A 57671-nucleotide genomic window follows, 5' to 3' on the forward strand; every position below is an offset into this window, starting at 1 on the left:
GACTTACCATCAGGAAGGCTAGAAGAATTCTAATAGAATGCGGCTTTGAAAGCACAATATCCGGGTTTGGTATAGTTGAGAGACAGAACCCCGGGCCGGGCAATCTGCTGGAAGTAGGATCAAATATCGAGCTGTTTTGTAAAACAGGTTTAAGGTTATCGGAATCTTCATATAGGTCTAAAAGCGGGAGCAGTTGAGTGTTACTTTCAGAATTAATAGAATCTGTTGATGTATTGGAAGATAGAGGTTTTACGAATGTTAATATTTCTGGAATTTCAACAGATTCCAGGACTGTCAAAAAAGGTGACTTGTTTATAGCGGTTAAAGGAGAAAGATATGACGGGCATGATTTTGTAGGTGATGCCGTTAAATCCGGTGCGGCGGCAGTTGTTACACGAAAAAGGGTCAAATCCGAAGTTCCTTTGATTGTTGTTCGCGATACTGCTTTAGCCGAGGGGCTTCTGGCGGTTAAATATTACGGCAACCCCGCCCGGGATATGTTTTTAATTGGAATAACAGGCACAAACGGCAAGACTTCTTCAGCTTTCTTGCTTAAATCGATTCTCGAAGAATCCTTTGGAATCGTCGGAATTATAGGAACAGTAGGTTACGGAAGTGGAAAGAATATATTTTCTTCACAAAGGACGACTCCGGGCGCTTCGGACTTGAACCGTAAATTGGCCGCGTTTAGAGATGAAGGATGCGGGGCTGTTGTAATGGAAGTAAGTTCCCACGGTGTTGTTCAGGGCAGAATTACAGGGGTAGAGTTTGATATCGGAATATTTACAAACATTTCAAGGGATCACCTCGATTACCATAAAACGTTTAAGAGTTATCTTGACGCGAAAAAGAAATTCGTTTTATCTCTCGCGGGCGAAGAACGGGTGAAAGAAGAAGGAAAATTAATATACAATACGGATGATTCTGTTGTGCGGGAAATTGGTAAAGAGTTTTATGGCAGGAAAATTTCCTTTGGAGTGGAAGATGATGCCGATATTAAGGCTGTTAATGTAAAGACGAATCTGAAGAATACCACATTTGATCTTGAAGCTGCCGATGAAAAGGTAAGCATAGAGTTAAACCTCCTTGGAGAGTTTTCTGTGTATAACGCTTTAGCAGCCGCCGCCGCTTCCTACGCTCTCGATATAAGTTCTAATTATATAAAATCAGGATTGAGAAGAATAGAATCTATTCCCGGACGTTTTCAGGTTGTGCCTTCATCAAAGGGACCGACAGTTGTTGTAGACTATGCGCATACTCCGGACGCGCTGGAGAACGTTCTGAAATTCTGCGTTAATCTTGATTCCGCGCGTCTTATTACTGTATTCGGATGCGGCGGTGACCGGGATCGCGGGAAGAGGCCTATTATGGGAGCGATAGCTGTAAGATTCAGCGATACAGTTTATGTGACGACCGATAACCCTCGCACAGAAGATCCGCGCCGGATAATTGACGAAATTCTCGAAGGGATAGAAAAGGATAAATGTGAAGTAAAGGTTGTGGTCGATAGAAGAGAAGCTATAAGAAAAGCAGTGTTGGACGCGGGGGATAATGATCTTGTGCTCATAGCGGGGAAGGGTCATGAAGAGATTCAGATAGTCGGACGGAAGAGATTCAAGTTCAGTGATGTCAGTGAAGCTGAGAGAGCTATAAAATCAAGGGAGGTAGGTTATCAGAGTTGAGCTTGAATGGTTAGCCGAATCAATGGGGCGGGAGACCTATAATGGTGAAAGACCTCTGACGGGGGCTGTGGAAGGAGTTTCGATAGATACAAGGCGTGAATGCAGTGGAACTCTTTTCGTTGCCATTGAAGGGGAAAATAACGACGGCCATGATTATCTTGAAGACGCGGTTACCTCAGGCGCGAAAGCGCTTCTCGTTTCGAAAAACAAGAGAGATAAATGCGCGGGACTGGAAGTACCTGTATTTGAAGTCGAGGATACGGTAAAGGCTCTTCAGAGAATATCTTCTGACTATAAAGATAAAATAGGAGTTCGATCGGTAGGTGTTACGGGCACCACCGGTAAAACAGAAACAAAAGAAATGCTTACTTCAATGCTCGCCGAGAAGTACAGGGTCCACGCGACCCCGGGAAATTATAATAATCATATAGGGCTTCCTTTAACAATATTGGGTATGGATGAAGAAACAGAAATTCTCGTAATTGAAATGGGAGCCAGCCGCAGCGGTGAGATAAAGCTCCTTGCCGGCATAGGTAAACCGGATATTGGCGTCATAACGAATATCGGCCCCGGTCATCTTGAATTCTTCAGGTCTTTAAAGGGTGTCGCAGAGGCAAAATCGGAATTAATAAGCTCATTATCTGAAGAAAATAGAGCGGTATTGCCGGCAGATGACGATTTCTTTGAATTCCTGAAAGAGAAAACCAAAGCGGATGTCGTCAGTTTCGGTTTTTCTGATGACGCCCAGTGGTCTCCTGAGGAAGTTGAATCAGTAAATGGAGGGGGATATAAGTTTATCCTCGGAGGTCAGGCTATGCGGATAAATAGTTATGGGAGATACCATCTATTGAATGCGGCAGCCGCGACGGCGGCTGCTTCCTGCCTTGACGTTTCAATTTCCGATATTGCCGGTGCCATAGGCGATTTCAGGGCAGTTGAGAGAAGAGGAAGGATATTCAATGTGGGGGGGATTGTATTTGTAAATGATTCGTATAATTCCAATCCCTTGTCGCTAAAATCTTCTGTTGAAGCTTTTATGGAGATGCCCGTAGAGGGCAGAGCGTGGCTCGTGCTGGGAGATATGCTGGAACTGGGACCTAAAAGCGGAGACTTACACAGAGAAGTTGGAAAATTTTGCGGCAGGGCGGGAGTTTATGGATTGATTACTATGGGGAAAAAAAGTGTCGAAATTAGCAGAGAAGCATCTATTCAGAGCAAAGCGCCGGATATTATCAGTCATTTCATGGATATAGTTAAGTTGTCCCGTTATCTGAATGAATTGTTAAAAGAGGGAGACGCTGTATTAATTAAGGGATCGAGAAATATGGGAATGTGGAAGTTAATCGATGAAATTGAAATACTCAGGGAAACTCCAAAAAGGAGAGTTGACTGATGCTCTATCACCTTCTCTATCCGCTGAAAGAATATTTCTTCGCGTTCAATGTTTTCAAATACATAACTTTCAGAGCCGCTTACGCGACTGTTACAGCTTTGGTTATGAGTTTTGTTATAGGTCCCAGAATGATAGGGTGGTTGGCGAAGATGCAAATTGGACAGAGAATCAGAGTAGATGTTCCAGAGCGGCATTCAAGTAAAGAAGGTACACCCACGATGGGGGGAGTATTAATTATAGCCGCGACAATAATTCCCACTTTACTTTGGGCAAACCTTAATAATCCTTATATTCAGCTTGTTTTAGTAGTTACGTTATGGATAGGGTTAATTGGATTCTGGGATGACTATCTTAGCGTAGTAAAGAAACGAGCCAAGGGTCTTGTCGGTAAATATAAGCTTTTTGGCCAGCTGCTCTTCGGAGCGGCACTTGGAGTATTTCTCTATTTCACACCCATTATACAGGAGAACGCGACCAGCACAGCTATTCCTTTCGTTAAAGACACATACCTGGATTGGAATATTTTTTATATTCCTTTTGTGATGCTTGTGGTTACCGGTACTTCGAACGCGGTTAATTTGACTGACGGGCTCGACGGTCTCGCGACAGGTGTTACTATATTTTGTTTTCTGTCGTTTGCGATTCTCGCGTATCTCTCGGGGCATGCCGTTTTCGCCGATTATCTGAATATATTTTATCAGAAGGGCAGTGGAGAGCTTGCTGTATATTGTATGTCAGTTGTCGGAGCGTCTATGGGTTTTTTATGGTTTAATACTCATCCCGCTAAGATTTTTATGGGGGATACAGGTTCTTTAGCTCTAGGCGGAGCGCTTGGGACAATCGCCGTTCTGCTTAAAAGCGAGTTTCTGCTGTTGATAATCGGGGGCATTTTCGTCATTGAAGCCGCTTCAGTTATATTGCAGGTAATTTCCTTCAAACTCAGGGGGAAGAGAATATTTAAAATGGCGCCTCTTCATCACCACTTTGAACTGAAAGGCTGGAGTGAAGAGCAGGTAGTTGTGAGATTCTGGATTCTAGCCGCTCTCTTTATGTTGATTGGAATGAGTACTCTGAAACTAAGATAAGTGCAGATTTGGGAGAATGGTTTGTCTGATAAGTTTAAAACGGATTATCAAAATAAAAACGTTCTGGTTTTAGGGCTTGCCAGAAGCGGTCTCGCCGCGATGGATCTACTTCTGAAAAAGGGAGCCAATCTTATCGCCGCGGATGAGAACAGGGATATTTCGATGCCGGGCAGGTTTAAAGATATAAATATTCATCTCGGACCCTTTTCTGCCGATCTCCTTGACAGTTGTGATGAGGTAATTCTCAGCCCCGGGATTAGTACAAGTCATCAGATTGTATTAGAAGCAGTTAATAGATCAATACCGATAGTTTCAGAGCTGGAATTGGGTTACCGCTTCGCGGAGGGAAAGATAATAGCCCTCACGGGAACAAACGGCAAATCTACAACTGTCAAGATGATAGAAAGAATATTAATTGAATCCGGGCACAAAGCGATAGCAGCGGGAAATATAGGAAAGCCGTTCAGTATGGTAACAGAAGATCTTGATTCTAAAGGTGTATTTGTAATTGAAGTCAGCAGTTTTCAACTTGAACTTATTTCAGATTTCAAACCGGATGTTACTGGGATTCTCAATATGACCCCCGATCATCTGGACAGATATCCAACGGCCGCCGATTATTACAGGGCAAAAGAGAGAATCACCGCAAACAATGACGCCGGCGATTGTTTTTTCTACAATGCTGACGATGAAAGATGCGCCATGGCCGCGTCTAAATTCACGGGAAGTGTAGTCGCGTTTTCGTCCTCAACTCATCTTAACGAGGGAATATTTCTAGATGGTTCAACTATAGTAAGAGCGTCAGATGAAAAGAGTCCGGAAGAGATTATGGATGTTTCTGACCTGAAGGTTGTTGGGCTTCATAATGTTGAAAACGCGCTCGCCGCGATTGCTTCGCTGAATGTATTTGGTGTGCCCGCAAAATCCTGCAGAGAGGCGTTGTCGAATTTCGAAGGGCTTGATCACAGGATGGAGAAAGTTAGAACGGTTGAAAATGTAGTATATTTTAATGATTCAAAAGCAACAAATGTTGAAGCGACTGTAAAAAGCCTGGCTCATCTTGAATGCCCGGTTGTTCTTATCGCGGGTGGTCTCGACAAGGGAGGCGATTTTAAGAAATTGCAGCGGGTTGCTGGCAATATTCTGCATGTTGTATTAATAGGCAGCGCCGCCGATCTGATTGAAGAAGCGCTATGTGGAATTGTGCCTGTCTCTCGCGCGGAGACAATGACTGAGGCAGTTCAGAAAGCACGTGATGTTAGCGTAGGCGGTGCTTGTGTTGTCCTGTCACCAGCCTGTGCCAGTTTTGATATGTTTACAGATTTCAGGGAAAGAGGGAATCTTTTTAAAGATATAGTAAATCAAATTGGGGTGTAATTAAGTGGAAACGAGAAAGAGATACGACATACATTTGCTTTGCGCCGCGATTCTTCTCGCCGTTCTGGGAATGGTTATGGTTTCGTCTGCTACTCAGATGATCGCGAAAGAGAAATACGGAACTCCTTATTTCTTTATGCAGCGTAAAGCTATGCACCTGGGGATGGGAATTCTTTGCCTGCTAGTGTGTATGAAAATCCCCTTTGAGATTTACAGAAGAATTTCAGCAATGATGCTTTTTATCTCAATATTTCTATTAATTGCTGTTTTGATATGGGGAAAGGAAATTAGAGGAGCAAGGAGATGGCTCAATATTTATAACATTACTATTCAACCGGTTGAGTTGGTTAAATACTCTTTAGTAATATTTATTGCTGATATGATCGCGAGGGGAAGAGGCGGAATCAGAAGGTTTAAACAGGCGTTTCTTCCCGTATTTGTGTTTTCGGTAGTGATTGCGGTGTTGCTGATGCTACAACCCAATATAAGCAACGCTACTCTGATTATTTTACTTTCCATGACTCTTCTTTTTCTGGGGAATTGTAAATTTGTTCATCTGGCAGGTTATTATGGAGCTATTATTATCGCTTCAGCGCCATATATTTATTTGAGGCCTCATGTTTACAACAGATTCTTAGCTATCTTAAATCGAGGGGAGTTTGCTCTATCTCAAAATTGGCATGTGAGACAATCTCTGATCTCTCTGGGCTCTGGATTTATTTTCGGCTGCGGCCTTGGAAACGGGCATCAAAAATTCAACTTCCTGCCCGACCCCCATACAGATTTTATTTATTCCATAATAGGTGAGGAGTTTGGAATAATTGGGACACTTTTCGTTCTCGGAATTTTTATTTTCATATTCCAGAGAGTTATGAATATAACAAGAAATGCGCCAACCACATTCGGCCGTTTTCTTGCCCTCGGGATAGGCCTGGTTATTTTATCCACGGCACTGATTAATATAACAATGAGTATAGGGTTGCTTCCTACGATAGGGCTTCCACTTCCATTTGTAAGTTATGGAGGTACTTCTCTTATTACGACTATGTCTGCCGTCGGTGTCTTGCTGAATATTTCAGGAAGCGGGAAGAAGAAAGCCAGCCCCGGCCTTTTCCAGAGAACTGGTAAGAGCGCCAGCACTGTATTCGCGAGACGGGCCGAAAATAGAGGGAAGGGGAGGATTAAGTGAAGATTATTTTTTCCGGAGGAGGTACTGGAGGGCATCTCTATCCCGCTCTTGCTGTTGTGGATGAAATAAAAGCAAGGAGCCTCCCTTTAGAAGCTTTGTTTGTTGGAACGAAGGCAGGTATGGAATCGGAAATACTTCAGAAGTACGGATATGATATAAAGTTTATAAGCTCGCGGGGAATGAGGGGTAAGAACATTTTCGGCCTGGTTAATACCGCGTTCAGTCTTGCTCTGGGAATAATACAGGCTCTTGTAATTCAATTGAGGTTTAAACCGGATATAGTTTTTGGATTTGGAGGATACGCGAGCGCCGCGGTTGTAATTGCTTCGAGTTTTTCAAAATGCGGCGTGATGCTGCAGGAACAGAATTCGATTCCCGGAATTACAAACAGGCTGTTATCGAAGTTAGCAGACCGTGTATATCTGGGTTTTGAAAGTGCCGGGGAATATTTTAAAAAGAAGGATAATATTGTTATAACCGGCAACCCGCTGCGAAGAGTAATAACGAAAGAATACAACAATAGACCTTATGAATCTTTTGGGTTGAAAGAGAATATTCCGACTCTACTCGTATTTGGGGGAAGTCAGGGAGCGAGATCTCTCAACCAAGCCGCTGTAGAGTATTTCCTGGCGGGTAATAATAATATACAGGGGATAATACAGACAGGTTCAAGAGGATACCGGTGGGTGAATGAGAGAATCGGAGAAGTGGAAGGAGTATTTGTCACTGATTACATAATGGATATCCGCGACGCTTATCAAGTTGCGGATGTTGCTTTGGCGAGAGCCGGAGCACTGAGCGTGTCAGAACTCGCCGCGGTAGGGATTCCGTCAGTACTTGTACCCTATCCTCATTCTGTAGATGATCACCAGATTCATAACGCCCGTTTTATGGCCAGCGCCGGAGCCTCTGTAGTCATAGATGATTCCGTGCTTGACGGCAAGCATCTTGAAACTGCGTTGGAAGAAATTGTCGGGGATTCTGAAAGGTTTGAAATGATGAAGAAATCGGCCCTTGATATAGGAGTCAGAGATGCTTCCCGCAGAATAGTGGATGATATGTTGGAATTCTATCAAAGAAAATCAAAGGGTGTTTCTAAGAAACGTTTTAGTGATAAGAAACTTATATAGAAAGAGTTATATATGCTGGGAAAGAGAAAACATGTTCATTTTATTGGTATCGGCGGGATTGGTATGAGCGGGATAGCCGAAGTATTAATAAATCTCGGATTTGAAATTACGGGATCTGATTTAAAAAGTACCGCGGTTACCAGACATCTCGAATCACTGGGAGCAAAAATATGGAAGGGACATAGAAAAGAGAATGTTTCAGAGAGTGATGTGGTTGTCGTTTCTTCCGCTGTATCTCCTTCGAATCCCGAAGTTGTAGAAGCCGGCAGAAGAAATATTCCTATTATCCCCCGGTCAGACATGCTGGGTGAATTAATGACGATAAGGGAGGGTATCGCGATTGCCGGCGCGCATGGTAAAACTACAACAACATCAATCGCGGCTGAGGTTGTCAGCAGGGCGGGAATGGACCCTACAGTAGTTGTTGGAGGAAAGGTCAAGGCTTTAAAAGCGAACGCGAGGCTTGGCAAAGGTAAATTCATTATCGCGGAAGTTGACGAAAGTGACGGATACTTTGTCAGATTATCTCCTGTTATCGCTATGATAACAAATATTGACAGGGAACATATAGATTGTTACGGGAGTATCGAAAATATATATGAAGCGTTTATAACTTTCGCGGGGCGTGTTCCTTTTCACGGCGCAGTAATATGTTGTATAGACAACTCTCATGTTAGGACGATTATTCCTAAAATAGACCGTAGAGTAATAACTTTCGGGTTAAGTGAAGATGCTGATGTTAGAGGAGTTATCAAAGAATATAGTGAGGAGGGAACAAGTTTTACCCTTTATATCAATGGGGAGAGAAGAGGGGACCTATTTATTAATCTTCCCGGGCGTTATAATGTTTTGAATGCGCTTGGTGTTTGTGCCCTATCCGAGGAGATTGGAATTAATTTCGAAGCCCTTAAGAAGGGGCTTCTAAAGTTCCAGGGTGTCGGCAGAAGATTTGAGTTTAAAGGAGAGACAGGGGGAATCCTTTTTCTTGATGATTACGCGCACCATCCCACTGAGATTCAATCTGTAATCGATACAGCCAGAAAGAATTTCTCAAGGAGAATTGTTGCCGTCTTCCAACCACACCGGTATACACGGACAAGGGATTTATATTCGGAGTTCAGCACATGTTTTAGTAAGGCGGATCAGGTCTTTATTACCGATGTCTATGCCGCGGGTGAGGAAGCACTGCCCGGTGTAAGCGGCGAGCTCATATACAGGGTTGTTATGAGAAATAATACTGGAACTGTTGATTATCTGCCGGACAGACGGGATTTGAAGAGCTCCGTATCGGATTTTATAAAAGAAGGTGATTTAGTTTTAACACTTGGAGCCGGTGATATCTGGCGTTTAGGAGAGGAAATCCTCAAAGAGAAAAGGCTAGAATATGAGAAGAAATAGTAAATCAGTTATGGCTTCGCGCAATTCGACGGTCAATAAGAATCACAGTTCCCGTTTGATCCTGCTCTTTACGATAATTTTCATAGCAGGGGGAGGGTTATATCTCTGGTTTTTTACCGGAGTTTTTACCGTTCGACAAATAAATATCTACGAAGGAACAGACTTGCCGTTTGATGCACTTTCAAAGTGTAAAGAACAATATATCGGATGTAACATCTTTACAATTCCACTTGAAGAATTAAAAATGGATATCCTCGAGTGCGGGGATGTGGAAGATGTAGTTTTCAAGCGAAACTCTTTCCACAGTATCAATTGCTATTTGAAAGCCAGAAACCCAGTTGCGGCTGTGCTCTGCGGGGAAGTCCGTGAAGTTGACGAAAACGGGGTGTTTCTTTCGAGAAATATTACAGGTAAAAGTGTGGATCTGCCTCTGATTACAGGGATTAAAGATATAGATGATGAAACAGGCAGGAAAGAGTTGAAGAAAGCCCTTAAGGTTCTGGATATATTTAAAAAATCCGGGTTTTCACCAGCCCATCAATTGTCCGAGATTCATATTGAAGAAGAGGAAGTTGCTCTTGTGTGGATGGGGAGCGGGTCGATAATACGTCTCGGAAAATACAGTTTAGAACAGCGAGTTCATAAATTGAAGAGTGTTTACAAAGTGCTTATGGAACAGGAAATTTTTCCAAAGATGGTTGATCTGCGTTTCAGCCGTCAAGTTGTAATCAGATAAGAGATTGCAAGAAGGTGAGGCTGTAATATGGAAATTGATTTTATAGTGGGTATAGACATTGGATCAGTCAGAACAAGGGTTCTCATCGCGGAGATAACAGAATCCGGAGGAGCGAAGATAGTCGGGGCGGCCGGCAGGCCCTCCGCTGGTGTCGAAAAGGGTAGGATTACCGATGAAGAGAAGGCGGCAAAGGTACTGTCGAGATGCATAATTGAAGCTGAAAGGATGGCGGGGGTCAATGTCGAAGGAGCTTGTTTGTCTTTCACAAGCGCTGGAATAAGGAGTTTCAGCAGTCAAGGTGTTCTTAATCTCGATATGGGAAGACAGATCTCTGATAGAGAAATTCAGCATGTAACGAAAAACGCGGAGAAAATCCCGCTCCCTTCCGACAGATACGTTCTTCATATGTTAGAACAGGGTTTTAATGTTGATGAAAACAAAAATATCAAAGATCCGTTTGGTTTGGAGGCTTCGCGGCTTGAAAAAAACATCCATGTAGTTACAGCAGTTAAATCTGAGGCGGAAAGTCTCGGAAGAATAATAAAAAGCAACAATATAGAAATTATCGATATGATCTTCAGTCCATTTGCCGCGGCAAATTCAGTTCTTAAGGAATATGACAAGGTTGAAGGAGCATTTGTAATCGATATAGGGGGTGAAACCACAACGTACGTTCTTTATCACGGAGGTGTTGTTAGAAGCAGCGGTGTAATTCCGGTAGGCGGATTTAATATTTCAAACGATCTAGCGATAGGGCTTGGGATTCCTATAGAAAAGGCGGAGGAAATTAAGTTAGAAAATTGTGACGCGAGCCTGTCACCTTCAGACTCCCATAGATCGGACAAGTTTGAAATATTAGTTGGCGGTGATTCATTTACTATCGGAATGGATAAGATCGCGGAGATTGTAAGACCCAGATGCGAAGAATTATTCACTCTGGTTAAAAATGACGTAGAACTTGATCCCTGCTTTAAAAAAATAAAAGGAAACATTTTATTAACCGGAGGAGGAAGCAAACTAAAGGGGATTGAAAGTGCTGCCGAAAATGTTTTTGGTTATAGGGTACTTAAAGGTTACATACCTGATATTACAGGGTTGAGTGAGCTTGTAGCCGATCAGAGTTGGAATGTTAGTCTGGGTTTGCTTCAGCGCGGGAGTGAGATATTAGAGGAAAACTATGAAGAGAAGAAAAGCAGAAGGAATTACTTTAACTTGGTGATTGACAGTTTAAAAAAGGTCGGTAACCCTTTTTACAAAGAGGAGGTCTAAGATGAGGTTCGAATTCGATGAAGGTTCTGAACTGGCTAAGATTAAGGTTATTGGTGTAGGCGGCGCTGGAGGTAACGCGGTTAACCGTATGGTAGATCAAGGACTTAAGGGTGTTGAGTTTCTGGTTGTGAATACAGACGCTCAGGTTCTCGAGTATTCAAAAGCACATAAGAAAATTCAGATTGGAAGCAATTTGACTTCGGGGCTTGGATCCGGCGGAAAACCTGAAATAGGAGAAAAGGCAATAGAAGAAGATGCCGACATTGTAAGTGAAATGCTCGAAGATTCTGATATGGTTTTCGTTACAGCCGGAATGGGGGGTGGAACCGGTACGGGCGCGAGTCCGGCAATTGCCCGTGTTGCGCGTGAAAAAGGCGCTTTGACAGTTGGAATAGTAACCATACCTTTCTCGTTTGAGGGAAAGTGCCGCCAAAAACTGGCGTTGGAGGGAATTAACAAATTAAAGGAAGAACTTGATACTTTAATTGTCATAAGAAACGACAAGCTGTTATCGCTTGTTTCCCGGGAGACCCCCCTTACGGAAGCATTCTCCACTGCGGACGCGGTTCTTCACCACGCTACAAAAGGTATTTCCGATCTTGTGACGATTCCCGGATTAATAAACCTTGACTTTGCTGATGTGAATACTACAATGAGCAAAATGGGTGACGCGCTTATGGGTACGGGAGTTGGAAGCGGTGAAGAGAGAGCTGTAGAAGCTGCCAGATTGGCATTGAACAGCCCATTGCTCGATGACGTATCGATTAAAGGGGCAAGAGGAGTACTGGTAAATATTACTGGTGATGAGAAGATGTCGCTGCATGAAGTGTCACAGGCAACGGCAATTATCAGTGATGAGGCCGGAGATGAAGCGAATGTTATATTTGGTGCGGTGGTAAATGATAACCTTGACGGTGAAATACATGTTACGGTTATTGCAACAGGTTTTGACTCCGGCAGGTCTATCATAAAACCAACTCGAATTGATTCGGCCCGGCTTGGAATCAGAAATGAGCCCGAAGTGAGTGTTGAGAAGGACTTGGAAGATTCAGAGATTGACATTAATGAGTTTGCGAGTGTGGGAGCTTCCTCGGGAGAAGTTGACCTGGATGTCCCCACTTTTCTAAGAAAACATCATGATTAAATGGAAGGTGTAAATTGTCTTTCTGGGGAAGGATATTCGGGTTGGGGAAAAATCCCGAATATGAAAAAGGGATAAAGTTCTATAATGAACAAAAGTATGAAAAGGCGATTGAACAGCTTGAGAAAGCGACAGACTCTATAGGGCGCGACGACCCAACCTATGCTCTGGGAATGTTCTACGCCGCGGAAGCGCATGTTCATATTGGTACAGCCTTGTACTTTTCCGGGGATATTGAAGAGGCCTTAAAACATTTTGAAAAGGCTGTAGGAGAAAATCCCACATACCCCGATCTTTATTACAGGATGGGTGTAATCAATTATCGTAAGGGTAATAAAGAAAAAGCGTTGAGAATGCTTGAAAAGGCAATTGAACTGAACCCAGCCTATTTTGAAGCTGTATGCTATCTTGGAATTATTCTCTACGAAGATGACCGGAAAGAAGACGCGGATAAACAGTTTAAAAAGGCTCTTGAGCTTTCAGCTGATAGAAAAACCCCTGTAAGCAAGTTCTTAAGTGATCACCTGGAGAGCTGCAAAACGAATATTCCTAGCATTTCGTCTCTGAAGGGTATCTTCGACGCCGGTGTTGAGTTCAATTCGATGATAAAAAATGGTGTGGAAAAATTTAATATGGGAAAATTCGATGAAGCCGTTGAAAGTTTTGAAGAAATAAAGGAAATACATCCTGATTACGCCGATATACGTTTTAAACTGGCTCTTTCGTATATGAAGGCCGGGAACTACAGCAGAGCCGACGCTGAGTTTAAAGAGGCATTGAAAATAAATCAGGATTATACTGAAGCTCAATTCTATTTGGGAATTCTGCTCTTCGATCAGAAAAGATTTATTGAAGCTCTTCCACACTTTAGAGAGGCCGTCAGCAAGACCGATAACTACACTGATATGAAGTCGTACCTCGGCGCCACATTGCTTTATCTTGGACGTTACGAAGAAGCGAAGAGTTTGCTGGAAGAGGTGGTAAAGGATACTCCCTGTTATTCACAGGCTCTTTATTATTACGGTCTCCTGCTTTATAGTACCGGCGAGACTTCCAAGGCGGTTGATGTTCTTCAAAAAGGGATGAAAGAGGGGGAAAAGACGGGGTCGAATAATATTAATCTAGCTCTAATTCAGATCCGCACCGGCGATATGGAGGGGGCGATGGTAACGTTGAAGAACATAATCGAAGCGGGGTTTAAAAGCGCTGATGTTTATTATTTCGTCGGTGAAGTTTATCTGAGAACGGGCAGAGTCGAAGAAGCGGAAGCTTATTACCGGAAAGCCCTTGGCGTAAATAACGAATATCTAAGAGCAAGAGAAAAACTGACATATATTATGATTAAAAAGGAAAATTACGAGGAAGCTGAAAGAATCATTGGTGATAATGAAAAGGGATACGCTGATATTTATAAGATTATGGGAGATATTCAGAATTACATGAAGAATTATGAAAAAGCGGAGAATTATTACAGAAAGAGTCTGGAAGTAAATTCAGAATATACCGATGTTCTGCTCTCTCTTGCTATTGTATTGAGGAATAAAGGCGAAAGTGAAAAAGCTCAATCATTTCTCAAGAAGCTCATTGAAATTCAGCCTGATAATCTGGCCGCGCGTAATCTTCTCGGAGAGGGCCCCTTGAATATTGATAAAGCATAATGATTTGAGGAACTCTTGTCTCGAAATCCGGGAAAAAACGCAAAAAATAACATAAAGTATAAGGAAAAGTTTGTAGTAAACTTTCAGCAACCTGCCAGGATGGCCAATAATATTTTTGTTGGTTATCCTTCTTCATACAGAACCGGCATGTCTAATCTCGGGTTTCATTTTATATTCAAGGAATTGAAGTCAAGACGCCTGATGAGAGTAGAGCGTTTCTTTACAGATACATCTCCCTTTACTTTTGAGTCGGGATTGAAGATTTCTTCATCCACCGCTCTCTTTATTACACTTTCTTATGAAGAAGACTATTTGAATCTTGTAAGGATATTAATAGATTCGGAAATAGAACCATCCAGAAAAAAAAGAAGATGCCGGCCAATTATTATTCTCGGAGGTCCGGCCGTAAGCGCCAACCCTGCTCCAATGTCCGAAGTAGCCGATATTATAGCTATTGGCGAGGGAGAAGAGATTATTAACAACATAGCTGACTTTGTGGATCGATATAGCGAAGGGGGGTGTGAGCAAATTGCCGATAAGCTCAAAGGTGTTGAAGGAATATTTGTTTCAGGGCAATCTACTGAAGGGGTAAAATTAGCTCATCCGGAGAATATTGACAGATTTCCGATATCGGCGGTTCTTTCAAGCAATACAGCATTTTCTGATATGCTCCTGATGGAGATAAGCAGAGGATGCCCGGGAAATTGTTGTTTCTGTCTTGCTTCGGCAATATACAGTCCGCTCAGGACTCAAAAGTATGAATCAATTATGAAAGTGCTCCTTGAGATCCCTGAATTTGTTAATAAAGTTGGTCTTGTAAGTACGTCGGTAACTTCGCATCCTGATTTCAATAGAATCGTCGAGGAGTTAATTAAGAGGGGGATTAAGACCTCCTTCAGTTCTCTGAAAGCTGAAGATATCGATGTGGATAAGGCCTTCATGATAGGAAAAGCCGGGACTAAAAGTGTTGCCCTGGCTCCTGAAACGGGCAGTGAAGATATAAGATATATTTTAGGCAAGAAAGTTCCGGATGAAGCCTATTTTAACGCCGCGAGACTTCTCAGTCTACAGGGTATCAGAAAGTTTACGCTTTATTTAATTTCGGGATATCCCGGTGAATCAGAAAAAGTTATAAGGGAAACGGAGCTGTTTTTAAAGAATTTCAAGAAAGTGATAGGCAAGGGAAGTCTGTCCGTACATATAAATGTTGTTGTTCCAAAGGCGCAGACACCTCTCCAGTTCTATGCTTTACCTGAAAAAAGGAATCTGGAAATGAGATTGAAAAAGCTGGGGGAAATTTGCGAAGGTATCACCGGGAATGTCAGAGTTAAATCAATAAGAGGTGTTTTCAGGCAGGCAGTCTTGTCCCTGGGGGATGAAGATGTAGGCAAGGCTGTAATTAAATACGGCAGGGGAGGGATATCATGGAAGAAGGCGCTTAAGAACAGTAATGTGGCTCCAGAATTTATACATGACAAAAACCGTCTCTCAGAATTTCTCCCATGGGATAATATCACAGGGGAGCCAAAACGGCATTATCTGCTGAAAAGATTCAAAGATCTGATAAATCTAACGAGTTGATTTTAAGCTCAGCAAATTTAAGCTTATTTGTAAGAGGAAATATAACCGTATAAAGGAGGTATATTGATAAAGCTTTCCACTTGGCTCAAAATAGTATAAGATATTTTTGAGTAAGTGCCGCGGGATTCAGATAACTTTCTTCGCGAAGCCGCTCTTAATACACTTGGTACACACGTAAGTTTTTTGGCGTTTACCATCAATTTCTACTTTTATTTTCTGTAGATTAGGGATGAACCTTCTTTTATTGAGATTATGAGAGTGACTTACATTATGTCCAACAATCGGTTTTTTTCCGCATATCGCGCATTTTTTGCTCATATAATTCCTCCATATTCTTTCCCGCGTTTGATATAAATTAGTATGTTGTGCTTTGATTGGCAAGGTAATTATGCAAAGTAATCCAAATAACAGAAATATTCTTAAGATGAGCAGCCAATTTATCAAGGGCGTTGGTCCTTCAAGACAGTTGTTACTGAAGCGGTTAGGAATAGAAACGGTAGAAGATCTTCTTATGCATTATCCCCGCGGGTATTATGACAGAAGTAATATGACAAAAATATGTGACATGGAAGTTGAGAGTGAAGCAACTTTTACCGGTATTGTTCTGGTTGTCTCTCTAAGAAAATTGCGTGGCGGAAGAACTATTTTAAAGGTAGCAGTTGGGGATGAAACCGGACGAATAGACCTGGTTTTTTTCAATCAACCCTTTCTAAAGAAGAAATTCCGTCAGGGCAGAAAAATTATTGTCAGCGGAACGGTAAATCTATACAAAGGAGTAAAGCAGATTTCAGCCCCTGATTTTGAGTTTTATTCAGATGATCTTAACGGCGAATTTATACATACGAGCAGAATTGTTCCGGTATATCCGCTTACTTCTGGAATTTCCCAGAGAATGATGAGAATAATCATCAAAGCCGCTCTCGCGAAAGCAAAAGGAAGGATAGAAGAAAACATACCAGAGCCGCTGAGAGATTCTTTGAAATTTGTGGGACGGGAAGAGTCTTTACGGCAGATTCACTATCCTGAAACATTTCAACATTTTGACGAGGCGGTCCGAAGGTTGAAATTTGAGGAAGTCTTCTTTATTCATCTTTTATTGAAAATGAGGAGGAAGAAGATTTGTGAGAATAAACCCCGGCCTAAAATATCGCCTCCGTACGGTTTACTTAAGAAATTTCTTAAATCTCTTCCCTTCAGGCTTACAGAAGCTCAGAAGAAGGTTCTTCATGAAATAAGGGCCGATGTTGAAAGTAGCGGAGGGATGGGAAGACTGCTGCAGGGCGATGTTGGTTCAGGGAAGACGATAGTGGGGTTAGCTTCCATGATAATGGCTGTTGATAGCGGATATCAAACAGCGCTGATGGTGCCGACGGAAATATTGGCCCGCCAGCATTATAAAAAAATAAAGGAATATCTTAAAGATTTACCTATAAATGTGCGGCTTTTAATCGGTGCGTTAAAAAGGGAAGAAAAAGAAAGATTATACTCTGAACTGGAGCGAGGAAGTATTGATATTATTATAGGTACTCAGGCTTTGATACAGGAAGGCATATCTTTTAAACAGATTGGATTGGCTATTATAGATGAACAGCACAGATTTGGTGTTAAACAGAGAGCGAGTCTTGGCAAGAAAAATGAATTGCCCCACTTTCTTGTTATGACAGCAACACCAATTCCCCGTAGTCTCGCGCAGATAGTGTACGGGGACCTCAAATTATCTGTTATCGACAGTTTTCCTTTCGGCAGAAGAGAAGTTAAAACAAAACTCATTAAAGAGGAGGCTAAAAGCGAATGTTATTCCTTAGCGCGTAAATTATTCAGGGAAGGAAGGCAGGCTTTTATAGTATATCCAGTCGTGGAAGACACTGACAGAAGTGACTTGAAAGCGGCAACTGCTGAGTTCGAAAGACTCCAGAGGGATGTGTTTAGTGATTTTCCTATCGGTCTTCTTCACGGAAGGATGAGTTATGAGGAAAAATCGAAAGCGGTAGATATGTTTGTAAAGGGTGAAATAGCCGCACTGATAACAACTACTGTTATTGAAGTTGGTGTTGATATTCCAAACGCTTCATTGCTGATCGTAAACAACCCCGAAAGATTCGGACTTGCTCAGCTTCACCAGCTGAGGGGAAGAATAGGAAGAGAAGGAAAGGAAGGGGTTTGTTTTTTAATTTCAGGTGAAAATATTGGGGAGAACAGCTTGAATAGACTTAAGTTCTTCACTGAGACAAATGATGGATTCGCGGTGGCTGAGAAGGACCTTCAGCTCAGAGGACCGGGTGAAATATGGGGATTCAGGCAATCCGGATATCCGCTGTTTCGTTTGCTAAACCCAATCAGTGACAATATGATAGTAAAGCGATCGTGGGAAGAAAGTGACAAATTACTTGAGACTGATCCGTATCTGAATAAACCGGAAAACAGAGTTGTAGAGAAATATTTTCGATTGTACTATAAAGAACGAATGGAAATTGCTGAAATTGGATAATTAAAATAACTTCAATTATGGGAGGTAATTGTGATTTCGAGAGAAGAAGCACTGAAACTGGTTGAAGAACATATGACCAACAGGAATCTTATTAAACATGTTCTTGCGGTAGAGGTGATTATGAGGTCTCTGGCGGACAAATCTGACAAAGATCCGGATGTCTGGGGACTGGCAGGTTTGCTGCATGATCTGGACTATGAAAGTACGAAGGAAAACCCCGAAAAGCATGGATATAATACATTAAGATTACTTGAAGGGCTGGATATTTCAAATGAAATAAAACACGCTATATTAGCTCATGTGGGGCATGTTGAACCAGAATGCCTAATGGATCATGCTATATACTGCAGTGACCCTGTGACTGGCTTGATTGTTGCATCAGCATTAATGCATCCTACAAAGAGTCTTTCAGGAATGGATGAAGAGTTTGTGGGAAGACGCTTTAAAGAAAAAAGATTTGCCGCGGGAGCCGATCGTGAAGCAATCGCTAGTTGCAGTGAACTTGGAATTGAGTTGCATGATTTCCTGCATCTTTCGCTAAAAGCAATGAGAGGCATCTCAGATGATTTAGGATTGTAGATGTGAGCTGGATTCAAAGGAGCCTTATCAATGATTGTTGCATGCAATGAATGTGAGACGAAATACAGCCTTCCGGACGAGAATGTGCCCGAAAAGGGAATTCGCGTACGTTGTCCAAAATGTAATTTTGTGTGGAAGCTTAAAGCTGTCCATTCAAGCATACCGGATTTTGACAGGAGCAAGGGTGGTTTTAACGCCGAGTCTTCTCAAACGGTTAACGCCGAGGTCTGGAGTGATGAAATAGAGGATAAAGGGGTTTCATCCGGCGGGGAAATGGAAAGTGGATCTAGTTTCGAAGAGGTTGATCTCGAAGAGCGCGCCCCTTCCGAAGAGCGCGTTGATCAACAAGATACAAATGAAGAGAGGAATAAGAAAGAAAGGGTGAAAAGACTTGCCAGAGTTTTTGTAAGTGATATACTTGTCTATAATCAGGAAAAGAGAGACAAAGCACTTTCTGAAGGAAACCTGATGTCAGCTCTTGGACCTGAGATTAAAAAAGGCTGGGAGGGTTACAAGGGGAAAATTGGACCCGGAATAGCCCACTCAAGTGATTATTTTAAAGATGCCCTCAACGAAATTCTCGCGGATGGGCAGAAGATTTTCTAACGATGTGGATAAAGTTCTGATTATCATTCTAAACCTGAATCCGGAACTTCATTTAGAGTTTTTTAGAAAAATGGAATTACCGGATAATGTTGAAAAGAATTCCTATACTACTTTCCCTCGATTTCTAAAAGCCTTGCAGAAGGTTAAGAGAAAATCGCCCAGGGTTATTCTGTTCTTACCTCAAAAAAGGTTTAATCCCTCAAAACTTCGTCAGATTTGCCTTTTACTGATCGATACACCCGTGCATATTGTGACTGACGAGTGTGATGAAAGGACTTATCTTACATATATGTCCGCTGGCATTAAGAATATTATTACTCCTCCTTTCAGCGAGAGTGATTATCAGTATCTTGTCGATGTATCCGATCAGGACCACCTGTATTTTCCCCGTAATAGAGAGTTGATAAGGGAAGGTCAGATTCGTCTGGATTTTCTTATACCGAGCAAACTGTCGAGGATTGTCGGTGTAAACCGCCTTGTTTCATTTTTGACCGCCGAAGCTGGATTTGCCCCGGAAGATTGCAGGGTAAACCTTCCAATGGTCATGGACGAAGCCTTAAGCAACGCTATTATTCACGGTAATAGTAACAAGAAGGAACTCAAGGTGCACATACGGATTTATATAAGTATCAACCGTGTGATCATTCAGATAGAAGATCAGGGTGTGGGATTTGACCAGGACAAGATCGAGGATCCCACCGGTGAAGGAAAGATCTACAATGATTCCGGAAGGGGTTTATATATTATAAAGGAAATCATGGATCGTGTCGCTTTCAAGAATGGCGGACGGGTAATTGAGATGGAAATGAGCAACAAAAACGCCAAAAAGTAATTTAGATTCAAATGTGATCATCAGGCTGTAATTCTGAGAATTTTCTAATGTCAAGAATAATAGAGGAAACATAAACACCGGAAGCAAGAACGTTAGTTACTTTTACATTTGTGTTTATGGTGACTCATAGATTTGCCTTGAATGGATTAAGTTTATTTTTCTCCCCATTTTTCCTTTGTTATTTTCTTAAGCAGACTATCAATCTGAGTGCGTATTCTTATATTCTGGTCGGGTTCAAATAGAGCTTTTTTGACTCTGCCCTCATGGTCTTTCTTGACGTATCTTAGTGCTTTAATATTTTCGAGAGGTGTTAGTATATCCTTACTCACTCTGACTTCAATGCTTTTGTCATCGAGGTTTTTATTCGGACTGTTATACGGGTGCATTCCCATTCCCCATCCATGAACGAACATGCTGCATATAATTGCTCTGAAAGTATTCTGTTTTTGGACTGAATCCAAATCAAAAGTTTCCTGAAATTTGTCAATCATTCCATCTATAATAATTCGGAGTTTCTTTATTTTCTTTTCATCCGGTTCAATATTAAGAAGGCGCTGGAAAACCTCTCTTAATATCTTTTCTGTAATTTCCATTCGAAACCTCCTTAGTATTGAAATAAAGAGTAAAGTTAGATATTCATATTGAACAACAAGCAAAAAAGAGACCAGATAACAATCTCGAACCGGGATATAATACCGTTCGAATAATATCACCATAAAACAATTGCCGCAAAATTCACTTCAAGAAAATATATTGAAGATAATGTTATAAATGGCATATTTCTGGCTTCGTTCAGTGTAAGGTAAAGCGGAAGGGAGTATCAATGCAGCTTTGTGATGAAAAAACAATTTTTATGCAAAAAGCCATTTATTACGTTACCAGTCTGGTTGCCGCGAGAGGAATTGTAGAATTAACAGACAGAAACCTTAATTTTCAAGTTTCAGCGCTGGATTCGTCTTTTGGATTGAAAAATGTTTCATTGGATGTTTGTACGATATCTTCCGTTAGAATAGCCGGAGGAAATCTGCGTCCGGCTATAATCATAACTGTAGCTGACAAGGATTATCAATTTGTACTCCCAAACGCATCGGTATTATATGACCATTTGTATGTACTCAGGAATAATCCGGTTAAAACCTTCTCGTCAACGAAAGATTCCCTTTTTGAGTGTGAATGCGGAAAAAGGTTCAGCAAAAGTTATAGATATTGTCCCTGGTGCGGCAAAAAATCATAGAAGCCCCCTCTATATGTATATTTTTTGTTTGTATGTTCCATCCAGATTCATTAATTTATAGATGAGATATAATATTGACCATATACTGGAGATTCAGATACTTGGTTCATACGGAGGTTGTAATGAGGCGGATTATATTACTATTTGTCGGATTAATTTTTCTTTTGGGATGTGAGGAAGAATCAGTACAGAAAATAGATCCTTATGCAACCGAGCTGGGAGATGAAAATGCCGGCGGCTACGTTGTGATTAGGGGAGAAAATTGTTATCCAATAGGATTATATATTCATATTGATCATGATACAGTTCCCTTTGGAATGATTTCCTCCGATGAACCCGCTTTATTGAACCTGTCTCCGGGAACGCACCATCTTTCAGTTAAAAGCAACGGCGGCGTTATAGTTTTTGATGATGACGAAAATCCTATTTCCAAAGTCTATATGCAATGGGACAAGGAGATTGAGGCTGAAGCTGATTACGCGCCCCTGGTACCGCTGGATTGTGACAGCGCTGTACTTGATTCAGTGCCTTGGGAAGATGACGGATATGAAGAGAATGACAGATACAGCGCCGCATATGATTTAACTGGGGATGAAGGCAGAAAGCTCGATTTGATCGATGGCAATGGAATGCAATTCGATGATGACTGGTACGAGATATATGTGGCTTCGGGTGATACTCTAGTTGAAGTTACTTGTGAATTTACCCATATTAGAGGGGATATAGATATAGAACTTTATGATTCTTTAGTTAATGTTGTTTCTTCTTCTAATTCCTCAGCACCGGGCTCAGACAATGAGTTCATAAGTTGGGTTGTTTCATCGGGCGGAACTTACTATATCAGGGTATATGGAGATGACTCTGGTAATGAGTATAACCTGTTGTGGAACAGTCTTTCTCCATAAGAACCGAGAGCGATTTAAAGTTGTACGTATATATGCAACGCTGACCTCCGTCAGCGTTGCATATTTTTATTTGTACTTATATAAATATGCCTCGTGACTCAGGCCGTATTATCATTATTATTCGCATTTTAAGAGATTTTCAACTCCGTTCGTTGAATCTGCTTGAGCGGAAATGGTATCATCCATTATAACTCATTGTTATAGAATGGATTATAGAAAACAACATAGCATTTTAGTGGCATGATATTTGCTTTACTGTCATTGGAGCCGGAACTGTAAGCTTTCAGGTGATTACAACACTTTGACAGGAAATGCTTGAATGCCGCGGTTATGATTCAGCATTCTAGAGAATTACTAAAGCGGACAGTAGCATCTGCATAGGACTTGAGGATTAATTATTATGGCTGTTTATAATATCAGGAATGAAGAAGTAACCGTTAAAATCGTTTATTATGGTCCGGGATTAAGTGGAAAAACAACAAACCTTGAACATATCTACTCGAAATTGCCCAGAGAAAACAAGGGTAAAATGGTTTCCATGAAGACCAGAACGGACCGTACCCTGTTTTTTGATTTTCTCCCAATGAAAATCGAACATCTTAACAATACTTCAGTCAAATGCCTTTTATACACAGTGCCGGGCCAGGTATTTTACAATGCCACCCGCAAACTTGTTCTAAAAGGTGTAGACGCGATAGTATTCGTCGCGGATTCCTCTTCGGGTAAAATGGATGACAATCTGGAAAGTTTGGAGAATCTGGAAGAAAATCTTCGCCAAATAGGCAAGAATCTTGACGAGATACCCTGGGTTCTTCAATATAACAAACAGGATATTGACGGAGCATTAAACAGAGATATAATGGATGAAAACTTGAACAAATCTCATAAAATGTCTTTCGAAGCGGTTGCCACGAAAGGTAACGGTGTGTATGAGACATTTGAATCCATTGTAGGTCTGGTTATGAGAAGTATAGAAAAAGATATATTGAGTAATAGATCCATCAGCTCTAAAAAAACTCATGGTAGTGAAAATAGAGAAGAAAAGATAGAAGTTGACGCCGAGGTTGTGCCCAATTCGAAGTTGTATGATATCAGCTCAGAGGCGGATGAAAGTGAGTCTTTAAATAATAGCGCAGAGGAGAAAAAAGAGGAGCATGAGTCTGTCTCTGAGTTTGTTGATAATGTGCTCAGCGAAAATGAAGAAAGCGCTGAGTTTGAATCTTTAACAGGTGAATATGGAAATCAAGGCCATGTTGTAGAATTCCACGATGACAGAAATAATACACCCGAGCAGAGAAGAGAGAAAAAGGAAAATTCTGTTGCCACGGAGTTTATAAATGATCCGCTCGAAAGACTTGCTCATCTGGGGCAGGAGTCAAACGAGGAAGAAAAGGACGACAAAGAAATTGCCGATTTACATGAACCTGAAAATACAGTAAGAATACCGGTTAAACTATCAAAAACCGATTTAGAAAATCTTTCAAAGCTGCATATAATTATTGATTTATCAGCTGAGTAACATTTCCAGTAAAAAATAACAAAAAAACACTTGACCATTTAATGATTTAATACAAATATTGGAGTGGGGGAGAAGTGTGTTAATGGAGTTTAGAAGGGTGAGATATGTCTAAAATACTTGTTGTAGATGACGAAATTAATGTAAGGAAACTCTACAAAGAAGAATTTGAAAATGAAGGGTATGATGTAGTTTGTGTTGGCGATGTCAAAGGTGCTATTGATTCAGTGGAAAACGATTCACCCGATCTTATTATTCTCGATATAAAGCTTGAAAATGAGAGCGGAATCGACGCACTTGTACAAATTGTAGAAAGGCGAAAAGACATTCCGGTAATAATAAATTCCGCGTATTCTGTATATAAAGAGAATTTCAAAACCTGGGCTGCCGATGCCTATATAGTTAAATCTGTTGATTTTGAGCCCCTGAAAGAGAAGGTAAAAGAATTACTCCAAAAACAGAAATGAGTCTGCTATGAAGATTCGATTACTGTTAATTCTTCCATTTCTGATTAGTTTATTCTCAGCGTCTACTAACGCGCAGAATAGAGATATACAGCCAAGTATCTTTTCTGATTATCTGAATAATGCCGTAACAGACGGGTCTATCTGTATACCCGGTCTTGATTTTAAGAGTTCGATGGGTGTTTCATTCGCCTCAAACGGGAATCAATCTCAAAGCCTGGGTTACTATATGGGACATTTTAACTACGGTTTTGGTCAATCATGGGATTTGAATCTTGATGTAGGTGTGCGTTCTGTTTTTGGACAACAGACACAGGGGGCTTCTCCTGAAGTTTTTGTCCCAAATATTGACCTTACATACAATCCCCCGGACAGCAATTTTATGCTGCGGCTGCAGTTTCGTCAGTATAGATCTCTTTTCGGATATAGATACAGTCGGTGGAGATAGTCGCGGTATTTATTATATACGTTTATTTTATAAATTTCTTGAAAAAGCAGGCACCCTTCCTTTAGCGTAGATGCCAGTATTTAAGTGGACTTATTGAAGTTGGTTCCTTATCCCAGGCCGATTTATTCCATAGAAGAGTATTTGGTTTTTTCCCATATTGCGGTAAATTAGTTTGATAGGTGTAGAAATTGAGGCGGCAGAGGATTATATCCAAATGGTTGAATTTCTGTAATCGTAGGCTGTTTTGAAAGACAATCAAGGAGAGTTGAGGATGAAAGGGTATATATTATGTATAAACGTTTTATAAGAGATCCGTTAACTGTCAGGATTTTTGTCAAAATTGTACTTGCCTCTGCCGCGGCATTTATTTTCTTTAGTTGTTCCGAGGACAGTACTGAACCGTCCAATTCTGTTCCAGAATTGACTACTGCTGAAGTTATTGATATAACAGGTACTACCGCGAAATGCGGAGGAGTGATTACCTCTAGTGGAGGAGCAAGTGTTACGGCGCGGGGAGTATGCTGGAGTGTTGAAGAGCTACCCTCCCTAGAGGATAGTACGACAAACGACGGGACGGGGGCAGGCAGTTTTACCAGTGAAATAACAGGGCTGACAGCTGAAACTGATTATTATATAAGGGCGTATGCAGTAAACAGCGCTGGAACAGGTTACGGAGACACAAAGGAGTTTTCTACTACAGTATTCGGTACCGTGACGGATATAGACGGCAACATTTATGAAACAAGAAAAATTGGGAATCAGTGGTGGATGACAGAGAATCTTAAAGTAACCCATTACTTGAACGGGGATTCGATAGCTGAAGTAGAAGACGGAGCAGTATGGGATGGTCTGGCAGGTGGCGCGTGCTGCAATTACGACAATAATGCAAGTTACATAGTTACTTATGGAAAACTATACAACTGGTTTGCTGTAAATGACAGCCGTGGTTTAGCCCCCGAGGGCTGGCATGTGGCAAGCGACGCGGAATGGCAGGAATTAGAAATCTTTATGGGTATGGACCCTTCAGAAGCTGCAGATACGGGATATCGCGGAACGGATGAAGGTGGCAAACTAAAGGAAGCCGGAATTGAAAATTGGGCAAGTCCCAACACCGGAGCTACTAATGAAAGCGGTTTTACGGCTTTGCCGGGAGGTTACCGGGGGCTTGGTGGTGATTATTCTAGTATCCACAACTCCGCTTTATTATGGGTTACTACATCGATAACTGAAACTTTCGCCTGGAGTAGAATGCTCAGTTCATCTGATGGATACATTACGCGTACTGGTAGAGATAAGAATTCTGGTTTTTCGGTCCGCTGTGTAAAAGATTGAATCATCGCCCGCATACTGTTACAAATCATCGACTGCCTTATAGGTTATAAAAATTGGAGAAACTCCAAAATATAAATAGACTTGACAGTTGTTGTGTATCTGCTTTAGTTTTCGGATAGATATGTGCCGCGCATCAATATGATTTCCTGATTGGGGGTGCTATGAAGCTGCGTTGGGAGAAGTTGCTTGAGCTGGCCCGGGGAACGGAAAAGCAAAGCAAAAAAAACAAATATTCCACGTCTGAAAAGGAACTAGTTGAAGGAAAAACAACACCTGAAGAAATACTTTCCTTTGCCGAAGAACTACTCGAGAGAAAAAAAAGGAGTGAAGCTGAAGAATTATTCATTAATCTTATATCAAACCCGGATATTAGCGAATCAAATCTGGCAAAGGTATGTGGTCTCCTTCAGGAAATCGGTAATTACGAGGCGGCTTATAAGGGTTATTCAGAATTAAGAAGAAGAGATGAAATGAACGCCCACCCGATTTATTGTATGGGTAAAATTTTTGAGATTGAGGGCAAGTTATCAGACGCTATAAGATTGCACCGTGAAGCTATATCCGTAGAGCCCGGCAATCCGGAGTGTTATTTCAGGCTTGGAGTGGCATATACAAAAAACCATCAGTACGAAGAAGCTGAAAAGTGTTATAGACAGGCAATCACACTTGATCCTACTCATTCTAAATCATATACAAATCTTGGCTATATACTCGATATGCACGGCAAACAGGATGTTGCCATGCAGCAATTTCTAAAGGCAGTCCAGCACAACCCAAAGAGCGCGGAGGCTCATTTCAACCTCGGCGCTCTCTTCGGGGATGACGGAAACAAGCAGCAGGCTATTAACGAATTCCGTGTCGGACTTGAACTTTCACCGACCTGTGTTGAAGGACGTTACAACCTTGGAATGGCACTTGTTAATGAAGGTCATTATGAAGAGGCGATGGAGGAATTTAAAAAGATTTTAAAGATTGAACCTGATAATGTTAATGCTTTCTTCTATATAGGATATTTATACTTTCGTAAGGGCCTCTATGGAAAGGCGCTGAATTATCTTCGGCGTGCTTCAGAGTTAAATCCAGGAAACACTAAAATACTGTTTTACGTGGGGGAATGCTTTAACAACTTGGAGCGTTCCGAAGAAGCACTTGGATATTATAAAGAAGTTGTTAATATAAACCCCCATGACAAGAAAGCCTATTTCAGTCTTGCTGTAACGTATGAAAAACAGGGGTATATGGGCAAAGCCCGTGAGTGTTATAAAAAAGCGGCCAGTGGAAGGGATGTGAGGCAGAAATCGATAAAAAGAGGAATTCTCGAGTGAAATCCCGATTTAAATCTGGGTTGCTGTTTTTACTTGTCGGGTGTATTTTTGTCATCCCTCCCATGAAGCTAAGCGGTTCCGACGAAAATATCAGCCCCGAAAGCTGGGTTTATTCCGCCCTTCGGACATTTGAACTTATAGGGTTAGTCCATCTCTCCCCGGAAATGCCCTATTCACGAAATAAAATCGAATTCTATCTGGATAGAATATTGCAGAATTTAAAAGATTCTGACAGTCGACTGAGCCCAAGACAGAACTTTTTACTCCGGCGGTTGAGGCAGGAGTTTCAGGGAAAGTCCCACAGGCCTCGCGACCGAGAAGACGCCCCCGTGTGGTTATACCAGAAGGGAAGAAGATTTTTGAGTTTTGATATGAGCGCCGGTATGTCTTTAAGAAAAAGAATAGAATACAGAAAGGGTGAACTCGACGGACTTCTTTCACCGGATATTCTGATAGATTCGGGAGGCGGCTTCACGTATGAAACGGTTTATAAATTAAGATTGCGCCCCGAATGGAATAATAATGTTACACATAGTAGAGTAAATGCCAGAGAGAAGAGTTTCAGGGGGTTAACATCTGAGTTTGAAAGAGGGTATATTTCAGTGCATCGTAATTGGTGGGGTGTTACACTGGGCCGCGATTACATTCACTGGGGCAACAGCAGGGATGACGGTTTGATTCTTTCATCCGGCGCCGGCCCGCTAGACCATTTGAGTGCATACATGGAGCTCGGGGTCTTTAAACTGAGTTTGCTTCATTCTATCCTTGATTCAGATGCGGTTGATCCAAGGAAGCTCTCAGGACACAGGTTGTCTGTTAAGCTTCCGGGAGATATATACATTGGAATAAGCGAGACAGTTGTTTATTCGGGCAGGGGACTGGATTTTGCCTACCTGCTGCCGGCCGGTTCATATTACGCCAATCAATATAATGAAAATGAAAATAAGTGTAATAATATTTTGTGGGGGGTTGACTGGAAGGTACCGGCTTGCAGAGGGTTGCTCTTTTACGGCGAATTCCTTGTTGATGATTTTCAATATGAGAACAGAGATACAGCTCCAGACAAGATCGCGTTGAATTTGACTGCCGAGGCACTCCTTGTGGCTGGTGGACACGATATCGAGGCGCTGTTTGATTACACATATATAGGTATTTATACATATTCACACACCGGTTCTCTGACTGTATACACAACGGGCAGTGGCGATGATACGGGTACAGGCAGAATTATCGGCTCTTACCTGGGGCCTGACGCGGACAGGTGGAGATTTCGTTTTTCGGCCGCTCTCAGTCCGAATATAGTTATGAAATTAAACGGGAGTTACAGCAGATATGGAGAGGGCAATGATTTGCGTCCCTGGAGCGCGGAGGAGCATGAACCTGATCTGCCCTTTCCAAGCGGACTTGTAACTGAGGAAAAAGAAATATCAATTTCAGCTTCGTTTGATTTTACGGGCGGGTCTATTCTTTACGCGGGGACGGGAATGAGGTGGCTCGATTCTGACCTTTCTGAATCTGAGGGATTTGCTTATCTTAAATTATTGTTGGATATCTAATGAGAAAAATTCTGAGTCTCTTTTCTATATTCAGATTACATAATATAGCCGCGGCAGTCATGGCTGTTGCCGCGGGTTTCTCAATGGGCGGGGGTGAACTGTTTCCGATGATGCTTCTCTGTGCCGTGGCATTAACAACAGCCACGGGCAATGTTATAAATGATTATTACGATCTTGATATCGACAGAGTCAATCGTCCTAACAGGCCCCTTCCGTCTGGTATCTTGTCGAGAAGACAGGCTCTTTACCTGTATATCAGTCTTTTGGCATTTCTCAGTTATATTTTAACCGATTTCAAATCGGAAGTAGTAATTTGGATAATTGTCTGGGTTGTTTTACTTCATCTATATTCCCGAGTTTTTAAACGTCGATATATGATCGGGAATTTTGTTGTGTCATCTGTTACCGGATCGGGACTTCTGCTTGGTTCGTACTGTGGAGGCAACATTGAAGCGGGTATTATTCCGTCTTTATTTGCCTTCTTATTTATTTTTGGAAGAGAGATCGTTAAAGATTGTGAGGATATAGAAGGCGATTATTTCTTCGGATCAAAGACAATAGCGATTATTATCGGGAAGAGAAGAGCTATGAGAATTGCGGCTGTTATTTTTCTGCTTCTGATATTTGCTTTTCCTATTCCTTTTTTTATCGGGATTTACAGCAGGGTCTATTTTTTTATAATTATCTTTTCGATTATACCCATACTTATAATATCTTTTCTACTGGCGTATAGGGCGAAACGCCCGGGATTTATTAGTTTACTTCTGAAGATTGGACTATTTCTTGGAATTATAGCTTTCTATTACGCTGTATAATATTATGTTTAATATTTACATCAGCGAACGGTATCTCCTGTAATTGTTCAATGCGGGATTTGTTTTTCTAATTGCTGATTTACCGGGAAGCAGGGTGTTTTAGTGTTCCAATTTCTTATTGTTATTATTCTCGCGGTAATACAAGGGCTGACGGAATTTTTTCCCGTAAGCTCTTCGGGCCACATAGTCTTGTTTAAAACAATTCTTGGAAGTGAAGGCGAAATGATCTTCCGGAACGGGATTATTTTCGAAGCTGCCGTTCATGTGGGTACGCTCGGCGCGGTTATAGTTGTATACAGGAGAAGACTGCTCAACTTATTCAAGGCGATTATATTATGGGCGCGAGGAGGGTTTAGAAGAAAAGAAGGTTTTAGCGATGATATTTCCTATGTGGGATGGATTATATTGGGAAGTATTCCGACAGGGGTATTTGGTATAGTATTACATGATACTGTATCGAAGGCTTTCAATATGCCGTTACTTGTAGCAGTTTCGCTGATTATTACAGGGGTTTTCTTATTATTTGCCAGGGGGAAAGAGGGCAGCGGGGAATTTACTCTGGGAGTTGTATTATTAATAGGGATGGCTCAGGTGATAGGAATTATCCCCGGTTGTTCCAGAAGCGGGTGGACTATTACAACAGCGCTTCTTTTAGGTGTAGGGTTTAAGAGGGCGGCTGAATTCTCATTTTTATTATCTGTGCCGGCTATTATAGGTGCTTTTCTGTTTGAATGTCAGTATTTGGAAAATAGTTTGACTAAGGTCTCCATTGTTATCCTTCTTGTGGGAAGTGTGACGGCATTTCTTGCAGGTTTAGTAGCGTTGAGACTCCTTCTGCACATACTTAAAGAAGGATCCTTCCATCGTTTCTCGTACTATCTGATTCCCGCCGGGATAATATCCGCGGGCTGGCTTTATTATTTTTAAAATGTGCAGGTGGTTATTGACCAGGGCTTTTCCCTGTGTTAATTTAAGAATTCGCGAGAGTAATTCATAAGTTCAAAGGTGGAATGATGCTTGAAAAGGTTTTTAATCCAAGCGAAATAGATCCCAAGTGGAGGAAGAATTGGAGTGAGACTAACGCGTTTACAGCGGACAGTAATTCTGATGCCGATCCTTACACTATAATTTTGCCTCCTCCTAATGTGACTGGAACTTTGACTATAGGGCATGTACTGGGCACTACCGTACAGGATATTCTGGTTCGATGGAAAAGGCTCAAAGGATACAATGTTCTCTGGCTCTCCGGAACCGATCATGCCGGAATAGCGACTCAGAAAGTAGTTGAGAATAATCTGCTGAGGGAAGGTATTGACAAAGAATCGCTCGGGAGAGAGAAATTCCTTGAAAAATGCTGGCAGTGGAAGGATAAATGTCACGGCAGAATTGTCGAGCAGCTCAACAAGTTAGGCGCTTCTCTCGACTGGACTAGGGAAAGGTTTACTCTTGATGAGGGAGTATCAGAGGCCGTTAGAGAAGTCTTTGTAAGGTTGTATGAAAAGGGGTTTATCTACAGAGATAATTATATAGTCAATTGGTGTCCTTCATGTATGACGGCTATAAGCAACGAAGAGGTTGAATTCAAGGATACAGATGGAAAATTATATTATATTGCCTATCCCTTTGAGGGGTCTGACGAAGAGATAGTCATTGGGACTACAAGACCTGAAACCATGCTTGGAGATGTCGCCGTAGCTGTAAATCCGGATGACATAAAAAGAACTCAATATGAGGGTAAGAGTCTTATTTTGCCTCTTGCCGGCAGGAAGATACCTATAATATTTGATGAGGCTGTTGATCCTGAATTCGGCACAGGCTGTCTCAAAGTAACTCCGGCACATGATCCTACTGATTTCGAAATAGGACGGCGGCATGATCTGGATGATGTTGTTGTAATCGGCCGTGATGGCAAGATGACAGAGGAGGCTGGAGAATTCAAGGGGCTTGACAGGTATGACGCGAGAAAGAAAGTATTGAAAGCCCTGGATAATAAAGGTTTTCTTCGTAGAATCGAGGATTATAATCATTCTGTCGGTTACCACGACAGATGCGGAACTGTTATAGAACCTGCTATTTCAAAGCAGTGGTTTATGAAAATGGACACATTGGCAAAACCGGCGATCGAAACTGTCAGGAACGGGGATGTCAGTTTTCTGCCCCCGAGATGGAAAAATATTTATCTCAGTTGGATGGAGGAGATCAGAGACTGGTGTATCTCCAGGCAGCTGTGGTGGGGTCACAGGATACCTGTATGGTATTGCATGAAATGTGACAAAGCGGTTGTATCTGTCAGTACTCCTTCAGAATGCTCTTTCTGCGGCAGCTCCGAGCTTGTTCAGGATCCCGATGTTCTCGACACTTGGTTTTCTTCGTGGTTGTGGACATTTTCAACCCTTGGATGGCCGGGGAAAACGGATGATCTTAAAACCTTTCATCCAACAGATGTACTGGTTACCGGCGGCGATATCATTTTCTTCTGGGTTGCGAGAATGATTATGGCTTCGATGGAGTTTATGGGTGAACCTCCTTTCTCGACGGTTTATATAACAGGTATCGTAAGGGATATGAATGGGAGAAAGATGAGTAAATCTCTTGGGAATTCACCGGACCCGATAGATATAATTGATCGTTATGGGGCGGACTCGCTGAGATTCGCTCTTATGAGACTTTCACCTCCCGGGCAGGATATTATGTTTGATGAAAAGAAGGTGGAAGTAGGAAAGCACTTTGCGAATAAAGTATGGAACGCGGCGAGATTTGTACTCAGTCAGAGTGACACATTGGGGTATAAGTTTGAATCCGGCAAGGACCTGGGTGAAGTTTCAGAGGGTGCTGACGGGAACGCTATTATATCTCTATTTAAATCTATCTTTGGCTTTACGCCCGACCTGGATTGTCAGTTCAATCTTGAAGACAAATGGATAGCCAGCCGTCTTGCCGGTATGTTGGACGATTATGAAAGATACATAGATTCATTCAGATTTGATGAAGCGATAAAAACATTCTACGATTTCTTCTGGCATGAATTCTGTGACTGGTATATGGAGTTTTCCAAACCTATTCTGTCTGAAGAGAAGAGTAAAGCGGCGGGTGTTCTTGTAACTTCCCGGGCTGTACTCGGCGCGTGTGTTATCGCCCTTAACCCTGTTATGCCCTTTATTACAGAGGAGATATGGAGTATGCTTGCTCCTGACTCAGAATCACTTTCTCAGTATAAGTTTGATGACGCGAGTGGAGATCTAAAAGACGTAAAACTGGAAAACGATATAAAGATACTGATGGAAGTAATTACCGGAATACGTAATCTAAAACATACCTTTAATGTATCATCTTCTAAAGATGTAAAAGTCATTGTAAATTGCAAACCTGAAAGTAGTTTAAAGGAAATGTTATCTCCTTTCGTAAAGCAGATTCAACGCCAGGCGGAAATAGCTGAAGTGGATATCAGAAAGGGCGCCTCAAAACCGCCGAAATGTGCCGCTTCAGGGCATTCTTCATTTGAAATATATATGCCTTTAGAAAAAATTGTGGATTTGGAAGGCGAGAAGAAAAAACTCGATAAGGATATAGACAAACTCGAAAGCCAAATTGATGTTATTGAGAAGAGACTTAATAACGAGCATTTCTTGAAGAAAGCTCCCGAAGAGGTAGTCAGCAGAGAAAGAGAAAGAATCCGTGATATGAAAGATCGCGGAAAACGGATGAAAGCTATCCTGGAGGATTTAGATTGAGTGATAATGAAAAGACCACCGGAGACAATGGTGAGGTTGACAGCCGTGATCCATTGAGCGGCGAAGAAACAGTTGGTGAAATCCTCTTTTCAGCAAGAGAAAAGGCCGGTGTCACGAGGGCTCAAATAAGTGAATCGACGAGAATACCTGAAGAGACTTTGAAATATCTTGAAACTGACAATTTTGATATGCTGCCGGCAAGGGTTTATGTCAGAGGTTTCATTCGCAATTTCGCGGGCGAGTTGGGATTGGATGTCGAACATCTTCTTGAAAGATATGAGGTTCAGACGGGGCAGACTCATAAAAGTAAAGGTGATTTCTGGGAAGTAAAGGAAAAGACTATCGAAGAGAAAAGAACTTCCGCGGCTATTCCAAAAAACCTTCTCATGATCGTGTCAGTATTAGCGGTTGTGATTTTAATTTTTGTTTTCGTGTTCCGTAGTGATGATCGTCCGGATGTCCTCCCACAGAGTACAATCCCCGATGTGGAAGAATTTATTGGAAAAAATATGAATAAAGAAGGGATGAACAAAAAGGAGATTAATCAGTCTTTTCGCAAAGATAGCGTTAAAATCAGCAATCCCGAAAAAGCAAAAGACACTTCAAGCGGTAAATCGGTTGAGAAGAAGACTCTCCCCCTTGAGCTTAAGATAATTGCAAATAAAACGGACACTACCTGGTTTGATATAATTTCAATCTCACGGAAAGATCAAAAACCCGATACAGCCTATTATGACTTTATTCTGCTGCCCGGCGGAGAAAAAGAACTGACGGCAACGGATGCCTTTATATTCAGAAAGATTGGTAATGCCGCGGGATTCAGAATAGAATTCAATGGAGAGAAAATAGCTCCTCTCGGGGAAACTAACGAAGTACTGGAGAATATATATTTAGGCAGAGACAGTATAGCCCTGGGAAATATTTGATATCTTCAACCATCTTCATAAAACTGAAATGTCTATTTTCAAGCTCAGATCAGCATATAAACCGACAGGTGATCAACCGGAGGCTATAGATTCCCTCCTAAGTGGTCTGGGAATGGGAAAGAAATTTCAGACACTTCTTGGAGTTACAGGTTCGGGAAAAACATTTACTATCGCCAATGTTATCGCCAGATCAAATAAACCTGTACTGATAATTTCACACAATAAAACTCTTGCCGCTCAACTATACGGAGAGTTAAAAAATTTCTTTCCGGAAAGCGCGGTAGAGTACTTTATCAGTTATTATGATTATTACCAGCCCGAAGCGTTTATTCCCGCGACAAGTACATACATCGAGAAGGATGTATCAATCAATGAAAGTATAGACCGGTTGAGGCTCAAGGCGACCGGTTCTCTCATGACCAGGAAGGATGTAGTCGTAGTAGCGAGTGTTTCGTGTATTTATGGACTTGGTTCACCGGAGCAGTTCAGTGAGCTTTCATTCAGTTTGAGAGAGGGAGAAAATATAGAGCGTGACAGAATTGTCAGGAAGCTGGTTGATTTGTGGTACAGAAGAGATGACATAGAATTTGAACGCGCCACTTTCAGGGTAAGAGGAGATACAATTGAACTGCGCCCCGCTTTTATGGAAGAGGGGATAAGAATAGAACTTTTTGATGATGATGTTGAAAAGATTTCAATATTTAACCCCAGTTCGGGAGAGATTATCAGGGGTGCTAAAGAAATAAATATCTTCCCGTCATCACATTTTGTGGTTTCCAGAAAAAAGTTGGATATGGCGATATCGGGGATAGAAGAAGAATTGAAAATTAGATACAGGGAGATGAAGAAAGCGGGCAAAGAATTTGAAGCCAAACGGCTAAAAAGCCGTACTCTTTACGACATTGAAATGATGAAGGAGGTTGGTTACTGCAGCGGGATTGAAAATTACTCCCGTTATTTCTCCGGCAGAAAAGAGGGAGAAAGACCCGCTACCCTTATTGATTATTTTGGTGATGATTTTATAGTGGTAATTGACGAATCACATGTAACATTACCACAGATAAGGGCTATGTACCGAGGAGACCGCAGCCGGAAGATGACACTTGTTGAGCACGGGTTTCGTCTTCCCTCCGCTCTGGATAACAGGCCGCTTAAGTATGAAGAATTTGAAAGTATAATAGACAGGTTTATATTTGTTTCTGCCACTCCGGGAGATTACGAGATAGAGAAATGCGGGGGTGAAATCACGGAGCAGGTTTTAAGGCCGACGGGGCTTGTTGATCCCAGGATTGAAATAAGGCCTGTAAAGGGACAGGTAGATGACTTACTTGATGAAATCCGCGTCAGTATAAAGAGGAAAGAAAGGGTTCTTGTTACAACACTAACGAAGAATATGTCAGAGGAACTGACATCTTATCTTAATAAGTTCAACGTAAAAGTACGCTATCTTCACAGTGATATTCGCGCTCTTGATAGAGTTGGCATACTTCGAGATCTCCGTTTTGGAAAATTCGATGTTCTCGTCGGTATAAATCTTCTAAGAGAAGGACTTGACCTGCCTGAGGTCAGTCTCGTCGCCGTACTTGACGCTGATAAGGAAGGCTTCCTCAGATCAAGGGTATCGCTTATACAGACGGCTGGTAGAGCGGCAAGGCATGTCGGGGGCAGAGTAATATTCTACGCTGACCGGATTACAGGTTCAATCAGGAAAGCTGTGGATGAAACATCAAGGCGCAGGGAAAAGCAGATCGAATATAACAGAAAGCATGGAATAATTCCAAGATCAGTTGTAAAATCAGTTGATGATGTAAGGATATCAACCTCGATAGCGGACAGCGGTAAAAGAAGTATCGAAGAGGAGAGTATGGAAGATAGAGTTTATATTCCGGATAGTGGATATGATCCCGCTATTCTGAGAAAACTTGAAGAGGAAATGGAAAAAGAGGCTGAGGCTTTGAATTTTGAAAGGGCGGCAAGTATAAGAGACAGAATTGAGGAAATTCGAATGAATCTTGAAGGGAGAAGAGAAATTGAAAAAGGGGACATTGATTGATTTGATACGAACCGCTTTAGACGAAGATGATGTGAATAATGATATTACTACCGGGATACTTGTTGATAGTGATACCTGCGGCTCGGCAGAGATAATCGCTAAAGGGGAAGGGGTAATATCAGGGCAGGAATGCGCGGGATGTGTTTTCTCTTTTGTGGATGACTCGCTTATCTATTCTCCCAGAGTTGAAGATGGCGCGCGAGTGCGAAAAGGTGATATTGTTGCTGTCGTTGAAGGAAGTTTTTCCTCGATCCTTAATTCTGAGAGGCTGGCGCTTAATTTTCTTGGACATCTTTCCGGTGTGGCGACTGTAACAGCTTCTTTTTCCCAGAAAGTCAAGGGCAGCGGTATCAGAATACTGGATACGAGAAAGACGACACCCGGGTTGAGGTTTGTTGAAAAAAAAGCTGTTCGTGATGGCGGAGGCGAGAATCACAGATCTAACCTGAGCGAAATGGTACTTGTTAAAGAAAACCATATTTCAATAGCCGGCGGCTTGGTTAATATATTGGACTTATTGGGCAAGGAACGGCTGAAAAAGGCGGAAATTGAAGTGGGATCGCTGGATGAATTATCTCTTCTTATAAAGAATCCTCCTGCAAGGATCATGCTTGATAATTTTACTCCTGATATGGTTGAGAGAGCGGTAGAGGAAGTCGAGAAATGCCGCGGGGAAAGACCTGAAATAGAAGTGTCAGGTGGAATTTCTCTCGATACGGTAGATGATTACGTCATACCCGGAGTTAATTATATATCTGTTGGTTCTATAACATCATCGGCGCCGGCGTTGGATCTAAGTCTTATTATCGGGGAAACTGTTGTTTAGTATGTAAAGGGAGCCCTGTTTTATGATGTTAAATGAACTTCATCCGGCGAACCTGAAATTAAATCTTAAATCTGACAGATTTGGGAGTATTGTTGTATTATACGAGTCGGTGGATTCAACGAATACTGAGTGTGAAAAACTCGCTGCTATAGGGTTTCCGGAGGGGACTGTTGTCACCGCGATAGAGCAGGTAGAAGGAAGAGGCAGGAAGCAGCGACAATGGTTCTCAAGTATAAAGGGCAGTCTTGTTTTTTCAGTGATTCTCAAACCCGGCAAATTGCCGACCGGTTTAACATCACTTATGGCGTATTCAATTATTGAAGTCTTAGATGATTACTCTCCAGAAATAATGATCAAATGGCCTAATGATATATATTACAAGAAGAAAAAAATAGGAGGGATACTTGCTGAAGGTAAGAATGAATATGTGGTAATTGGAGCGGGGTTGAATATAAATCAGCAAAGGGAAGATTTCCCCGATGAGATAGCGCCGTTAGCCTCTTCCCTCAGGGGCGCGGCCGGAAAGCTGTTAGATAGAGGTATAATTTTGTGCAGAATTCTTGAATCCTTTGAAAAGAATTATTCGCGGTGGAAATTCTCCGCTTTTGGTGTATTCAAAGAAGCTGTTGAAGAAAGACTCTTATATATTAATACAGATGTAATCGTTGAAGACGCGGGTTTTCATAAAGCAGGGAGATTTTTGGGTATAACCGAAGAGGGTTATATTTTACTCCTCTGCGGGGATGATATCAACGTCCTTACTTCCGGAGACCTTAGTTTAAAGAGGAGTATTGAATGAGTCGCGTTTTGACACTTGATATGGGAAACGGCGGTTTGAAAGCCGCTATTTTCAAAGATGATAAGATTGAAAAAAAGTGGAAGTTCAAGTTCGACACAGGATTTAAACATGTTTCAGAAGTGCTGAGGAATTCTTTTCCGGAGGGTATCGCGGTCAGTAGCGTTGTTCCCGAATGGACAGACTCATTTCTTGATAGGATCGACCGCGAAAAATATAAAAGAGTTTTATATGTGGATTCCAAGACTGAATTCCCTTTCCCCGTGCTTTTATCTTCTGGTGCTGAGGTTGGAGCGGACAGGGTGTGCGCTGCTTGCGGCTCGATACAAATAGGTGTTAAAGAAGCTGTAATAGTTGATTTCGGCACAGCCGTTACTGTCGATGTGCTTAGCGGGAAAGGGTATGAAGGAGGAGTTATATTCCCGGGCGCTGAAATAATTCTAAATTCCCTCCATAGGGAAACCGCGGTTCTGCCCTTTATCAAGAGTTTATCCGGGCAGGGGAAGATACCGGGAAAAGATACTTATGAAGCTATCGCGAGCGGCACGTTCTGGGGGATACTTGGAGCGGTTGAAAAACTGATAGAACGTTCCCTCGAAGCCCTGTCATCAGATGCCCGGATTGTACTTACAGGCGGGGGTATAAGTGTTATATCTTCTCATTTGAAGGGTTCCTTCCTGCACGAGCCAGACCTTGTTTCCAAGGGTCTTTTGATGCTGTATAATATGAATATGTAACATATATCTGCCTGTTATTATAATAACAGAGCATCCCATTCGGACCCGGGCAGGTGGGCTCGTTTGTATTAGCGATTTTATGATAAAAAATTTCAGTATATTTGACATTTTTACTTGCATTCTATTTATGATGTCAATATATTGTCAATCTGATAGTAGCAGTCAGACAGTGAGAGTGCTAATTTACTGAAAAGAAAGTAGAAAGGAGGATGTTGTGAAGATTAAACCTTTAGCTGACAGAGTTCTTGTTAAAGCTGTTGATCCTGCCGATGTGAAAAAGGGTGGGATTATTATTCCCGATACCGCTAAGGAAAAGCCTCAAGAGGGGAAAGTTGTAGAAGTTGGAAAGGGACGTATTAACGAAACAAGTGGAAAACGTCTCGAGATGGAAGTTAAGAAAGGTGATTCCGTTCTTTACGGTAAATATTCAGGAACCGAAATTACCTTGGATGGAGTTGAATATCTAATTTTGAGAGAGAGTGATATATTAGCCACAATATAACTTTTTAAGGGGTGAATACTGATGGCAAAACAGCTTAAATTTAATATAGAAGCGAGAGACAGCCTGAAAAAAGGTATGGATGTTCTTGCTGACGCGGTTAAAGTTACACTCGGGCCGAGAGGACGTAATGTTATCCTCGATAAGAAATTCGGAGCGCCGACGATAACGAATGATGGTGTTACTATAGCAAAAGAGATCGAACTGAAAGACCCATGGGAAAATATGGGTGCTCAGATGGTCAAGGAAGTTGCCACTAAGACACAGGATGTTGCCGGTGACGGAACTACCACAGCGACAATTCTGGCTCAGTCGATTATTACAGAGGGACTCAAGAATGTCACAGCCGGTTCAAATCCAATGTTTCTGAAGAAAGGGATCCATAAAGGAGTTGAAGCTGCTGTTGATTATATAAGAAAACGTTCAAAGCAGATCCGCAAGCGTGAAGATATAGCTTCAGTGGCAACGATTTCTTCAAACAACGATCCTGAAATCGGAGAACTTATTGCCGACTCCATGGAGAAAGTCGGTAAGGACGGTGTTATTACTGTCGAAGAAGCAAGAGGTATGGAAACATATATGGATGTTGTTGAAGGAATGCAGTTTGACAGAGGTTATCTCAGCCCTTATTTTGTGACCGATTCGGAGAGAATGGAAACGGTTTTTGATAATCCCAAAATCCTGCTTCATGACAAAAAGATCAGTGCTATGAAGGATCTTCTTCCCATTCTTGAGAAGGTTGCCCAGCAGAACAAGCCTCTTCTGATAATATCAGAAGATATTGAGGGTGAAGCTCTTGCAACGCTTGTAGTTAACAAGCTTCGCGGCACATTGCAGATAGCCGCCGTAAAGGCCCCCGGTTTTGGTGACAGAAGGAAAGCGATGCTTGAGGATATCGCTATTCTCACCGGCGGCCGCGTGATTTCAGAAGAAACCGGTTTTAAACTCGAAAACGCGACAGTAGCCGATCTTGGTGAAGCTAAGAGAGTAACTATTGATAAAGAGAATACAACGATTATTGAAGGTAAAGGTAAGGTTTCCAAGGTTAAAGAGCGAGTGAATAACATCAAGAATCAGGTAGAGAAATCGACTTCTGATTATGATAGTGAAAAACTCCAGGAAAGACTGGCAAAATTGGCTGGCGGAGTAGCAGTTATCCATGTGGGAGCCGCTACCGAGATTGAGATGAAAGAGAAAAAAGCGCGGGTCGAAGACGCTCTTTCAGCTACGAGAGCCGCGGTTGAGGAAGGCATAGTTGCCGGTGGAGGCGTCACTCTGCTGCACGCCGCTGAAGTTGTCGGAAAACTGAATCTCGAAAAGGAAGAGAAAATCGGTGCTGAGATCATTGCCAATTCACTGGTTGAACCTGCCAAGAGGATTGCCTACAATGCCGGGAAGGAAGGCGCGGTCATTGTTGAGAGGTTGAAGAAAGAGAAGCCCAATATTGGGTACAATGCGGCTACAGGTAAATTTACTGACATGGTAAGCGAAGGTATTGTTGATCCGACTAAAGTAGCGAGATCAGCGCTTCAGAACGCCGCGAGTATCGCCGCGCTGCTTCTTACCACAGAAGTAACTATTACTGATATTCCCGAAGATGATAATAGCGGCGGTCCCGGTATGCCTCCGGGTGCTGGCGGAATGCCCGGGATGATGTAATCCGTAGAAATAATCTTCTGCGAAAGGCGCCTGATATATATCAGGCGCCTTTTTTTATCACGGGGCTTAACATTGAAGTCAATATAACCAGGGATATTCATCAGATTGAAAAATGAATTTTGGAGGGATATCCAAATCCGGCGATATGTGATAGAATTTTCTTGAAATTGTCAATTGATATTAATATTTTAAACATGAAGCAGTTATTTATTATACTGCAGTTTCCTGATTATTAATGTCACGGAAGAAAGATTCCGAGTAATGAAAATTGGAGGCCTTCAAGTGGAGCAATACAGGAAAGCGATTTTCAGATTATCAATAATTATATTTTCATTATCTTTGCTGATTCTTTCAGGATGCGGAGAGGATCCATTGAGTAGTGATGGTGGAGGTTACGATTTAGATCTTGTTAGAATTATATCTAATCCCGTAAGTCCAATGCCTGGAGAAAAAACTATACTATCGGTACGTGTAGGCGGTTACAGTTCCGGTCCCTGGCCGTCTTATTACTGGGATGTAAGCGCGGGAAGTTTGCTTACTAACGGTGAAGCTACAGCTCAGTGGGTTGTTCCTGAAGGTACCGGTGAATACGAAATAAGACTTTCAAGCTCCCTTGAGAGCGAAAGTGAAGCATGCAGTTTGAATGTATCTGTTAGAAATTACGAAAGGCTTGATACCGGCAGGGATTTTAGTGTCTATCCGAATTTGATAGGCGGTGAGATCTTTTTTGTTTCGCCGTCCGATGATATCTCCTTTGTAGATTCTGAATATTCAAGTTCAAATGTTATGCGTTTTATTGGTCCCGGTTCTTCAGAGGGTATTACGAGCAGGACTTTGGGGTTTAGAGCGGGACCAAATATGGGAGGTGATGATTTTGTCTTTACTGATAACGGACAGGATGTAATCGCCTCTATGCTGACTCCGTATTTCTTCATGACAAAATTACAGCGTAAGAATATAGCAAAATTTGGATTGTTCGGTGCTGGCGATGAAATAGTAACAGACCAATACGATGAAACCCAGAGAGAGAGATGTGACCAGTATAATAATCCCTATCCCAACGAAGACGCGAGCATGGTTGTAATGCAGAAACTGGAGGTGGGTGACAATGAAGATGGAACAAAGGATCTGTTTAATATATCTTTCTGGAATGAAACCTCCGGCATTCCTGTTAGACTCACAAATTCAATGATAACTGAACCTGTTGTATCAGGCGAAGATACTTTAGGGTGGAAAGATTATTATTTTGAGAACACAAAACCTGTGTTTACTCCAGACGAAGAGTACATTATTTACTTTTGTGACAGTTCAGGTATCTTTGAACCTTCTATGATTCCTTTAAACGCAGGAACGCCTGACCCATCTGGTACGCTGGTGTTTGATATATTCAGCGGTATGGGAATTGATATCCCCGAAAACGTGATATTACAATGGAACCCCGAAGGTAACACCCTGGCTTTTATTGCTGATGTTAACGGCGACAACACACTTTGTTTTCTGGATTATAATTCCGGTCCTCTTAGTTCATCGAGTTTAAACTCCAGAACAACCGGCATTACGGGAGCTCTGGAGTTTGTATGGTCTCCTCAAAATGGAGAAGGAGGGGCCGTTATTACAGAGACCGGTGTAGGGTTGGTTACCCCCGGAGGACAATACACGCCCGTAATGGATAAGGAGCTTCCAACCGATATGCTGTGCGGAGTCAATTTCTCTCCCGACGGTGAAAAAATCGGTTTCAGGATTGGCCGCATGGGTTCAGCCTGGCATGAGGCCTTTTCGGCTTTAATGGTTGATTCTTTAGGTGACGGCAGACCTCCAACCTATGTGACAAAAAAGTATCCTTGGCCCAGCGATGGGGAAATATCAATCGACGATTTTGATTTCAGATGGAGAAGAGTGGTATTTGATTCCGACGGCTCAGGGCTTTACGGTCCCGTAACCATAGGAGAATCGGATCCTGAGGGTGAAGGTCCTAATCCGTCAACCGCGACTATTGAAATAGTTCATTCCTGGAAATAGCGGAAAAGATAATTTAGTTGGAATCGAGTTTTATGCGATCAAATAGACTGGGGAAGCTGCCTCCATATTTATTCGATGAGATTGACAGGTTGAAAGAGGCTTACACAGGGTCAGGTACGGAGATACTTGATCTGGGTATTGGAGATCCCGATATTTTCCCTCCTGACAAGCTTATTAGGGCTTTAATAAACTCACTGGACAATCCGCGATATCATCGTTATCCGTCAGGTGACGGGTTGCCTCGTCTGAAGCTGGCTATACGGGAATGGTTGAAAAAGAGGTATGATATTGAATTCAAAAATGAGGAAATTCTCGTAACGATAGGAAGCAAAGAAGCAATAGGGCATCTGCCCCTTGCTGTTGTTGATCCGGGAGATACTGTTTTAATACCTGATCCCGGATATCCCGTGTACAACTCTTCCGCTGTTCTGGCCGGCGCTGACGCGCACACCATGCCGCTGACTGAAGAGCTCGGCTACTGGCCCGCGTTTGAAGAGATAGGCGATAAAGTATCCCGAAAGTCCAAATTGATGTTTCTAAATTACCCTAACAATCCCACATCAGCTGTGGCCGACAGAGATAAATTTGCCGGCGCGGTTGAGTATTGTAGAAGGAATAATATTGTCCTGGCCAATGATGCCGCTTACTCGGAAATATCCTTTAATCATCCCGTTGACCTCCTGTTTCCAGTTGCCAGAGAAACAGACGTTTCTTATCTGGAATTCTTTTCATTCTCAAAAAGTCTTTCTATAGCCGGGTGGAGAATTGGATTTGTAATTGGTTCAGAAGATATTATTTCCTACTTGTCGAAAATAAAAGCTAATATTGATTCCGGGGCTTTCAGCGCCGTTCAAGACGCGGTTGCTGTAATGCTTAATGGTGATTTTGAGAAAGTAACACGGAATATTATGTCAGTATATCGTGAACGGCGCGCTATCCTCTCAAGCGGGCTTGACAGAGCCGGATTTGATTATATCTTTCCTCAAGCGACATTTTACTTCTGGATCAAAACACCTGGTGATTTCAATTCAATCCGGTTTTGTAAATATCTGTTGAAAAAAACAGGTATAGTCTGTACACCGGGAGTTGGTTTTGGGAAGTATGGTGAAGGGCATATTCGTCTATCGCTGACGGCTGATACAGAGATAATAAAAAAAGCGGCAGAAAAACTCGCCGTGTTCAGTTAAAGCGCGAAAGAAGTCGAAAGAGGTAATTCGTGGAAGAAAAAGTTGTTTTAAAGGGTATAACGGTATTCGGTTATTACGGAGTTTCTCCAATTGAAAGAAAAATCGGCCAGAAACTTCAGATCGACGTTGAATATTGTCATGATTTTACTAAGGCAAGCATGACAGATTCTCTCGAGGATACAGTTAATTACGAGAGAGTATATACTAAGATAATGCAGACTGTTGAGAATAACAGGTTTAATTTACTGGAAACACTTGCTGACGCGATATGCCGTGAAGTACTTACTAATTTTCCCGTTTCTAAGATCAGGACTGAGATCCGTAAGTTGACCTTACCTTTTCCAAATAATTTATCACATGTTGCCGTTGTTATCGAACGAGAAGCTGAATAGCGCTGTACATATTGTTACACTTTCTCTCGGGTCAAATCTGGGGGAAAGGGAATCCAATATTATAGGTGCTGTAAAGGCTATGAATGATTTAGACAACTTCAGTCTGAAAAGGCTTAGTTCACTGTATGAAACAGAGCCCGCGGGAAGCGGTTTTTCCGGGACATTTATCAATTCAGCCGCCGTATTCGAGGCTGACATAGCTCCTTACGAATTATTATCTCTATGCAAAAAGCTCGAGAAGAGATTTGGCCGAAAAGAGGGATTGGACAGGCCTCTGGATATAGATATCATTCTGTATGGAGAAATCTTAATTAACAAACCTGATTTAAAGATTCCTCATAAAATGTTTAGGCAGAGATCTTTTGTGCTCGAACCTATGCTGGAAATATGCCCGTATTTTAAGGTTCCCCCGGATAATATGACCGTAAGTGATATCGCCGAGAGGATGCCTTCATCGGGTTGGGTCAGAAAGGTATCTTCGAGATCTTTTATAAACACCAGTTCACAGCTTTTAGACAGTTAGTTGGTGGAGTTTCCCCAATTTTTATAACCTATAAGGTAGTCGATGATTTGTAACAGTATGCGGCTGATTGATATTTTCAAAATCGTTGTCGGTTTCCCCGGCGAGGAAACCGCTGGCTCTGCGCCTCGGGCTCGCTCTTTCTGCCCCTTCGGGCCAGAAATCCTTGCCCGCTCGCCCTCCGGAGGGTTTTGAAAATATCAATCAGCCGCACTCATCAGCAATGAAAGCCCTATTCCACTTACCAATCCTGATAAATGATAGTATCTCGCAATGTTATTACAATACTTGCCGAATTTTCGGGGAAACTCCAAGTTAGTTGTTGTTGACACAGGTGCTAATTTTAACTACCGTAACAGATATGAAAGATTTTAAAGAAAGATTAGTGTCAGAAGGAGTTAAATATATAGCAATAGAGGGGAATATAGCATCGGGAAAGACTACTCTCTCGCGTTTGATTGCCGAGGAGACCGGGGCCAGGCTTTTTCTGGAACAGGTGAATGACAACCCGTTTGTGGAGCAATTCTACGATGATTTTGAGGGATACGCTTTTCAGACTCAGATATTCTTTCTCTTAAACAGGTACAGGCAGCAGGTAAAGATAGCTCAGCAGAATCTTTTCGCGGAGCTTCTTGTCGCGGATTATTTATTCGATAAGGACAAAATATACGCGCATGTTGTACTCGGAGACGAAGAGCTCGGGCTGTATACAAAACTTTGTTCTTTGCTCAACGGGAAGATTGTCCGTCCTGACCTCGTTGTATACCTCCAAGCTGATACCGAAGTTCTTATGGAAAGAATAAGGAAAAGAGGGCGAAGTTTTGAAAGAAATATTGAAGAGGAATATCTAAAGAATCTAAATGAGGCATTCAATCATTTTTTCTTTCATTATGATGATTCCCCTCTACTTATTGTAAACACGGATCAACTTGATTTTACTAAAAACAGAGAACACCTCAATGATTTTTTCACACAAATTGCTGAGAGGTTCGAGGGAACAAGATATTATGTTCCTTCATGGGAGAATGATTTCTGATGAAAAGGAAAATAACTCAGTGTGTTCTTAGAGAGATGAAGAGGAAGGGTGAAAAAATAGCGGCTATAACTTCTTACGATTACCTTACCACGAGATTGATCGACGAAGTCGGTGTCGACTTTATACTGGTGGGTGATTCTCTGGGAATGGTCGAGTTGGGATATGAAAGTACATTGCCGGTTACCATGGATGAAGTTATTCATCACCTCAAAGCTGTTACAAGAGCTAAACCAAATGCTTTTGTGGTTGGAGATATGCCATTTATGTCCTATCAGGCAAGCGTGGAAGATGCAATCAGGAACGCGGGACGCTTTGTCAAGGAAGGAAGGGCGGAGGGGGTGAAGCTGGAAGGTGGAAGGAGAAACGCCGACGCAATAAAGGGTATAGTCAGAGCTTCTATTCCTGTTGTGGGGCATCTGGGCCTCACACCGCAGAGTTTATTGCAGATCGGTGGGTACAAAATTCAGGGGAAAGATAATCTGTCCGCTGAAAAATTGATTGAGGATGCTAAATGCTTAGAAAATGCGGGTTGCTGCTCTATTGTGATTGAAGGTGTTCCGTGGGAAGTTGCCAGAGAAATAACCGAGACCGTATCAATACCTACTATAGGTATTGGAGCCGGGGAATATTGTGACGGTCAAATACTGGTTATACAGGATATGCTGGGAATTTATGAAGATCCCCTGCCGAAGTTCGTAAAGATGTATGATCAAATTGGCGATAGAATTAAAAAAGCAGTTGCCGAATATATTAAAGAAGTTAAAGAGGGATCATTTCCAGAATTGAAGCATAGTTACTCGATAAAAAAGAAAAAGAAAAAAAATGCCAAAAATGAAGGTAGTAAAGACTCCCGGTGAAGTTCGGAAGGTAATCGCGGGGTTTAAGAAAAACTGCAAAAATATCGCCTTAGTGCCCACTATGGGTGATTTACACCGGGGGCATATTAGTCTAATCGAAATGGCCCTTGAAAAATGTGACAGAGTAGTTGTATCTATATTTGTAAATCCAAAACAGTTTGGGCCAAAAGAGGATTACAGCCGGTATCCCAGAAATGAACAAAGTGATAAGGCTATTCTTGAAGAGCTTGGTTGTGATCTGTTGTTTGTGCCATCTGTTAGAGATTTATATTCCGCGTCTGACAGAACGAGAGTGTCGGTAGAGAAGATAACCGGGCGTCTTTGCGGATTGTTCAGGCCCGGACATTTTGACGGTGTAACCCTTGTTGTTTCGAAGCTCTTTAATATTGTTGATCCTGATATGGCGTTTTTTGGACAGAAAGACGCGCAGCAAGCTGTAGTTATTCAGAGAATGAGTGCCGACCTTAATTTTCCAGTACGGATCGTGCTGGGTCCCATTATCAGGGAGGATAACGGATTAGCACTTAGTTCCAGAAACAGGTATTTGGATGATAATGAAATGATTCGCGCGGCTTCTTTGTATAAATCCTTGTCTGAAGCTTTTAGCTCGATTAAAATGGGCGAGAGGAATCCTGACAGGATTGCCAGCCGTATGAGGAGCATTATTGAAAATGCCGGGCTACAGGTCGAATACGCTGAGATAGTAGACGGGAAAACAATGGAGGCTGTAAGCCGTATAGAAAATGTAATCCTGGTTGCTGTTGCCGCCAGACTGGGAGATGTTCGTCTGATCGACAATATTGCGGTTAAAATTGAAGATGATTCTGTCGAAGAAGTACTTCTCGAATTTCCAAATTGGAGCAGCTATGAATAGTAAATCCGGATTTTCAGCTCTGATACTGGCCGCGGGTGAAGGTACGAGGATGAAATCCGATCTTGCCAAGGTACTTCACAAATTAAGGGGTATCCCGATGATAAGGTATGTGGTCAACTCCGTAAGGGAGATAAACCCCGATAGAATTGTTTTAGTTGTGGGTTATCAGTCCGAAGCAATAATTGATGAATTCAAAGATGAAAATTTGGAGTTTGTTCTACAGGAAGAGAGATTGGGGACAGGTCACGCTGTTATGATGGCAAGAGACAATCTTGAAAAAGGGACTGGTACAATTATCGTCTTAACGGGAGATACCCCCCTTCTGAACTCTAAAACGTTGAGGGAGTTTATACACTTTCACGGAGAAAATAATAATAGCGCCACTGTTTTATCTACTGTTATGGAAAACCCTGAAGGTTATGGTAGAATAATCCGTGATAGCTCCGGGGGTTTGGATAAAATTGTTGAACACCGTGACGCGAGTGATAAAGAACTTAAAGTAAATGAGGTTAACAGCGGAATTTTCTGCTTTCAGAGCAGTGAGCTTTTTAAGGCTCTTGAAAAAGTGAACAGAAAGAACAGTCAAGCGGAGTACTATCTCACTGATGTTATGGCCGTTTTAAACCGAGATGATCGGAAAACGGGTGTGTTTCGTTGTAAGAACAGATTAGAAGTTATTGGAATTAATACTTCCGAACAGCTCGAGGAAGCTGAAAGGTTGATAGTTGATGGATAGAGTATACGCTCCATGGAGAAGTAAGTATTTTTCAATGCCGAAAGAATCCGGTTGTCTCTTCTGTGATATTCAGAACGAGCAGGAAGATGCCCGGGTTGGCATTCTACAAAGAGGTGATCACTGGTTTACGATATTGAACATATTTCCTTATACAAACGGGCATATTATGGTTGTGGCAAAACGGCATATAAATAATTTGTCTGATATTACCGAGGAGGAGGGAATTGAATTGATCCGGATGCTCGCCGAAGCTGAACGCGCTCTCGACAAGGCGTATAATCCCGACGGTATCAATGTTGGAGTCAACAGGGGGGCCGCCGCGGGGGCCGGCATAACCGGACATCTTCATTTTCACATTGTGCCCAGATGGGAGGGGGACACTAATTTTATGTCTTCAATAGCGGAACTGAGGGTTGTTTCGGAAGAATTGGGTTCAAGTTATGATAATCTTAAATCTTATTTTAACAGGTGACGGCCATTATTGATATTTATTGTTTATTTTAAGGTGATATTGTTTGTCCGGGATGTCTGCAGTTGGTTAGTAGAAAGAGTAGAAAGAGTGGAAAGAAGAAAGTTCCCCTTTTCAGGATAGCCTTTATTCTTGTTATTCTGTTGATGGTAGTGTCTGTCAGTATAAAATGGTTGCATATAGGAAGATATTTTGCATCAACCGAAATCCCTTTCCAGATGGAGGTTTTAAATGGAACGGGGGAAGATGACCTGGCAAGAAAAACAACTAGAAGACTCAGGAGAATGGGGATCGACATTCTAATAGAAGGTAACGCTGAAGAATTTGATTATAACCAGTCATTGTTAATTGATAGAAAGGGTAATCCTGAGCTTATGAAAATTCTCGAGAAACGTCTTGGTTGTTCAAGGGTGCTGAAGCAAATACAGGAGAATCCTAAAGTGGATGTTACTTTTATTATTGGAAGAGACTGGCATGATCTAAAAATAAGAATGACGGATTATAAATAATTTAGGTGAAGGAGTTGCAGGTGGCAGTAAGAAGACGCATAGGATTGGTAGCGCTAATTTTTTTTCTGGGAGTAATTCTCGGAAGTGTTGTTGGAGAAGTAATCGGGATTCTTTTACCTGACGGGAGTGTAATAGAAAAATTGTTTATATCGGGAAGTGAATTTCATGTTGGCCCGGTTTTCTGCGATTTAATTGTGTTTACTTTTACTATTGGGTTTTCCCTAAAAGTTAATTTAATTAGTGTTCTTGGGATAGTTATTGTAGCGTTCATGATGAGGTTATATTGTTAGAAGGTGCTATTATGTTCTGTGATATTATGTTAGCGGCTGTTTCGAACAGGTTTCTTCTGATTGGCCCCTTTGGATGGTCTGAACTTATAATAGTTCTGGTTCTGATCCTGATTTTTTTTGGTCCTAAGAGGTTGCCTGATGTAGCGGAAGCTATTGGAAAATCTTTGCGGAAATTCAAGAAGGCATCTAAGGATATCAAGGATGAGGTCGAATCCTCAACAGAAGAGATAACTGAGGATGAAGAGAAGCGCGGATAATCTGATAGTCTGCAGCTGAAAAATTATTTTATTAGAATCTAAAAAGAGTTCAACGCACTTATTGACATAACCGTTACAGAGGATCAGGATGATAGATCATTTAAGAGTCTTGATTCTGTAATCCTTTATCTCAGCATTATCCCTCAGCTCTGAATACCAATCAGATATTACCTGTCTTGTTTTATTTCTGCGTATTTCTGTAATGATTTCTTCCCTGTTTTCTGAGAACTTGGTCATGTCGGGCTCGGTTCTTTCTGTAACTATAATTATGTAATAACTATTACTCACTTTAACAGGTTTGCTGAGAGTGTTAAGAGGCAACAGGTGACATGCCTTGGTGAATAATGAATTTGGGTTAAAACCCTCAGGGGGGTTATTTCTAGTGAAAAGAGGAGTTTCCACGACTTGAAGATTATTATTTTCGGCCATGGATTCAAGGCTGCCGTCGAGAGCTTCTTTCCTCAGTTTTTTACTTTTTTCAAGCGCGCCATGTTCAAGTTTTTCCTTTATCACTTTATCTTTAAGTTCATCTTTGATTTCTTCGAAAGGTTTTTTGCTTTCGGGGATTATCTTGAGGATTTTCAGAAAATATATTGAATTATTCGTTTCAATAGCTGAACTAACGCTCCCTTTATCGTGATTGAACGCAAAATCAGATATTTTTGGAGAGTAACCTATGCCTTCAATGAAACTGTGTCTGGTTAATTGAATTTCTTTTGTTGAAAGCCCCAAGGCTTTCACACCCTCCTCGAAACTTGTGGATTCGACTTTCTCTATAACATTACGAACAATTGTAGAGAGTGAATCCTGTGTCTCATATCCGGGTGTTACTTTCATAAGGATATGTCTGGCGTGAACTTTCTCTTCTCCATTTTCAGTCTTCTTATCTTCTACTTTTATCAGATGATAACCGGCTTCAGTTTTAACTGGATCGCTGATTTCACCTATACTCAAGGAGAATGCCGCTTTCTCAAATTCGGGGTCCATTTGCCCTTTACCAAAAAAGCCGAGGTCTCCCCCATTTTCTGCTGTTTTCAGATCCTGTGAGTAATTTTTAGCGGCTTCTATAAAATCAGTACCATCTAGAATCTCTGATTTTATTTCATTCATGCTGTTTCTTACTTCTCTGAAATCACGCTGAGTAGGTTCGTATTTAATTTCAAGAAGTTTGATTTTACGTTTCTCCGGTTCGACAAATTCATCAGAGAGCTTCTTGTATTGTTCACTCAATTCTTTTTCCGATGGTTCAAAATCAGATCTTTCTTCAAAGGGGATTGAAACGTACTTTGCCTTAACTTTTACTGTTTCCTTTTTGAATTGTTCGAGAACCTCTCTTTCGGAGATATTCACCTTTGCCGAAAGCAGTGTTTCAAGTTTAAATTTCGGCAGTGTCTGGCGCCCCCAGTTCTCGAGGTCAGTCCAATCATTTGAAGGGTCGGAAAGGGCTTTAAGATATTCCTGATAGCTGAAATTCCCCTTATTGTCTGTAAACGTCTCCTGAAGTGAAGGATGCGGGTTGTTGCGAAGAAAGCTAACAAGTTCTTTGTCTGTAACACTGATACCTAATTTATTAATACCTTCACGGAACAAAAAATCCTGAATAGTCATTTCCCAGGCCTGATTATCAATCATATATTCCTCAGTTTCGCCTGGTGTGTAGTTATCTCCCCTTTCCTCTTTCAGCTGATTGTAAAGCATTGACTTGTTTCGGGAATAAATCGACCTGTCTATCTCCACCCCGTTTACACTACCTACAATATTGGATTTATTGTCTTGAGTATTTGAATCTCTGTTTCCCATGCCCCAGGCGACGAAAATTGTACCAACAAAAGCAACAATAACTATCCAGAGGATAGTTTTGGTTTTTTCTCTTAAGACTTTAAGCATACATTGTTTCCTTTTTTAAAAGTGAAAAAAGCATAAATAAAACTATCAATTACATTTATAAAAATAAAACTATTTAATAAAGATTGAGTCGTCAATCTTTATATGGCGGCTCAATACTCATTATCCGTATCTATGCAAATTAGCATAAAATGACCTGTCGCGCAAACTTTTTCAGAGTAGTTGACATAAGAATACAAGGGGTGTTAATTTGATTCTGGAATGAATAAGGGAATTATCATATCGGTTATCGTCTTGTTTGTGTCAGTATCATTAACTGCCGATGATGGCTATATGTGGCCAATGACGGGTAATGCGCAAATAAGTTCTACTTTTAGCGAGTACAGGGAAGGACACTATCACGCGGGGATAGATATCCGCTGTTTCGGTCGAGTTGGTATTCCATGTATCGCTGTCAGCGGCGGTTATGTCAAGAGGATCAAGGTCCAGCCGGCCGGTTACGGGAGAGCTCTTTATTTAAGGCTTTTTAACGGTAAAACAGCCGTCTACGCGCATCTTCATAGTTTTGACGCCGCTCTTGACTCTCTTCAGTATTATAAAATGCTGGAATCCGGAAATAATTGGTCTGACATGTTTCTTAGAGACGGTATCTACAGATTCGAAAGAGGGGACACCCTCGCTTTTGCCGGCTGGGCAGGTACAAAAGCCCCTCATCTTCATTTTGAGATTAGAGGCTCCGCCGGTAATCCGATTAATCCTCTTTTGAACATTTATGAGGTTCCGGATAAGGCTCCTCCAATCATTTCAGCACTCGAAGTTATTCCTCTCGAATACGGAAGTAGAACAGGAAAAGATTATTCATCGGAAATTAAGTTTTTCAGGGCAAAAGAAACAAATTTATATGAAAACACAGACACCCTTCAACTTGACGGCGTATTTGGGTTCGGAGTTTCAGCGTGGGATGAGCAGAGTGTCGGAGGTTACAAGATGGGCCCTTTCTCTATAGAATTGTTCGTTGATGGAAATCTTTTATACCGTATCGAAAACAGAACTTTCTCTTACGGACAGAGCGGCGAAATTGATTATGAATTTGATATATATGATGATTCCTGGACGGATAGATTTAATCTTCTATTCAGAAAGAAGGGTAATTCGCGATCAGATCGTGCGGGGAACGGTGTTATTTGTTCTGATAGCAGCAGGACCGATCTTACGTTTTTGAAGAAGGGTCTACACCGAGGCGAGTTGATAGTAAGCGATTCATCGGGCAATAAGGCAAAAGCTCTTTTTAATTTTGCTCTGCATGACTATCCTCGGATTCAGACCGCAAAGAAACTGGATAATGCTTATGAAGCTGTGGTGTCTTCTATCGATCTGGACGGCGGCACGGTAGATGAAAAGTTGTTTGAATCCTTAGATGGCGGTGAAAGCTGGAATCCTCTGACTCTCCGTGATACCGGAAAGTACGCTAACGCGTTAGTTTCTAAGGTAAAAAGCGCTGTTTACAAATATGAAGTGACTGATGATGAAGGGGCTTCAGTCAGTAAACGTTTTGCTTCTCCCCGGCCGAAGATCGGGGAAGATATGGTTTTCTCCCAGTGTAATGTCAGGCGCCTGCCCGAAGCTTTGGCTCTTCTAATCAAGACCGACAGAATATTGGCCTCTCTTCCGTTAGTTGAATTTATCGGCCGAAACAGAGTTTTGTCTCTTAAGGTCGAAGAGCTTAAAGAGAAATTATATCTTGCCCGTTTAGAATATGAAACAGTGGAAAATGGAGAAAATCTATTTCATATCAGGGGAAGAGATTATAGGGGATATGAATTTGATGATTATCACGCTGCCCGGATTGTCATTCTGAAATCAGGCGGGAAGGTCTCTTTAAGAATATCCGACAGTTTAAGGATTGACCTGGAATCACCCTCGTTAAATGGCAAAGTTCCATGTATAGTCAATTCCGTATCTTTACAGGTGGGCACCGGCAACGGAATGGATATGATCCGGGCTCCTTTTAATCTGGATTTCGCGGAAGATTATTTGTTTGAATCCATTAAGATATCCGGTAATTTCGGAGATGGTGTGGGGCTTTTCAGATTTGACGCCGGTGATTCAGCATGGCGCTGCGTTGGTGTACCGGAAATGGAGGGAGGGGCTGTCGAACTTGATAAGAAGGGCACATACGCATATTTTAGAGACGGACTTCCTCCGAGACTGGGAAACTTCGAAAAAACCGAGAGTCCTTCAGGCAGTGGATTTTTCAAGAAATACATTTATTATATCCCGATCGAGGATGAAGGAAGCGGAGTTGATTCATATTCGTCAAAGGTTACATGGAATGGCGAATGGACCGTTAGCCAATGGGATGATATTCGAGAAAAATTATACATACCTGTTCCATCGTCCCGATCGAGAGGAAAGGTATCACTTAGAGTAGAGATAGGGGACAGGGTTGGTAATATTGCAGTTAAAGATTTCGAGTTTATTGTGGAATAATTCTTAAGTTGGGGAGCACCCTCGATGAGTAATGCCGGCTTCATACATCTTCACAACCATTCTGAATACAGCCTTCTCGATGGAGCGATCAGAATCAGAGACCTTGTTAAGAGAGCTTCCGATATGGGAATGACTGCCGTGGGGCTTACTGACCACGGTAATATGTACGGTGCCGTGCCATTCTACAGAGAGGCTCTCAGGGTGGGAATAAAGCCGATAGTTGGAATGGAGACCTATCTGGCGAGAGATGGAATTGACAAGAGAGGCAAAGACGCTCAAAAGAAGAACGATCATCTGGTTCTTCTGGTAAAAAACAATACAGGATACAAAAATCTTCTTAAACTTTCCTCAATTGCTTACACAAAGGGGTTTTACTACAAACCCCGGATAGACCTCGACATTCTGGAGACTTATTCAGAAGGCCTGATAGGGTTGAGCGGCTGTATCCAGGGAAGTATTGCTAAACTCCTTTATGCCGGCAAAAAGGATGAGGCTGTGATCTTCGCGAGGAGACTGGAATCAATTTTTCATGAAGGGGACTTTTTTATTGAGATACAGAACCACGGAATAGAAAGGGAGTTACTTCTTATTCCAAAGTTAACTGATCTCGCGCGTGATCTTAAGTTGCCTTTAGTGGCAACCAATGACTGTCATTATTGCGGCGCCGAAGAACATGAAGCTCATGATGTTCTTCTCTGTCTTCAGACAGGGAAAGATCTTGACGATGAAAACAGGGTTCTGAGATCAAATCCCGAGACTTATCTAAAATCACCCGAGCAAATGGAAGCTCTTTTCACCGATCATAAAGAAGCATTAAGGAACACACTGAATATTGCTGAAAGATGCAACCTGAAGCTTAAGGATAAAAAAACACAGCTTCCCAAGTCACCCATACCAAGCCAGTTTGCATCTCCGGACGAATATCTTGAGCACCTCGTTATGGAGGGTGCCGGGGAAGTGCTTGGAGAAATCAATGATGATGTAATCGAGAGGATTAAATACGAGCTTGAAATTATCAGAGAAATGGGGTTCTCAAGTTACTTCCTTATTGTCTGGGATATTGTTAAATTTGCCAAGGAAGCCGGTATAGCTGTTGGTCCCGGCCGGGGGTCGGCCGCGGGAAGTCTGGTTTGCTATATTCTTGGTATCACAAGTATTAATCCCTTAGAGAATGAACTTATCTTCGAGCGTTTTCTAAATCCGGAACGAGTGTCGATGCCGGATATAGATATTGATTTTTGTGATAACAGAAGGCAGGAAGTGATTGATCATGTTGTGTCGACTTATGGCAAGGAAAATGTCTGTCAGATAATAACATTTGGAAGAATGGCGGCAAGAGCTGTTATAAGGGATGTCGGCAGGGTATTGAGGGTCCCATACGGAGAAGTGGACAAATTGGCGAAAATGATTCCCGCTCAACCGGGCGTAAATCTATCTGACGCGATAAAAGATGTACCTGAACTAAAGAATCTATATAATAATGATAAATCCATAAAAAAACTTCTCGACCTTTCTCTTTCTCTTGAAGGACTTGCCAGACACGCGTCTACTCACGCTGCCGGCCTTGTTATAACCCCAACCCCCCTTGTTAACCATGTTCCCCTTTACAGGTCGAGTAAAGGTGAAATAACAACACAGTACGAGATGAAAATTCTCGACAGCATAGGACTGTTGAAAATAGATATACTGGGGCTTAAAACACTTTCTCATATACAGAACGTTCTTATCCTGATAGAGAAACATGAGGGACTGAAACTGTCAATCGAAGATATACCAATCGAAGATCCGGAAACATTCAAATTCCTTGGAGAGGGGAAAACTGTAGCTGTTTTTCAGCTTGAAAGCGAGGGTATGCGTGAACTCTTGAAAAAAATACAACCCACTAACTTCGGAGACGTAACGGCTATAAACGCTCTGTATCGTCCGGGACCTCTTGGCAGCAATATGGTTACAGACTTTATCAAATGTAAACATGGTAAAAAGAAGATCACTTATGAACACCCCATGCTGGAGCCGATTCTCAAAGATACTTATGGAGTAATATTATATCAGGAACAGGTAATGCGTGTGGCCAGTGATCTGGCGGGATTTTCAATGGGGCAGGCTGATATTCTCAGGCGCGCGATGGGTAAGAAGAAAAAGAGCATTATGTCTCAGCAGAAGGAGCTCTTTGTAAAAGGAGCGGTTGAGCGGGGGATAAATGAGAAGATAGCGGATAGAATATTTGAACTAATGGCACATTTCGCCGGTTACGGATTCAACAAATCACATTCCGCCGCCTATGCCATGGTATCTATGCAGACGGCTTATTTAAAAGTGCATTATCCGGCAGCTTTTATGGCAGCGGCTATGACAAATGATATGGGAAACACAGATCGGCTTATGATATTACTTGAAGAATGTCACAATCTGGAAATAGTCTTACGGGGACCAGACGTGAATTCAAGCGGCAAAGAGTTTGATCTATCAAATGGAGAAATAACCTATGGACTGGTGGCAATTAAGAATATGGGTGTTCCCGCCGCTGAAGCTATTGTTGATGCCAGGAAAGACGGTCCCTTTGTGGATCTGTATGATTTATGTGAAAGGGTCAATCTGCGAAGTATCAACAGACGCGCTCTCGAGAGTATGATAAGAAGCGGAGCAACTGACAGTTTGCCCGGGACCAGGTCACAGAAGATGGCAACTCTTGACACGATTCTGGCTCACGCCCAGAAGCGTCAGAGTGAAAGAGACAGGGGACAGACATTTCTCGGCTTCTTCGAAAATCCGTCGATGTCTGATATGATAGAGCTTGAAGATGTTCCTCCATGGGATGAAAGTGAGAGACTGAAAAATGAGAAGGAGTCACTGGGCTTTTATTTTTCGGGACACCCTCTCGACAGTTATAAGGGCGTTCTAAGCCATATAGTAAACACTGAGAGCTGCGCTCTTTCGGAGAAAAAGAGCAAAAAGAATGTTGTTATCGCGGGGCTGATTACAAGTGTCAGGGTTATTCTCGACAGGCGCGGTAAGTCAATGGCATTTGTGGGGATGGAGGATTTTCTGGGTTCATTTGAAGTTATTGTGTTTTCAAGCTGTTATCAGAGTTGCAGAGAGGAATTGAGAGAGGAAAATCTCGTAGTGATAAAGGGAAAGATTTCTTCGAAGGACAGGGGTGAAAGCAAAGTGATAGCTGACAAAATTTTCTCCATTGACAGCGCGCTGAATTACTTGTCTGGCAA

Annotated in this window: 52 protein-coding genes (2 of these 52 only partly in view); 49 read left to right on the plus strand and 3 right to left on the minus strand. The window is 41.9% G+C overall.

The annotated features are described in order from the left end of the window. The 13 genes from U5O15_03180 to U5O15_03240 form a co-directional block, all read left to right on the plus strand. On the plus strand, positions 1 to 197 hold the final stretch of the coding sequence (locus tag U5O15_03180) for a penicillin-binding transpeptidase domain-containing protein (protein MDZ7859662.1). 1906 nt of this gene lie to the left of the window's left edge; the window shows 197 of its 2103 coding nt (coding positions 1907-2103); the start codon falls outside the window, past its left edge; its stop codon occupies positions 195 to 197. After that, positions 198 to 1682 carry a UDP-N-acetylmuramoyl-L-alanyl-D-glutamate--2,6-diaminopimelate ligase gene (locus U5O15_03185; protein MDZ7859663.1) on the plus strand — a complete coding sequence of 495 codons (1485 nt, stop codon included), beginning with the start codon at positions 198 to 200 and terminating at the stop codon, positions 1680 to 1682. It abuts the gene before it with no gap. A 22-nt stretch (positions 1683 to 1704) separates the two neighbouring features. Beyond that, the gene (gene murF, locus U5O15_03190; GenBank protein MDZ7859664.1) at positions 1705 to 3075 is read left to right on the plus strand and encodes a UDP-N-acetylmuramoyl-tripeptide--D-alanyl-D-alanine ligase; all 1371 of its coding nucleotides are present in this window, start codon (positions 1705 to 1707) and stop codon (positions 3073 to 3075) included. Then, on the plus strand, positions 3075 to 4160 hold the full coding sequence (gene mraY, locus U5O15_03195; protein MDZ7859665.1) for a phospho-N-acetylmuramoyl-pentapeptide-transferase: 1086 nt from the start codon (positions 3075 to 3077) through the stop codon (positions 4158 to 4160). Before murF ends, mraY begins: the two co-directional genes overlap by 1 nt. Positions 4161 to 4181: 21 nt before the next feature. After that, the gene (murD, locus tag U5O15_03200; GenBank protein MDZ7859666.1) at positions 4182 to 5537 is read left to right on the plus strand and encodes a UDP-N-acetylmuramoyl-L-alanine--D-glutamate ligase; all 1356 of its coding nucleotides are present in this window, start codon (positions 4182 to 4184) and stop codon (positions 5535 to 5537) included. Between the two features lie 4 nt (positions 5538 to 5541). Next, complete coding sequence (locus U5O15_03205; protein ID MDZ7859667.1) at positions 5542 to 6726, plus strand: putative peptidoglycan glycosyltransferase FtsW; 1185 nt, start codon at positions 5542 to 5544, stop codon at positions 6724 to 6726. Next, the gene (murG, locus tag U5O15_03210; GenBank protein ID MDZ7859668.1) at positions 6723 to 7856 is read left to right on the plus strand and encodes an undecaprenyldiphospho-muramoylpentapeptide beta-N-acetylglucosaminyltransferase; all 1134 of its coding nucleotides are present in this window, start codon (positions 6723 to 6725) and stop codon (positions 7854 to 7856) included. Before U5O15_03205 ends, murG begins: the two co-directional genes overlap by 4 nt. A gap of 12 nt (positions 7857 to 7868) precedes the next feature. Further along, positions 7869 to 9254 carry a UDP-N-acetylmuramate--L-alanine ligase gene (gene murC, locus U5O15_03215; GenBank protein MDZ7859669.1) on the plus strand — a complete coding sequence of 462 codons (1386 nt, stop codon included), beginning with the start codon at positions 7869 to 7871 and terminating at the stop codon, positions 9252 to 9254. Further along, positions 9241 to 9990 (plus strand): cell division protein FtsQ/DivIB, encoded by a 750-nt coding sequence (locus tag U5O15_03220; GenBank protein MDZ7859670.1) that lies wholly within the window; start codon positions 9241 to 9243, stop codon positions 9988 to 9990. The genes murC and U5O15_03220 overlap by 14 nt, the downstream gene beginning before the upstream one ends. A 27-nt stretch (positions 9991 to 10017) precedes the next feature. Then, positions 10018 to 11259, plus strand: coding sequence for a cell division protein FtsA (gene ftsA, locus U5O15_03225; GenBank protein ID MDZ7859671.1), 1242 nt, complete (start codon positions 10018 to 10020; stop codon positions 11257 to 11259). 1 nt (position 11260) lies between these two features. Next, a complete protein-coding gene (gene ftsZ, locus U5O15_03230) occupies positions 11261 to 12403 on the plus strand; it encodes a cell division protein FtsZ (GenBank protein MDZ7859672.1) in 1143 nt (380 codons plus the stop codon). A 14-nt stretch (positions 12404 to 12417) separates the two neighbouring features. Continuing rightward, positions 12418 to 14058: a tetratricopeptide repeat protein gene (locus U5O15_03235; GenBank protein ID MDZ7859673.1), complete on the plus strand. Its 1641-nt coding sequence runs from the start codon at positions 12418 to 12420 to the stop codon at positions 14056 to 14058. 99 nt (positions 14059 to 14157) lie between these two features. Further along, positions 14158 to 15639, plus strand: a complete 1482-nt coding sequence (locus U5O15_03240) for a radical SAM protein (protein ID MDZ7859674.1) — start codon at positions 14158 to 14160, stop codon at positions 15637 to 15639. Positions 15640 to 15765: 126 nt separating this feature from the next. Here the strand turns inward: U5O15_03240 and rpmB are convergent, their stop codons facing one another. Then, the gene (gene rpmB, locus U5O15_03245) at positions 15766 to 15957 is read right to left on the minus strand and encodes a 50S ribosomal protein L28 (protein ID MDZ7859675.1); all 192 of its coding nucleotides are present in this window, start codon (positions 15955 to 15957) and stop codon (positions 15766 to 15768) included. Positions 15958 to 16027: 70 nt separating this feature from the next. On the opposite strand from rpmB, the gene recG reads away from it, so the two are divergent. Genes recG through U5O15_03265 form a run of 4 tightly spaced genes read left to right on the plus strand, consistent with a single transcriptional unit; the run spans position 16028 to position 20144 of the window. After that, entirely contained in the window at positions 16028 to 18127 is a 2100-nt protein-coding gene (gene recG / locus U5O15_03250) for an ATP-dependent DNA helicase RecG (GenBank protein MDZ7859676.1), read from the plus strand. 30 nt (positions 18128 to 18157) lie between these two features. Next, entirely contained in the window at positions 18158 to 18706 is a 549-nt protein-coding gene (locus U5O15_03255; protein ID MDZ7859677.1) for an HDIG domain-containing protein, read from the plus strand. A 30-nt stretch (positions 18707 to 18736) separates the two neighbouring features. Further along, positions 18737 to 19312 carry a zinc-ribbon domain-containing protein gene (locus U5O15_03260; GenBank protein ID MDZ7859678.1) on the plus strand — a complete coding sequence of 192 codons (576 nt, stop codon included), beginning with the start codon at positions 18737 to 18739 and terminating at the stop codon, positions 19310 to 19312. Between the two features lie 4 nt (positions 19313 to 19316). Then, positions 19317 to 20144, plus strand: coding sequence for an ATP-binding protein (locus U5O15_03265; protein MDZ7859679.1), 828 nt, complete (start codon positions 19317 to 19319; stop codon positions 20142 to 20144). Between the two features lie 152 nt (positions 20145 to 20296). Here the strand turns inward: U5O15_03265 and U5O15_03270 are convergent, their stop codons facing one another. After that, complete coding sequence (locus U5O15_03270; GenBank protein MDZ7859680.1) at positions 20297 to 20737, minus strand: hypothetical protein; 441 nt, start codon at positions 20735 to 20737, stop codon at positions 20297 to 20299. A gap of 260 nt (positions 20738 to 20997) precedes the next feature. Here U5O15_03270 and U5O15_03275 point away from each other — a divergent pair, with 260 nt between their 5' ends. The 30 genes from U5O15_03275 (at position 20998) to U5O15_03420 (ending at position 50112) form a co-directional block, all read left to right on the plus strand. After that, a complete protein-coding gene (locus U5O15_03275) occupies positions 20998 to 21378 on the plus strand; it encodes a hypothetical protein (protein MDZ7859681.1) in 381 nt (126 codons plus the stop codon). A 122-nt stretch (positions 21379 to 21500) separates the two neighbouring features. After that, on the plus strand, positions 21501 to 22283 hold the full coding sequence (locus tag U5O15_03280; GenBank protein ID MDZ7859682.1) for a PPC domain-containing protein: 783 nt from the start codon (positions 21501 to 21503) through the stop codon (positions 22281 to 22283). A 400-nt stretch (positions 22284 to 22683) separates the two neighbouring features. Beyond that, positions 22684 to 23802, plus strand: coding sequence for an ADP-ribosylation factor-like protein (locus U5O15_03285; protein ID MDZ7859683.1), 1119 nt, complete (start codon positions 22684 to 22686; stop codon positions 23800 to 23802). A gap of 104 nt (positions 23803 to 23906) precedes the next feature. Next, the gene (locus tag U5O15_03290; GenBank protein ID MDZ7859684.1) at positions 23907 to 24266 is read left to right on the plus strand and encodes a response regulator; all 360 of its coding nucleotides are present in this window, start codon (positions 23907 to 23909) and stop codon (positions 24264 to 24266) included. Between the two features lie 7 nt (positions 24267 to 24273). Beyond that, entirely contained in the window at positions 24274 to 24711 is a 438-nt protein-coding gene (locus U5O15_03295; GenBank protein ID MDZ7859685.1) for a hypothetical protein, read from the plus strand. Positions 24712 to 24999: 288 nt separating this feature from the next. Next, a complete protein-coding gene (locus U5O15_03300; GenBank protein ID MDZ7859686.1) occupies positions 25000 to 26043 on the plus strand; it encodes a fibrobacter succinogenes major paralogous domain-containing protein in 1044 nt (347 codons plus the stop codon). Positions 26044 to 26204: 161 nt separating this feature from the next. Further along, positions 26205 to 27368 carry a tetratricopeptide repeat protein gene (locus U5O15_03305; GenBank protein MDZ7859687.1) on the plus strand — a complete coding sequence of 388 codons (1164 nt, stop codon included), beginning with the start codon at positions 26205 to 26207 and terminating at the stop codon, positions 27366 to 27368. Continuing rightward, a complete protein-coding gene (locus U5O15_03310) occupies positions 27365 to 28924 on the plus strand; it encodes a capsule assembly Wzi family protein (protein ID MDZ7859688.1) in 1560 nt (519 codons plus the stop codon). Before U5O15_03305 ends, U5O15_03310 begins: the two co-directional genes overlap by 4 nt. After that, a complete protein-coding gene (locus U5O15_03315; protein ID MDZ7859689.1) occupies positions 28924 to 29739 on the plus strand; it encodes a geranylgeranylglycerol-phosphate geranylgeranyltransferase in 816 nt (271 codons plus the stop codon). Before U5O15_03310 ends, U5O15_03315 begins: the two co-directional genes overlap by 1 nt. 102 nt (positions 29740 to 29841) lie before the next feature. After that, positions 29842 to 30666, plus strand: a complete 825-nt coding sequence (locus U5O15_03320) for an undecaprenyl-diphosphate phosphatase (GenBank protein ID MDZ7859690.1) — start codon at positions 29842 to 29844, stop codon at positions 30664 to 30666. Positions 30667 to 30752: 86 nt separating this feature from the next. Beyond that, positions 30753 to 33470 carry a valine--tRNA ligase gene (locus U5O15_03325; GenBank protein MDZ7859691.1) on the plus strand — a complete coding sequence of 906 codons (2718 nt, stop codon included), beginning with the start codon at positions 30753 to 30755 and terminating at the stop codon, positions 33468 to 33470. Further along, a complete protein-coding gene (locus U5O15_03330) occupies positions 33467 to 34396 on the plus strand; it encodes a helix-turn-helix domain-containing protein (protein MDZ7859692.1) in 930 nt (309 codons plus the stop codon). The genes U5O15_03325 and U5O15_03330 overlap by 4 nt, the downstream gene beginning before the upstream one ends. Before the next feature lie 28 nt (positions 34397 to 34424). Beyond that, positions 34425 to 36449, plus strand: coding sequence for an excinuclease ABC subunit UvrB (uvrB, locus tag U5O15_03335; protein ID MDZ7859693.1), 2025 nt, complete (start codon positions 34425 to 34427; stop codon positions 36447 to 36449). Next, entirely contained in the window at positions 36427 to 37275 is an 849-nt protein-coding gene (gene nadC / locus U5O15_03340; protein MDZ7859694.1) for a carboxylating nicotinate-nucleotide diphosphorylase, read from the plus strand. Before uvrB ends, nadC begins: the two co-directional genes overlap by 23 nt. 22 nt (positions 37276 to 37297) lie before the next feature. Then, a complete protein-coding gene (locus U5O15_03345) occupies positions 37298 to 38074 on the plus strand; it encodes a biotin--[acetyl-CoA-carboxylase] ligase (GenBank protein ID MDZ7859695.1) in 777 nt (258 codons plus the stop codon). Next, positions 38071 to 38808, plus strand: coding sequence for a type III pantothenate kinase (locus U5O15_03350; protein MDZ7859696.1), 738 nt, complete (start codon positions 38071 to 38073; stop codon positions 38806 to 38808). The genes U5O15_03345 and U5O15_03350 overlap by 4 nt, the downstream gene beginning before the upstream one ends. Before the next feature lie 214 nt (positions 38809 to 39022). Then, positions 39023 to 39310 carry a co-chaperone GroES gene (gene groES, locus U5O15_03355; protein MDZ7859697.1) on the plus strand — a complete coding sequence of 96 codons (288 nt, stop codon included), beginning with the start codon at positions 39023 to 39025 and terminating at the stop codon, positions 39308 to 39310. A gap of 21 nt (positions 39311 to 39331) precedes the next feature. Then, positions 39332 to 40966 carry a chaperonin GroEL gene (groL, locus tag U5O15_03360; GenBank protein ID MDZ7859698.1) on the plus strand — a complete coding sequence of 545 codons (1635 nt, stop codon included), beginning with the start codon at positions 39332 to 39334 and terminating at the stop codon, positions 40964 to 40966. 261 nt (positions 40967 to 41227) lie between these two features. Then, positions 41228 to 42985 (plus strand): hypothetical protein, encoded by a 1758-nt coding sequence (locus U5O15_03365; GenBank protein ID MDZ7859699.1) that lies wholly within the window; start codon positions 41228 to 41230, stop codon positions 42983 to 42985. Positions 42986 to 43017: 32 nt separating this feature from the next. Next, positions 43018 to 44172: an aminotransferase class I/II-fold pyridoxal phosphate-dependent enzyme gene (locus U5O15_03370; protein ID MDZ7859700.1), complete on the plus strand. Its 1155-nt coding sequence runs from the start codon at positions 43018 to 43020 to the stop codon at positions 44170 to 44172. A 29-nt stretch (positions 44173 to 44201) separates the two neighbouring features. Then, positions 44202 to 44564: a dihydroneopterin aldolase gene (folB, locus tag U5O15_03375; GenBank protein ID MDZ7859701.1), complete on the plus strand. Its 363-nt coding sequence runs from the start codon at positions 44202 to 44204 to the stop codon at positions 44562 to 44564. Beyond that, positions 44533 to 45087, plus strand: a complete 555-nt coding sequence (gene folK / locus U5O15_03380) for a 2-amino-4-hydroxy-6-hydroxymethyldihydropteridine diphosphokinase (protein ID MDZ7859702.1) — start codon at positions 44533 to 44535, stop codon at positions 45085 to 45087. The genes folB and folK overlap by 32 nt, the downstream gene beginning before the upstream one ends. A 358-nt stretch (positions 45088 to 45445) precedes the next feature. After that, entirely contained in the window at positions 45446 to 46120 is a 675-nt protein-coding gene (locus U5O15_03385) for a deoxynucleoside kinase (protein MDZ7859703.1), read from the plus strand. Beyond that, positions 46120 to 46977 (plus strand): 3-methyl-2-oxobutanoate hydroxymethyltransferase, encoded by an 858-nt coding sequence (panB, locus tag U5O15_03390; GenBank protein ID MDZ7859704.1) that lies wholly within the window; start codon positions 46120 to 46122, stop codon positions 46975 to 46977. Before U5O15_03385 ends, panB begins: the two co-directional genes overlap by 1 nt. Continuing rightward, complete coding sequence (gene panC, locus U5O15_03395; protein ID MDZ7859705.1) at positions 46952 to 47851, plus strand: pantoate--beta-alanine ligase; 900 nt, start codon at positions 46952 to 46954, stop codon at positions 47849 to 47851. Before panB ends, panC begins: the two co-directional genes overlap by 26 nt. Then, complete coding sequence (locus tag U5O15_03400; protein ID MDZ7859706.1) at positions 47844 to 48587, plus strand: NTP transferase domain-containing protein; 744 nt, start codon at positions 47844 to 47846, stop codon at positions 48585 to 48587. The genes panC and U5O15_03400 overlap by 8 nt, the downstream gene beginning before the upstream one ends. Further along, positions 48580 to 49059: an HIT domain-containing protein gene (locus tag U5O15_03405; GenBank protein MDZ7859707.1), complete on the plus strand. Its 480-nt coding sequence runs from the start codon at positions 48580 to 48582 to the stop codon at positions 49057 to 49059. Before U5O15_03400 ends, U5O15_03405 begins: the two co-directional genes overlap by 8 nt. 62 nt (positions 49060 to 49121) lie before the next feature. Next, positions 49122 to 49565 (plus strand): LytR C-terminal domain-containing protein, encoded by a 444-nt coding sequence (locus U5O15_03410; protein MDZ7859708.1) that lies wholly within the window; start codon positions 49122 to 49124, stop codon positions 49563 to 49565. A 20-nt stretch (positions 49566 to 49585) separates the two neighbouring features. Then, positions 49586 to 49855 (plus strand): DUF4321 domain-containing protein, encoded by a 270-nt coding sequence (locus tag U5O15_03415; GenBank protein MDZ7859709.1) that lies wholly within the window; start codon positions 49586 to 49588, stop codon positions 49853 to 49855. A gap of 11 nt (positions 49856 to 49866) precedes the next feature. Continuing rightward, positions 49867 to 50112 (plus strand): twin-arginine translocase TatA/TatE family subunit, encoded by a 246-nt coding sequence (locus U5O15_03420; GenBank protein MDZ7859710.1) that lies wholly within the window; start codon positions 49867 to 49869, stop codon positions 50110 to 50112. Between the two features lie 96 nt (positions 50113 to 50208). On the opposite strand, the gene U5O15_03425 is transcribed toward U5O15_03420, so the two are convergent. Then, the gene (locus U5O15_03425; protein ID MDZ7859711.1) at positions 50209 to 51999 is read right to left on the minus strand and encodes a peptidylprolyl isomerase; all 1791 of its coding nucleotides are present in this window, start codon (positions 51997 to 51999) and stop codon (positions 50209 to 50211) included. A gap of 258 nt (positions 52000 to 52257) precedes the next feature. Between U5O15_03425 and U5O15_03430 the strand changes: the two genes are divergently transcribed. Beyond that, the gene (locus U5O15_03430; protein MDZ7859712.1) at positions 52258 to 54447 is read left to right on the plus strand and encodes a hypothetical protein; all 2190 of its coding nucleotides are present in this window, start codon (positions 52258 to 52260) and stop codon (positions 54445 to 54447) included. A gap of 24 nt (positions 54448 to 54471) precedes the next feature. Next, positions 54472 to 57671 carry the 5' portion of a DNA polymerase III subunit alpha gene (locus U5O15_03435; protein ID MDZ7859713.1) on the plus strand. The gene runs 229 nt beyond the window's last position, so only the first 3200 of its 3429 coding nucleotides appear in the window; the start codon lies at positions 54472 to 54474; its stop codon lies beyond the right edge, outside the window.

The organism is Candidatus Krumholzibacteriota bacterium, assembly GCA_034520215.1.
Lineage (GTDB): Bacteria > Krumholzibacteriota > Krumholzibacteriia > Krumholzibacteriales > WJIX01 > JAGHBT01.

Bases quoted from the DNA above. Each gene is read 5' to 3' on its own strand.
- murF (MDZ7859664.1), top strand. From the start codon at position 1,705: ATGGGGCGGGAGACCTATAATGGTGAAAGACCTCTGACGGGGGCTGTG.
- mraY (MDZ7859665.1), top strand. From the start codon at position 3,075: ATGCTCTATCACCTTCTCTATCCGCTGAAAGAATATTTCTTCGCGTTC.
- murC (MDZ7859669.1), top strand. From the start codon at position 7,869: ATGCTGGGAAAGAGAAAACATGTTCATTTTATTGGTATCGGCGGGATT.
- U5O15_03220 (MDZ7859670.1), top strand. From the start codon at position 9,241: ATGAGAAGAAATAGTAAATCAGTTATGGCTTCGCGCAATTCGACGGTC.
- ftsA (MDZ7859671.1), top strand. From the start codon at position 10,018: ATGGAAATTGATTTTATAGTGGGTATAGACATTGGATCAGTCAGAACA.
- ftsZ (MDZ7859672.1), top strand. From the start codon at position 11,261: ATGAGGTTCGAATTCGATGAAGGTTCTGAACTGGCTAAGATTAAGGTT.
- U5O15_03240 (MDZ7859674.1), top strand. From the start codon at position 14,158: ATGGCCAATAATATTTTTGTTGGTTATCCTTCTTCATACAGAACCGGC.
- rpmB (MDZ7859675.1), bottom strand. From the start codon at position 15,957: ATGAGCAAAAAATGCGCGATATGCGGAAAAAAACCGATTGTTGGACAT.
- recG (MDZ7859676.1), top strand. From the start codon at position 16,028: ATGCAAAGTAATCCAAATAACAGAAATATTCTTAAGATGAGCAGCCAA.
- U5O15_03260 (MDZ7859678.1), top strand. From the start codon at position 18,737: ATGATTGTTGCATGCAATGAATGTGAGACGAAATACAGCCTTCCGGAC.
- U5O15_03270 (MDZ7859680.1), bottom strand. From the start codon at position 20,737: ATGGAAATTACAGAAAAGATATTAAGAGAGGTTTTCCAGCGCCTTCTT.
- U5O15_03275 (MDZ7859681.1), top strand. From the start codon at position 20,998: ATGCAAAAAGCCATTTATTACGTTACCAGTCTGGTTGCCGCGAGAGGA.
- U5O15_03280 (MDZ7859682.1), top strand. From the start codon at position 21,501: ATGAGGCGGATTATATTACTATTTGTCGGATTAATTTTTCTTTTGGGA.
- U5O15_03285 (MDZ7859683.1), top strand. From the start codon at position 22,684: ATGGCTGTTTATAATATCAGGAATGAAGAAGTAACCGTTAAAATCGTT.
- U5O15_03290 (MDZ7859684.1), top strand. From the start codon at position 23,907: ATGTCTAAAATACTTGTTGTAGATGACGAAATTAATGTAAGGAAACTC.
- U5O15_03295 (MDZ7859685.1), top strand. From the start codon at position 24,274: ATGAAGATTCGATTACTGTTAATTCTTCCATTTCTGATTAGTTTATTC.
- U5O15_03300 (MDZ7859686.1), top strand. From the start codon at position 25,000: ATGTATAAACGTTTTATAAGAGATCCGTTAACTGTCAGGATTTTTGTC.
- U5O15_03305 (MDZ7859687.1), top strand. From the start codon at position 26,205: ATGAAGCTGCGTTGGGAGAAGTTGCTTGAGCTGGCCCGGGGAACGGAA.
- U5O15_03315 (MDZ7859689.1), top strand. From the start codon at position 28,924: ATGAGAAAAATTCTGAGTCTCTTTTCTATATTCAGATTACATAATATA.
- U5O15_03325 (MDZ7859691.1), top strand. From the start codon at position 30,753: ATGCTTGAAAAGGTTTTTAATCCAAGCGAAATAGATCCCAAGTGGAGG.
- uvrB (MDZ7859693.1), top strand. From the start codon at position 34,425: ATGTCTATTTTCAAGCTCAGATCAGCATATAAACCGACAGGTGATCAA.
- U5O15_03345 (MDZ7859695.1), top strand. From the start codon at position 37,298: ATGATGTTAAATGAACTTCATCCGGCGAACCTGAAATTAAATCTTAAA.
- U5O15_03350 (MDZ7859696.1), top strand. From the start codon at position 38,071: ATGAGTCGCGTTTTGACACTTGATATGGGAAACGGCGGTTTGAAAGCC.
- groL (MDZ7859698.1), top strand. From the start codon at position 39,332: ATGGCAAAACAGCTTAAATTTAATATAGAAGCGAGAGACAGCCTGAAA.
- U5O15_03365 (MDZ7859699.1), top strand. From the start codon at position 41,228: ATGAAAATTGGAGGCCTTCAAGTGGAGCAATACAGGAAAGCGATTTTC.
- U5O15_03370 (MDZ7859700.1), top strand. From the start codon at position 43,018: ATGCGATCAAATAGACTGGGGAAGCTGCCTCCATATTTATTCGATGAG.
- U5O15_03385 (MDZ7859703.1), top strand. From the start codon at position 45,446: ATGAAAGATTTTAAAGAAAGATTAGTGTCAGAAGGAGTTAAATATATA.
- panB (MDZ7859704.1), top strand. From the start codon at position 46,120: ATGAAAAGGAAAATAACTCAGTGTGTTCTTAGAGAGATGAAGAGGAAG.
- panC (MDZ7859705.1), top strand. From the start codon at position 46,952: ATGAAGGTAGTAAAGACTCCCGGTGAAGTTCGGAAGGTAATCGCGGGG.
- U5O15_03400 (MDZ7859706.1), top strand. From the start codon at position 47,844: ATGAATAGTAAATCCGGATTTTCAGCTCTGATACTGGCCGCGGGTGAA.
- U5O15_03405 (MDZ7859707.1), top strand. From the start codon at position 48,580: ATGGATAGAGTATACGCTCCATGGAGAAGTAAGTATTTTTCAATGCCG.
- U5O15_03420 (MDZ7859710.1), top strand. From the start codon at position 49,867: ATGTTCTGTGATATTATGTTAGCGGCTGTTTCGAACAGGTTTCTTCTG.
- U5O15_03425 (MDZ7859711.1), bottom strand. From the start codon at position 51,999: ATGCTTAAAGTCTTAAGAGAAAAAACCAAAACTATCCTCTGGATAGTT.